Genomic DNA, 56,908 nt, shown 5'->3' with positions numbered 1-56,908 from the left:
AGGCGGACGCCCCCGCCTTCGCGACGGGGACGACGATCAGGTGCGGCCCGCCGCCGCCGAGCGCCGCGGCCAGGGCCTCCGTCACCGCGTCGGCGGTGTCGCAGACCCGCGCCGAGGCGTATCCGGCGCCCTCGGCGACGACGGCGAACCGGGTGGAGTGCGAGGTGGTGACCTGCCCGCCGGTCGACTCGTACGAGCCGTTGTCGAAGACGACGTGGACGAAGTTGTCCGGTGCCTCGGCGCCGACGGTCGACAGCGTGCCCAGATGCATCAGGGCGGCGCCGTCCCCGTCGAGGACCACGACCGGCGTGCCGGGTTGGCGCAGGGCGACGCCCAGGCCGAACGCGGCGGCGTGCCCCATCGAACCCTGCATGTAGAAGTGGCTCTTGGAGCCGGTGATACCGAACAGCTCGCGGGAGGTGTAGCCGGTGGTGGACACCACGGCGGCGCCCTCCAGGAGGTGCTCGATCGCCCGCAGCACCTCGACCCGGCCGAGCCCGTCCGCACGCGCGCGGGAGGCGGCACCAGCGTCGGGCTCAGCGGTTCCAGCGCCAGGCTCAGCGATTCCAGCGCCAGGCTCAGCAGTTCCAGCGCCGGACTCAGCCGCCACAGCGGCGGCCCCGGCGGCGACAGCCCCGGCGGACCCGGCCCCCGCGGCCTTCTCGATGGCCCCCTTCTGGGTGAGCACGAACACGGTCCGTCCCGCCGCCAGTTCGGCGTCCGCGCGGTCGAGCACGTCGGCGAGGTCCGCGGCCGTCGCGGTCGCGGGGACGGTCAGGTGCGGCACGTCCATCGCGTCGAGCAGCTTGTGCGTGGCCAGGCCCATCACCTCGTGCTGGGGCTCGTCCTGGCTCGGGTCGGGCCAGCCGCGCAGGCTCATGAAGACCAGGACCGGGATCCCGTACGTCGCCGTGAGCGAGGCCAGCGGGTTGACGAGGTTGCCGAGCCCCGAGTTCTGGGCGATGACCGCGGCGCGGTGACCGGCGACGGCGGCGCCCGCGGCGGCGGCGAGGGCCGCGCCCTCGTTGGCGGCCGGGAGGTAGACGCCGTCACGGGTCAGCCGCTCGATGGGGCCGCTGAAGTAGGAGCAGGGGACGCCCGCGACGAAGTCGAAGCCGCGGTCCGCGAGCGCCGTGCAGAAGTCGTCGTTGGATATCACGCTTCCAGGGCCAGCCAATCCTGAAGTCGCTGGAGAGCGAACACGTCGGACACGGGGGCGATCTCGGACTCGACACCGAGGGACGTGCCGTCCCGGTAGATGGTGCCGAAGGTGGTGCGCAGGGCCTGGACGGTGGCGCGCAGCCCCTGGTTGGCGTAGATCACGACGGAGACGCCGTGCTTGGTGGCCTCCGCGGCGGACCACTGCGGGTAGGTGGTCGGCACGATGACGACGGGCTTGCGGCCGTCCCAGCCGTCGAGGAACTCGACGATCTCGCCCTCGTCCTTCTTCTTGGAGTGGATCAGGATCGCGTCGGCGCCCGCGTCGGCGTAGGCCGTGCAGCGCTTGAGGGCCTCCTCGACGCCGAGGCCGTCGATGAGGGCCTCGGTGCGGGCGATGACGTAGAAGTCCTCGCCGCGCTGGGCGTTCTTGGCCGTCTCGATCTTCTGCGCGAAGTCGGCGAGCGGAAGCAGGGTCTGAGCGGCCTCCGCGAAGCTGTTCACCTTCGGGTACAGCTTGTCCTCCATGGCCACGGCGGTGATGCCCGCGGCCTCGTACTCGTGGACCATGTGCGCGACGTTCAGGTTGTTGCCGTAGCCGGTGTCCACGTCGGCGACGACGGGGATGTCGATCGCCTTCTGCATGTTGGCGGCCGCGGCCAGGTACTCGGTCATCGTCAGGACGCTGGCGTCCGGCAGGCAGCGCGAGGCGGAGACCTCCAGGCTGGAGGACCAGACCGCCTGGAAACCGGCCTGCTGGGCGAGCGTCGCGCCCATCGCGTCGTGTGCGCCCGCGACCCGTACCAGGTCGCCTTGGGACATGACTGCACGGAAGGAGGCCCGATGAGAGGTCAAGGTTGCTGCTCCTTTGGGTCTCGCCGGAGGCACGGTCGAGCGACCGTTTCCCGACGGCGGTTGGAAGGTGCGTCACGGCACACGGATGAGGTGCGTCACGGCACACGAATGAGGTGCGTTACGGCACACGAATGTGCGGCGGTGAACGGCGAAGAAGCGAGCGGACAGCAGGGGTCGCGGGCGCGGCGCCACGCCGGTGACGGTGGAGAAGGGGGGACGTCGGGCTAGGAGACGTCGGCGGCGATCCACGTGCGCAGCATCAGCCGCTGGTGGCCGTGGTCGCTGTCCTGGAACTCCACCCTGCCGTGCAGGGTCCACCGGTTGTCGATGAAGATCATCTCGCCTTCCCCGAGGCGGTCCTGTGACCGCAGCTCCGGGTCGTCGAGCAGCGCGTCGAACTGGTCGAACGCCTCGGTCTGGGCTTCGGTCAGAGGCGGGACGCCCTCCCTGCGGTGCCCGATCTCGATGTATTCGCGCAGGTAGTGGACGCGGTCCCGGCCGTCGTCGGTGTGCTGTAGGACGGGGCGGAGCACCGTGCGGGCGGCGCCGGGGGTGTCGTCGCGGGTGTCGAAGTACACGGGCCTGCGGAGCGTGTCGAGCACGTCGGGTTGCTCGCTCAGGCGCGCCACGACGTCGGCGAGCCGGACGAGCACGAGGTCACCGCCGACGGCGGCCTGGTGCACACAGGCGAGGGCGAAGTAGTCCGGCACGTCGGTGGGCCGGTGCGGGGAGTCGGTGTGCAGGCTGCCGCCGGTGCGGGAGTCCGAGTAGCGTCCGGTGGCGCCCTCACCGAGCTTGACGCCGCGGTAGCGGACCTCGCGCAGCAGGGTGCCCTTGCTGTCCTGCGGTACGAGGCCGCCGAGGGCCGCGGACGCGGTGACGGCGAACTCCCGGTACTCCTCCTCGTCGAAGTGGCCGAGGCCGGTCAGGACGAAGAAGCCGGGGTCGCCCTCCAGGTGGCGGCGGGCGTGGGGCAGCAGTTCGGCACGGAGCTCTTCGCGCGTAGCGCCCTTGCGCAGCTGCGCCGGGAGCTCGAAGCGCACCGGGTCGAAAGCGTGGTGCGTGGTCATGTGGTGGGCCTTTACGGAAGTGGGCCGTTACGGAAGTCGACTTACGGAGGTCGGCTCGCGGAGGTCGGCTCGCGGGACTCGGCTCGCGGGACTCGGCTTACAGAACCCGGCCGGACATGGCCGCGGGCGGCTCGATGCCCAGGAGGTGCAGACAGGTCGGCGCGATGTCCCGGAGGTCGCCGGACGGCGCGAGCGCGCGGTCGGCGCCGAGGAGCCACAGGGGCACGGGGCTGGTCGTGTGCCGGGTGCTCGGCGTGACGCCGTCGGCCTCGCGCATGGACTCGCCGTTGCCGTGGTCGGCGGTGACCAGGAGATACGCGCCGTGCTCGGCGGCGGCCGCGGCGATGTCCCGCAGGCAGGCGTCGACCACTTCGGCGGCCTGCCGCACGGCGTCGTAGTTGCCGGTGTGCCCGACCGTGTCGATGTTGGCGATGTTCGCGACCAGGAATTGGGCCTCGCCCGAGCGGAGTTCGCCGATCAGCCGCTCCGTGATCTCCCGCGCGGACATCTCGGGCGCGAGGTCGAAGCTCGGCACGTCGGTCCTGCTGGCCACCATGATGTGCCGCTCGCCGGCCTGGCGCTGCTGGGTGTAGCCGTTCAGGAGGTATGTGACGTGCCCGTACTTCTCCCGCTCGGCGATGTGCACCTGGGCGAGCCCGGCCGCGGCGACCGCCTGGGCCAGGGTGCCGTCCACGTGCTCCTGGTCGAAGACCACGGACGCCGGGATGTCGTCGCTGTACCGGGTCATCGTGGTCAGCGGGCGGCCGGTCGCGGCCAGCGCGGTGGCGAGCTGGCGCAGCCCGTCGGGGCGGAAGTTCGTCATGACGATCTCGTCGCCGGGCGCGATGCGGGGCGCGTCGAGGACGAGGGGCGGCAGATGCTCGTCCGTGACGCCGGCGGCGTAGTGCTCCTGGACCGCCGCCCGCCAGTCGCCGGTCGTGCCGGGGGCGCCGTTCGCTCCCGTGAGGGCGGCGACGACGCTCTCCGTGCGGTCCGCCCTGCCCGAGCGGTCCATGGCGAGCTTCCTGCCGACGACCGTGGCGAGCCGCGCGCCCCTCTTCTCCAGCTGCGCGAGGTCGTGCAGGGCGGTGCGGGCGGGTACGTCACGTCCGTCGCTGACGGCGTGGACGTAGGTACGGTCCGACCAGCCGTACTCCTCGGCCAGGTCGAGTACCGCGCCGATGTGGTCGATGTGCCCGTGGGCGCCGCCCTCGGAGGCGATGCCGATCACATGCACCGGGGTGCCCCCGGCGCGGGACCTGGCGAAGACGTCCGCCAGGGCGGGACAGCCGCGGAAGCCGCCCCCGGTGATCGTGTCGCGGATTTTCACCGAGGCCTGCGGAATCGTGCGGCCGGTGCCGATGGTGAGGTGTCCGACTTCGGAGTTCCCCACTTGTCCCGGTGGCAGTCCGACGACCGATCCCGACGCTTCGAGAAGGGTCGGGGGAACGTCCTCGGCCAGGCGGGAGATAAATGGAATATCTGCTTCCGACAGTGGATTGTGCTCACCTTCGGGAGCCCATCCCAGTCCGTCAAGCACAAGCAGCAGAAGGCGCTGCTTTGTGTCACCCACCTGAACCCCCGTGTGTTTTCCCTCGACATCCGAAGCAGCCGCCGAAGTGACCGGCGGAGCGGTCGGCGGAGCAGTCGACGAAGCAGCCGACCAAACAGCCGACGAAGCAGCCAATCAAGATCGCCGCAAGCTTCACCGAATGAACAGTGAGAGTCAAGAGGGTAACTTTGCGTTGCCAAACAAGTGAGCTAATGTCCAGTTTCGGACAGTTCTGGCGTTTGATTCTCAAAGAAACCGAAAGCTGCTGCTCGTCGAATCCAGTCGCCGATCAAGCACCATTGACGTGCAATGTCGGCACCGCTTAGTGTGCGTCGTCGTTGTGATCAAGTAGGGCGTCGGCGCCCGAATCCACACTGCCGCACCCGGCCTTTTCCACGCGATGGAACTCGTGACTCCGGCAGTGCCGCGGATGCCCGTACAGGCGGTCGCCCCACTTTCTCTCCCGCCTTTCACTAGGCGCCACAGACAGTTCCCCAGCACTTTCTTCACCGATAAATTCCGGTGTCCCGAGTGTCCCGAGTATCCCGAGTACCTCTAGGAGTTGCTTTGACAGCGCAGTCGAACGCCGGCGTCGGGGAAGCCGGGACCACCGTCACCAGGCGCCTCGTCATCGCCGACATGGCCCACCAGTACTCGGTCGCCCCGGTCGCCGATGCCCCGGTCCTCGTGGCCGAACTCGCCGCCGAAGCCGGTGACGGGACCCGGGCCATGGAGTTCCTGCGACCCGGGCAGACCGCCTCGGGAGCCCTGTCGGCAGTCCGGGCGACAGGACAGATCCAGCCACTCGCTCCACCCGCCGCACCCCTGCCGACCTGGTCCTGCACCCACTTCCCGACAGATTTCACCGCCTATCTGGCCAACGCCCTCGCGGCAACGGACGGAATCGAGAATTCCGCCTCCGCGACCCTTTCCGCCCTCAGTCCGCTGCTGCTCCTGCGCACGCACACGACCGCCTCGGGCCCCTTCACCGAAGTGCTGATATGCGCCCGGTACCGTGCGCACGGCACCCTGTTCGTGAGGACGGCGCGATTCGCGCACGCCGCCGACATCTCTCTCGCCGACCTCGTCGCCCGCGCCCTGGAGTACCGCACGGTGCTCCAGGACCACATGCGGATCGAGAGCAACGCCTATATCAACTGCGAAGAGGACATCGAGATCGAGCAGAAGGTCACCCTGCTCGACGAGGCCTCCATTTGGTCCCTCACCAAGGACATGTGGACGGCCGTGGAAGCAGGCGACTTCCCCGGCTTCATCACCTACCCCGGCTACGAACTGACCCGCTGGCATTTCGTCCAGCACAACTTCGAGGTCACCGGGCCCGCCGAAGAAGTCGGTCACTACGCCTTCCAGGAGAATCCCGGCAACCGCTACCAGCTCAAGATGAAGAAGTTCCCGGCCGACGCCCTGCGCCGCCAGGAGACCTTCCGCAAGGGCGTCGAGGTTCCCGGTGGCGACTTCGAGGCGTACCTGGCCCGGGAGTTTCCGACACTGAGCTTCCGGCGCCTTCCGAGCTTCCGCCGCACCCGCTTCGACGTGAATGTGCACTCCCTGGCGACCGGCCACGGCTTCGGCATCGAGACGGACGAGGTGACCGTCGACGCGGCCGGCGGGCGCAAGCTGCGACAGGTCGAGATGGAGTACCTGGAGACGTACCGCCACGAGGGGCTCGACGCCACCACGATCGACGACGAGATGGAGCGCCTCACGCGCCTGGTGGAGGCCCACCTCGCCAAGGCCGGTGTCGCCAGCGAGCGCAACCACTACTCGAAGCTCTCGTTCCTGCGGGACTGCGTGGCGGCCGGCGCGACGGCCCCGTCACCCACCCCTCAGCCCTGACCTCCTGACTTCCTGACCCCTGGCCTCCGGCCTCCGGCCTCTGACACCTGGCCTCTGGCACCTGGCCTCTGACACCTGGCCTCTGGCCTCTGGTCCGGCAGGACGATTCTGGATGATTCCGGACGATTAAGGACGTGCGGCGTGAAGACAAGCCGACGGGGCATCCGCTCCTTCCGCGACATCACCCATGGCGATGTCGACCTGCGGCGCCCCATCGTGACGCTGTTCAGCGGCGGTCTGGACAGCTCCTACCTCCTGTACCGCCTGGTGCAGGCGGGCGCCACCGACGTGCACGCCCTGAGCGTGGCGGTGGGCGGTGACGAGGAGCGGGCCCACATCGAGCGGATCACGACCGCGCTCGGGGTGCGGCTGCACCTGGTGGACGGCCGGGCCGCGTTCGCCGAGGAGTTCGTACGGCCCGCGATCACCGCGCACGCCGTGTACCTGGACACGCACCCCGTCAGCTCCACCCTCAGCCGCCCGCTGATCGCCCGTACCGCCACCGAGGTGGCCGGGGACCTCGGCGCCGGAGTGGTCCTGCACACCGCCAACCGCTCGCAGAACACCCTGCGCAGGCTGAACGGCGCCCTGGAACAGCTCGGATTCGAGGGGCACTTCGGCAGCCCCTACGACCTGGAGCCGGTGGACCGCGAGCAGAAGATCAAGGAGCTGCGGCACATCGGCCTCGACGAGATGGCGGAGCGGTCGGCCAGCGGCGACTCCAACCTGTGGTGCCGCGAGTTCGAGTCCGGCGTCCTCGACGACCCCGAGGACCACGCCGTACCCGAGAGCTTCTACCGCTGGAGCGCGCGCAGGGACCCGGGCGCACCACCCGCGCCACGGAGCCTGACCGTCACGTTCCGCTCCGGGGCGCCGGTGGCCGTCGACGGGGACGAGCTGTCCCTCACCGATGTCATCGCCCGCCTGAACCCGCTCGTGGGCGCCCACGGCCTCGGCCGGTACACCGGCCTCGAGCACCTGCCCGGCGGCATCAAGGTCCTGGAGGTCCGCGAGATGCCGGCGGCCTGGCTGCTGCTCACCTCGCGCCGCCACCTGGAGACGGCAGCCCTGGACGCCGAGGTGCTCAGGGAGAAGCTGCACATGGAGCAGCTCTGGGTGCGCGAGGCGCTCGAAGGCCGCTGGTTCGGCGAACTCCGCGCCGCCTGCCAGGCGTTCATCACCGAGGCCGTCCTCCCGGTCACCGGCTCGGTGACCTGGCGGCTCGACGGCGCCCGGACCGCGACCACCGCCATCGTCGCGGACGCTCCCCGCTACGTACGCGACCGGGAGCACTGGGAGCAGGCCTCCATCAGGGACGAGCTCTCCCACCTGGGCGAGGGCTCGCAGACCGCAGACAGGGACGTGCAGTGGTAGACCCGGAACAGACCTCGACCGCCACGGCAGCCACCACCGAAGCCGCCGCCGACACCCCCGCCCACCTCGACCCGGCCGCGAGCCCCGCCCACCCGGACCGGCGCCTCGTCCTCATCGATGCGGACGTGGCCGCGGCACGGACGGCGCACTCCCTGCCGTACCAGACGTTCTTCGTGCAGCGCCCCGGCGCCCCCGTACAGGACCTGGTCGACGACCACTCCGGCTACTACACGGTGGAGTTCACGCACGAGCACGAGCACGGGTACGAGCAGGAGCAGGAGCACGGGCACGAGCACGACCCGGCACCGAAGGAGTTCGCCGACTTCGTCGACCAGGTGCTGCGCCCGCTCTCGCCCATGGCGGTGGTCGGCCTGTCCCCGGCGGGGCAGCGGGCCGCCGCGGTGGCGAACTCCCTGCTCGGCACGGGCGGCATCCCGGCCGAGGACCTGGAACGCCTGACGAGGCCCGCGCCCTCCGTCACACCGGCCTCCGCACCGACCGGCCTCCGCGGCTCCGCGGGGACCCCGACGGCGAAGCCCGGCGCCCTCTTCATCAACCACCACTCCTACTCCCACTTCCACCGCGACGGCCGCCACTTCCTGCCGACGTCGGAGCTGGACGTCCACCTGGTGACCCGCAACCAGTTCCACGGTGGCGTCCGCGGGCTCGCGGAGAACCCCGTCACCCAGGTCGCGATGTGCGACCCGGAGGAGGAGGACCGCTGGCGCGCCGCCTGCGAGTGGACGCTGCGCAACCACCCCGTCGGCCGGGTCGTCGCCGTGCACGAGCGCGCGGTGCTGCTCGCGGCGGAGATGCGCTCGAAGTTCGGCCTTCCGGGGATGGACTTCGCGACCGCGACGCTCTTCAGGGACAAGCTGCGGATGAAGGAGGCGGTGCGCGCGTCCGGAGCGGCCGTGGTGCCCGACTTCTCGGCGCTCGACACCCCGGACGACCTCCTGAACGTGGACTGGAGCACCGGCCGCAAGGTCATCAAGAGCCGCTGGGGCCTGGCCGCCAAGGACCTCTTCATGGTCGACACGCTCGACGAGGCCCGGGAGGTCGTCGCGGGCCTCGACCTCTCCGGTGCGCACTACGGCATCGAGGAGTTCGTCACGGGCCGGATCTACCACTGCGACTCCGTGGTGCGGGACGGCGAGATCCGCTTCAGCAGCGTCGGCGGCTATCTGACCGACCCGGCCGGGTACCGGCCCGGCGGCATCTTCGGCACCGTCCTGGTGCGCGAGGGCGAGCTGGCGAAGCGCATCACCGAACTCAGCGCGGCGGTGCTCGCCGCCCTGGGGATCAAGGACGGCACCACGCATCTGGAGCTGTTCCACACGCCCGCCGACGAGCTGGTCTTCTGCGAGGTGGCGGGCCGCCCGCCGGGCGGCGTCATCCCGCCGGTCATCGAGTGGCAGTACGGCTTCAACATCGTCGAGGCGCAGATCCGCCTGGACGCGGGCCTGGACGTCTCCCTCGGCACCCGGGACACCCAGGGCACCGACCCGGCGGCTCCGGGCGGCGGCACCTGCGGGTTCATCGCGTTCTACCCGGGCGGCGACGAGGGCCACGGCATCCCGCAGGGCCGCCTGAAGGAGCTGGGCGTCGTCGAGCACATCGCGACCAGTGGCGCGGGCAACGGCCGCGGCGGCGTCCGCCACTCGACGGACTTCCTCGACTCGTACGTGATCAAGGCTCCGGACGACGAGACGCTGCTGCGGCGGATCGACGACATCCAGGACGAGTACCGGACCAAGGACGCGAACCGGCGGTGACCGGCCCCGGGGCGGCCCGCACGGCGGCGCCGCCCCACTCGGCATGACATAGGTCACAGCAGCCGACACGCCCAAAGCGAAACGGCCGCCATCGTGGATCACGATGACGACCGTTTCGTCGTGGTGCGCGAGGGGGGAGTTGAACCCCCACGCCCTTTCGGGCACTGGAACCTGAATCCAGCGCGTCTGCCTATTCCGCCACCCGCGCATGGGTGTTGTCTTTGGGTCTCTCACTGTGTGGTGCGAGCGCCTGCCGACATCCAGAAGATTAGCACGCTGGGAAGGGTGGATTCACATCCGTATTCGGGGGCACCTGCGAGCCGAGGAGCAGCGCCGGAGTACGCCACCCGGACGAGGGCGGGACGAGATCCGGCCGAACCCCCCGCCCGACGCAACCGAGCCGCCCGTCAAGTCCTCCTCCCAGGTCCACAGCCGGGTGCGGGACACTGTCGTCGGACCCCCTCTACGATCCCTGTTAAGAGGGAACCCGGAGGATCGCGGAAGACCGGTGCGGGCAGGCCTTGTGAGAGGCGACACTCGTGGTCTGGGCGGACAGGGGGAACCACCTGATTTCCCGGCGCGTGGATACGATCAGTAAGCAGTACGAGGATGACAACGACGGAGGAGGTGCCTCATGGGAGTCCTGAAGAAGTTCGAGCAGCGACTCGAAGGTCTGGTCAACGGCACCTTCGCCAAGGTCTTCAAGTCCGAGGTCCAGCCCGTCGAGATCGCCGGCGCGCTCCAGCGCGAGTGCGACAACAACGCGACGATCTGGAACCGCGAGCGGACCGTGGTGCCGAACGACTTCATCGTGGAGCTCAGCACGCCCGACTTCGAGCGGCTGAGCCCCTACTCCGGACAACTCGGCGACGAGCTCTCCGGCATGGTGCGCGAGTACGCGAAGCAGCAGCGCTACAGCTTCATGGGACCCATCAAGGTCCACCTGGAGAAGGCGGAGGACCTGGACACGGGCCTCTACCGGGTGCGCAGCCGCACGCTCGCCTCCAGCACGTCGCAGACACCCGAGCGCGCTCCCGGCGGCCCCACGGGCCCCGGCGGGCCCGCCGCCCCGGGCGGCGGCCCCACGAGCGCGGGCCGGGCCCCCGGCGGCTTCGGCTCCCCGCAGGGCCCCTCGGGCGCTCCTCCCATGCCTGCCGCGCCGCCTCCCGGCGCGGGTGCGGGCCGCGGCGCGGGGCAGGCGCCGGGGAGACCACCGGGGCCCGGCGCCGGCGCCTCGGGCGCGCAGGTGCGGCGCTGGATCGAGATCAACGGCAACCGCCATCAGATCTCCCGCCCGACGCTGGTGCTGGGCCGCAGCACCGACGCCGATGTGCGGATCGACGACCCCGGCGTCTCGCGCCGGCACTGTGAGATCCGGACCGGAACGCCCTCGACGATCCAGGATCTCGGGTCCACCAACGGCATCGTGGTGGACGGGCAGCACACCACCCGCGCTACGCTCCGCGACGGCTCGCGGATCGTCGTGGGCAGCACCACCATCATTTACCGGCAAGCCGAAGGGTGAAGCGGGGGCAATGTCAGAGCTGACCCTGACGGTCATGCGGCTGGGTTTCCTGGCCGTTCTGTGGCTGTTCGTGATCGTGGCCGTCCAGGTCATCCGCAGCGACCTGTTCGGTACGCGCGTCACCCAGCGCGGTGCGCGCCGGGAGTCAGGCGGCAGGCAGGCGGCCCGCCAGCAGGCCTCGCCCCCGCCGCAGCGCCAGCAGGGCGGAGGACGGCAGAGCGGCGGCCGGCAGCGGCGCGGTGCCCCCACCAAGCTGGTCGTCTCGGAAGGCACGCTGACGGGCACGACGGTCGCCCTCCAGGGCCAGACGATCTCCCTCGGCCGGGCGCACGACTCGACCATCGTGCTGGACGACGACTACGCGTCCAGCAGGCATGCCAGGATCTACCCGGACCGTGACGGCCAGTGGATCGTCGAGGATCTCGGGTCCACCAACGGCACGTATCTCGACCGGACCCGCCTGACCACCCCGACGCCCGTTCCCCTTGGCGCGCCGATCCGCATCGGCAAGACCGTCATCGAGCTGCGGAAGTAGTACGAAAATGAGCGAGCGGAGCGAGCGAGCCGACGCGGTCCAGGACTTGGACGCCAGCGCGCTCCCGACCGGAGGGTGGGCACCGTGCGGATGTACCCGGAGCCGACGGGCGAGGTGCGCATGAGTCTGTCACTGCGCTTCGCCGCCGGATCGCACAAAGGCATGATCCGGGAGGGGAACGAGGACTCCGGCTACGCGGGTCCGCGCCTCCTCGCCATCGCCGACGGCATGGGCGGCCAGGCCGCGGGCGAGGTCGCCAGCTCCGAGGTGATCTCGACGCTCGTCACGCTCGACGACGACGTGCCGGGCTCGGACATCCTCACCTCGCTCGGCACGGCCGTGCAGCGGGCCAACGACCAGCTGCGCCTCATGGTCGAGGAGGACCCGCAGCTGGAGGGCATGGGCACGACGCTCACCGCCCTGCTGTGGACCGGCCAGCGCCTCGGCCTCGTACACGTCGGCGACTCGCGCGCCTATCTGCTGCGCGACGGCGTGCTCACGCAGATCACGCAGGACCACACCTGGGTGCAGCGGCTCGTGGACGAGGGCCGCATCACCGAGGAGGAGGCGACGACGCACCCGCAGCGCTCGCTCCTGATGCGCGCGCTCGGCAGCGGCGACCACGTGGAGCCGGACCTGTCGATCCGTGAGGTCCGCGCGGGCGACCGGTACTTGATCTGCTCCGACGGCCTGTCCGGCGTCGTGTCCCACCAGACGATGGAGGACACCCTCGCCAGCTACCAGGGCCCCCAGGAGACCGTGCAGGAGCTGATCCAGCTCGCCCTGCGCGGCGGCGGCCCCGACAACATCACGGTGATCGTCGCCGACGTCCTGGACATCGACACCGGCGACACCCTCGCGGGCCAGCTCTCCGACACCCCCGTGGTGGTCGGCGCGGTCGCCGAGAACCAGCTCCAGGCCAACGACGACGGCGCCATGCAGACGCCCGCGGGCCGCGCGTCGGGCCTCGGCCGCCAGGCCCCGCCCCCGTCCGGCGGCGGCTTCGGCCCCCCCGGCAGCGGCGAAAGCACCCCCGGGTACGACCCGGAGGGCGGTTCCTTCGGGGCGTACGGCGACGAGGACCTGCTGAAGCCCGGCGGCGGCCGCAAGTGGCTGAAGAGATCCCTCTACACGGCGCTCGCCCTCGCCGTCATCGGCGGCGGCCTGTACGGCGGCTACCGCTGGACGCAGACGCAGTACTACGTCGGCACCAAGGACGAGCACGTCGCGCTCTACCGCGGCATCGACCAGGACCTCGCGTGGGTGAGCCTGTCGAAGGTCGAGAAGGACCACCCCGAGATCGAACTCAAGTACCTGCCGCCGTATCAGCGCAAGCAGGTCGAGTCGGCGATCGGCGAAGGCAGTCTCGACAAGGCCGAGAAGAAGATCGGCGAGCTCGGCCTACAGGCCTCGGCCTGCAAGAAGGACGCGGAGCGGCGCGAGATCGAGCGGCTGCAGCGCGAGCAGAAGGAACGCGAGAAGAAGGAACGCGAGCAGGCCGAGCGCGACGGCAAGCCCGGCACGGGCGGGTCGGAGACAGGCGGGTCCGGTGGCCAGGACGGCCGTCAGGGGGAGTTCCCCGAGAACGCCGGCAGCTCCAAGCCCGCCTTCCGCGGCGCGAGCTTCGTGACTCCCGCCACCGACGAGAACGACAAGAACACCCAGGACGCCACGTCCAAGTCCACCGCCGCACCGACTCCCACACCCGGCCCCAGCCTCTCCGAGCAGGAGAAGGATCTGGTCCCGCAGTGCGGTAAGCAGTAAGCAGCCGTTGGGGGCCCTTGCACGCCATGAGCAGTAGCAATTCACACACGTCGACGATCGGCGCCATCGGAGCGCCGAGCCGGCGCAACACCGAGCTCGCGCTCCTGGTGTTCGCCGTCGTCATCCCGCTGTTCGCCTACATGAACGTGGGCCTCGCCATCTCCGGCGAACTGCCGCCCGGCATGCTCGGCTACGGCCTGGGACTCGGCCTGCTCGCGGGTGTCGCGCACCTGGTGGTGCGCAAGTTCGCACCGTACGCGGACCCGCTGCTGCTGCCGCTCGCCACGCTCCTCAACGGACTCGGGCTCGTGGTGATCTGGCGGCTCGACCAGTCGGAGCGGCTCCAGCAGCTCGGCAAGGCCTCCTTCGGCGCGTTCAGCGCGGCGGCTCCCAAGCAGCTCCTGTACTCGGCGATCGGCATCGCCCTGTTCGTCGCCGTGATGATGCTCCTGAAGGACCACCGCGTCCTCCAGCGGTACACGTACATCTCGATGATCGCCGCCATGGGCCTGCTGCTCCTTCCGCTCGTGCCGGGCCTCGGCAAGAACATCTACGGTGCCAAGATCTGGATCCAGGTCGGCGGCTTCTCCATCCAGCCCGCCGAGTTCGCGAAGATCGTCATCGCGGTGTTCTTCGCCGGCTACCTGATGGTGAAGCGGGACGCGCTCGCCCTCGCGAGCCGCCGCTTCATGGGCCTGTACCTGCCGCGCGGACGTGACCTCGGTCCGATCCTGGCCGTGTGGGCCATGTCGATCCTGATCCTGGTCTTCGAGACCGACCTCGGTACGTCGCTGCTGTTCTTCGGCATGTTCATCGTGATGCTGTACGTGGCCACGGAGCGCACCAGCTGGATCGTGTTCGGTCTGCTGATGTCGGCCATCGGCGCCGTCACCGTGGCCTCGTTCGAGCCGCACGTGAAGGTGCGTGTGGACGCCTGGCTCGACCCCTTCTCCAAGGAGGTCATCGCCCAGACCGGGACCGACCAGATCGCCCAGTCGATGATGGCGTTCGGCTCCGGCGGCACCCTCGGCACCGGGCTCGGGCAGGGCAACTCCGACCTGATCGGCTTCGCCGCCAACTCCGACTTCATCCTCGCCACGTACGGCGAGGAGCTCGGCCTCGCCGGCATCATGGCCGTCCTGCTGATCTACGGTCTGATCGTGGAGCGCGGCGTCCGCACGGCCCTCGCGGCCCGTGACCCGTTCGGCAAGCTGCTCGCGGTGGGCCTGTCCGGCGCCTTCGCCATCCAGGTCTTCGTCGTCGCGGGCGGCGTCATGGGCCTGATCCCGCTGACGGGTATGACGATGCCGTTCATCGCGTACGGCGGTTCGTCGGTGATCGCCAACTGGGCCCTCGTCGGTGTCCTGCTGCGCATCAGCGACACCGCGCGCCGCCCGGCGCCGTCGCCCGCCCCGAACCCCGACGCCGAGATGACCCAGGTGGTACGGCCGTGAACAAGCCCCTGCGCCGCATCGCGATCTTCTGCGGCCTGCTCGTCCTCGCGCTGCTCGTCCGGGACAACTGGCTGCAGTACGTCAAGGCCGACAACCTCGCCGAGCACGAGATGAACCGCCGCGTGCCCATCGAGCGGTACGCGCAGCCGCGGGGCGACATCATCGTCGACGGCAAGGCCGTCACCGGCTCCAAGAAGGTCGACGGCGGCGACTTCAAGTACAAGCGGACGTACAAGGACGGGCCCATGTGGTCGCCCGTCACCGGCTTCGCGTCCCAGCGCATCGGCGCCACCCAGATCGAGAGCATCGAGGACGGCATCCTCACCGGCAAGGACGACCGGCTCTTCTTCCGCCGCAGCCTGGACATGCTGACCGGCAAGAAGAAGGAGGGCGGCAATGTCGTCACGACCCTCAACCGGGATGCCCAGAAGGCCGCGTACGACGGCCTGAAGAGCAAGGGCAAGGGCGCCGTCGCCGCGATCGACCCGTCGACCGGCGCGATCCTGGCGCTCGCCTCCACGCCCTCGTACGACCCCTCCAGCTTCGCCGGCAACTTCAACAAGGACGCCGAGACCTTCGGGAAGCTGGACAAGGACCCCGACAAGCCGATGCTGAACCGCGCGCTGCGCGAGACCTACCCGCCCGGCTCCACCTTCAAGGTGGTCACGGCCGCGGCGGCGATGGAGCACGACCTGTACACGGACATCGACGGCAAGACGGACTCGCCGCTGCCGTGGACGATGCCGGACACCTCCACGCCGCTGAAGAACGAGGGCAACATCCCCTGCAAGAACGCCACGCTGCGCGAGGCGCTGCGGGTGTCCTGCAACACCGTCTTCGGCAAGATCGGTTCGGACCTCGGCAAGGACAAGATGCTGGAGACGGCCGAGAAGTTCGGCTTCAACGAGGAGCAGTTCGTCCCGGTCCGCTCCAACGCGTCCACCTTCCCCAAGGAGATGGACCGGCCGCAGACCGCGCTGTCCTCCATCGGCCAGTTCGAGACCGCGGCGACGCCGTTGCAGATGGCGATGGTGACCTCCGCGATCGCAAACGACGGCACGCTGATGGAGCCGTACATGGTCAAGGAGCTGCAGGCGCCGAACCTCGACGTGATCGAGAAGCACTCGCCCAAGGAGATGAGCGAGCCGCTGTCCAAGGAGAACGCGCAGAAGCTCCAGGACATGATGCAGACCGTGGTCAACGAGGGCACGGGAACCAGGGCCAAGATCCCGGGCGTCACCGTGGGCGGTAAGACCGGTACGGCGCAGCACGGTCTGAACAACAGCAAGAACCCCTACGCCTGGTTCATCAGCTATGCGAAGACCGACTCGGGCTCCCCGGTCGCCGTGGCCGTGGTCGTCGAGGACAGCGGGGCCTCCCGTGACGACATCTCGGGCGGCGGCCTCGCGGCGCCGATCGCGAGGGACGTGATGAAGGCGGTTCTCGACAGCAAGAAGTGACCCCTGTCACGGCCCCTTCACATCGGTGCACGTTGCGATACCGGTCCTGTATCGGGTGACGGTTGCGGCCGGGTCACGTAGGGCGAGCCGGGTACGGTATGCCCGGACAGCACACCGCCGGACCGCGCAACACGGTGCGGTCGGGGACCGACGGAGAGGGCTGGAATAGCTATGGAAGAGCCGCGTCGCCTCGGCGGCCGGTACGAGCTGGGCCAGGTGCTCGGCCGCGGCGGGATGGCGGAGGTCTACCTCGCGCACGACACCCGCCTCGGGCGCACCGTGGCGGTGAAGACGCTGCGGGTGGACCTCGCCCGCGACCCGTCGTTCCAGGCCCGGTTCCGCCGTGAGGCCCAGTCGGCCGCCTCGCTCAACCACCCGGCGATCGTCGCGGTCTACGACACCGGCGAGGACTACGTCGACGGGGTCTCCATCCCGTACATCGTCATGGAGTACGTCGACGGTTCCACGCTGCGCGAGCTGCTGCACTCCGGGCGCAAGCTGCTGCCCGAGCGCGCCATGGAGATGACCATCGGCATCCTCCAGGCCCTTGAGTACTCGCACCGCAGTCAGATCGTCCACCGTGACATCAAGCCCGCGAACGTCATGCTGACGCGCAACGGCCAGGTCAAGGTGATGGACTTCGGCATCGCCCGCGCCATGGGCGAGTCCGGCATGACGATGACGCAGACCGCCGCGGTCATCGGCACCGCCCAGTACCTCTCCCCGGAGCAGGCCAAGGGCGAGCAGGTCGACGCGCGCTCCGACCTCTACTCGACGGGCTGTCTGCTCTACGAGCTCCTGACGGTGCGGCCGCCGTTCGTCGGCGACTCCCCGGTCGCGGTGGCCTATCAGCACGTCCGGGAGGAGCCGCAGTCCCCGAGCGTCTTCGACCACGAGATCACGCCCGAGATGGACGCGATCGTCCTGAAGGCGCTCACCAAGGACCCGGACTACCGCTACCAGTCGGCTGACGAGATGCGCGCCGACATCGAGGCCTGCCTCGACGGGCAGCCCGTCGCCGCGACCGCCGCGATGGGCGCCGTCGGCTACGGCGGTCACCCGGACGACCAGGCCACGGCCATGCTCCGCCCCCAGCACGGCGCCGCGGGCCACGGCCAGACGTCCATGATGCCGCCGGTCAACCCCGACGACGGCTACGACGACGGCTCCCGCCACGGCCGCCAGAAGAAGAAGAACACCTCCACGATCCTGCTCGTCGCCGCGGGCATCCTGGTCCTGGTGGGCGCGATCCTGATCGGCAAGGTGGCGTTCAGCGGGAGCAACGCGGCCAGCGACGACAAGAAGGCACCGAACTTCGTCGGCCAGACGCTGAAGGAGGCGCAGGCCTCGGCGAAGAACGTCGACCTGAACGTCGCCGTGTCCAAGCGCGAGCCGTGCGAGAAGTACCCCAAGGGCGAGATCTGCTCCCAGGACCCCGGCGCGGACGCCAAGGTCGAGAAGAACGACACGATCAATGTGGTCGTGTCCACCGGGGCGCGGAAGGTGGCGGTCCCGAGTGTCATCGGCATGGACGCCGACGAGGCGGTGGAGAAGCTCGAAGGCGACAAGTATCAGTTCAAGGTCGAGCGGAACCAGCGGGTCTCCAGCGCGACCGCGGGCGAGGTTCTAGAACAGGACCCGACGTCTGGCACCGAGCGGCAGAAAGGCAGCACGATCACCCTGATCGTCGCCAAGGAGCAGCAGAAGGTGACCGTCCCGGACGTATCCGGCCAGAGCTGGGAAGCGGCGAAGAAGCAGATCGAGGCCAACGGCCTCACCGCCCAGCGCAGTGACGTCGAGAACGACAGCGTGGACGAGGGCAAGGTCATCCAGACCTCGCCGTCCGCGAACACGCAGGTCGACCCCAACTCCACGGTGACGGTCCAGGTGGCCAAGGCACCCGAGGAGGAGGAAGAGGAGAACGTCGCGGTCCCCGCCCTGGGCGGCCAGAAGCTCTCCGACGCCCGCGACGCCCTTGAGGACGCGGACCTGTCCGTCGGCAACGTCACGGGCCCGCAGGACGACAACGCCGTGGTGGTCCTCTCCGACCCGCCCGGCGGCCAGCAGGTCAAGACGGGCACGTCGGTCAACCTGGTGACCACCGGTGGCGGCGGCAACCCCGGGGGCGGTGACCAGGGCGGCGGCGACCAGGGCGGCGGCGACAACGGCGGCGGCTTCGTCGAGGGCGCCGGCGGCTGGGGCCGTCACTTCCGGGACTGATCCGGTACGCGACAGCTGACGAGGGCCCCGGCACCTTCACGGTGCCGGGGCCCTCGTCGTGTCCGGGGGGGGTTCCGGTCAGGCCAGCTCGGGCGGCAGTGTCCGTTCGCTGTCGACCTTCTCCACGCGCTCCAGCTTGCCCCACACCACGTAGCGGTAGTTCGAGGTGAAGACCGGGGTGCACGTGGTGAGGGTGATGTAGCGGCCCGCCTTCTTCGCGCCGGACTCCTTGGGGACGGGGTCGAGGACGCGGACGTTGTACTTCGAGGTCTCGGGGAGGGTCTTGAAGACCTTGTAGACGTACCACTTGTCGCGGGACTCGAAGACGATCGGGTCGCCCTCTTCGATCTTGTCGATCCGGTGGAACTTCGCCCCGTGGCCGTCCCGGTGGGCGGCCAGGGTGAAGTTCCCCTTCTTGTCCTCGGGCAGCGCGGACTTGACGGGCTTCGTGTAGTAGCCGGCCACGCCGTGGTTGAGGGTCTTGGTGTTGGTCCCCTTGGTGACCAGGATCTCGCCGCCGCTCATCGAGGGCACGTGCAGGAAGCCGATGCCGTCCTTGGTGTCGATGACACCGGGGCCCTTGGCCTCCCAGTGGTCGCGGACGCGGTTGCCCTGCTTCTTCGCCTCGCGGTCCGCCACGACGTTGGTCCACCACAGCGAGTAGGCGACGAACAGGCCGAGGATCACCCCCGCGGTGATGAGCAGTTCGCCGAAGACGCTGACGGCCGTCGCGACGGGTCCGCGGCCGCGCCGCGGCCGGGCGGGCGTGGGCGCGGGCGCGGGTTCGTCGGGCCGCTCCTGCTGATCCTCTTCGGTGGTGGCTGCCACTGCCCTCGCCCTGTCCGTCTCGGTGCCTAGTCGACCAGCGCGGGCGGTTTGCCCTTGGCGCGCGGCCGTTCCTCGACCATCTTGCCCCACACGATCAGCCGGTACTTACTCGTGAACTCGGGGGTGCAGGTCGTGAGGGTGAGATAGCGGCCGGGTCGCGTGAAGCCGGAACCCGGCGGCACCGCGTCGAGCACCGCCGTGTTGGCGGGGGAGGTCTGCGGCAGGATGCTCGCCATCTTGTAGACGAAGTACGTGTCCTGCGTCTCGACGACGATGGGGTCGCCCGGCTTCAGACGGTTGATGTAGCGGAACGGCTCACCGTGCGTGTTGCGGTGGCCCGCGACCGCGAAGTTGCCGGGGTTCGCCTCCGGCATGGGGGTCTTGGTGCCGCCCTTGTTGTAGTGGCCGACCATGCCCCGGTCCAGGACCCGGTGCTTGTCGATGCCCTCGGCGACCGGCACGACGACGTCCAGCTTCGGGATGTGCATCAGCGCGAAGCCCTGCCCGGGTTCGAAGACGCCGGGCTTGCCCTTGCCCTCGGCCCAGTCCTCCTGGAGCTTGCGCGCGGCGGCGTCGGCCTGCTGCTGCGCCCTTATGTTCGTCCACCACAGCTGGTAGGTGACGAAGAGCAGCATCAGGACGCCGATGGTGATGAAGACCTCCCCGATGGCGCGGCTGGCAACCGTGGCAGGTCCCGGCTTGGCCGCACGGGCCGCCCGGCGGGCCTCCACGCGGGTCAGGGGCCGCTCCGGCCGCTCCGGTTCCCCCTGGCCCTCGGGGTGTTCTGGGCGCCCCTGAGGGCCTGCCGCGGCCCCGGCGCCGACTCTCCTGCCTGTGCCGCTGCCTGCGCCCGTACCTGGCTTTACGCCCCTGCGCCCCTTGTGCCTGGCGGCCTTGCGGCGGGCGGCGCGCCCGCCGGGCACCGCCGCATCCGGCGGCACGACGGCCTCCGGCGGCAAGGGGACTCCCGGCGGACCGGTCGCCCCGGCTCGCCGCGTGTCCGCCGTGCGCAGCGCGATGGTCTCGTCGTCGGTCTGCGCGGGGACGGCGGGCGCGGGCGCGGCAGGGGCGGGCGCGGCAGGCGCGGGCTCGGGGACGCCCCCGTCCCCGGGTGGCGCGGCGCGGAACCACGGCGACGGATGCTCCCCCGCCCCGTCGGCGTCGGCGCCCCCGTGCGCCCCCGCGGTCACGCCGTGGCCCTGCCCACCACCGGGGCAAGCCCGCTCGACCGGGCCACTGCCCCGGTGTCGCCGCACTCGGTGAGCCAGTTGGCCAGCATGAGGTGGCCGTGTTCGGTGAGCACGGACTCGGGGTGGAACTGGACGCCCTCGACGGGCAGTTCACGGTGGCGCAGGCCCATGATGATGCCGTCGGCCGTGCGCGCGGTCACTTCGAGGTCGGCCGGGACCGTGGCGGGCGCGGCGGCGAGGGAGTGGTAGCGGGTGGCGACGAACGGCGACGGCAGGCCCGCGAAGACGCCTCTGCCCTCGTGCGTGACCGGCGAGGTCTTGCCGTGCAGGAGCTCCGGCGCCCGGTCCACCACGCCTCCGTACGCCACCGCCATGGACTGCATGCCGAGGCAGACGCCGAAGACGGGCACCCCGGTCGCGGCACAGTGGCGCACCATCTCCACGCACACCCCGGCCTGCTCGGGCGTCCCCGGGCCCGGCGAGAGCAGCACCCCGTCGAAGCCGTCCTGGGCGTGCCGCAGCTCGACCTCGTCGTTGCGCACGACCTCGCACTCGGCCCCGAGCTGGTACAGGTACTGCACGAGGTTGAAGACGAAGCTGTCGTAGTTGTCGACGACGAGAATGCGGGCGTTCTTGCTGGAGCTCACTGGCCGTCCACCGTCACATCGTTGAAGGGCAGCAGCGGCTCCGCCCAGGGGAAGACGTACTGGAACAGCACGTAGACGACCGCGAGGACGAGCACGAGCGAGAGCAGCGCCCTCACCCACGCGTTACCCGGCAGATGCCGCCAGATCCAGCCGTACATGCCGTCCCTTCCGTCGCCGTACGGCACCAGACTAACGGCGCAGGGCCCCCGGTTTCCCGGCCTCCACCGGCTGGGTGGCATCGAGGTGCGCCCAGGCGATCAGGCGGTGGCTGTGGCCCCACTCGGGTTCACAGGTGGTGAGGGTGAGATAGCGGCCGGGCCCGCGGTAGCCGGATCCGCGCGGTACGGGGTCGATGACGCCGATGTCCCCGGGCAGGGTCCGGTAGGGCTTCCTGTCGATGCGGTACGTGAACCAGGTGGTGCCGTCGGTGAGGACGACGGCGTCGCCGGGGCGCAGCTCGGGGAAGTCCTTGAAGGGGTCGCCGTAGGTGCGGCGGTGTCCGGCGACGGCGAAGTTGCCCATGTCGCCGAGCTGGGCGGTGCGCGCGTAGTGGCCGAGGCCCTTCTTGAGGGTGCCGGTGGCGGTGCCCTGGAGCACGGGCTTGTTCCACGTGAAACCGAAGCGGGGGATGTACATCACGGCGAAGGGCTCGCCGTCGTCGTAGGGCGCGACGTTCCGGGCGAGGAGGGGGGCGTCGCCGTCACCCTTGCCGTCGCCGCCGGTGGCGAGGGACTGCTCGGCCCACCGGTCCTGGAGGCGGTCGATCTGCTGGTCCATCGCCCGGTCGGCCCGCACGCCGGTCCAGAACAGCACGTAGACCACGAACAGCACGATCAGGGTGCCGACGGTGACGCACAGTTCGCTGAACGTCCTGACGATCACTCGCACCGGCACGGGATCCCCCAGGGACTACGGCTGGCTACGGCTACGGCTCCACGGGCTTCGCATGGTGGAGATCCACTGTGCCCGAGTAGCCGGGAAGAGTCACCGCTCCGTCGTCGTCGACTTTCCAGCCGAGACCGTAGGCGTTGACGTACAGCATGTAGTTCTGGATCTCGGGTGACGCCGCGAGGGCCTTCCTGAGGCGGTCCGGGTCGCCGACGGCCGTGACCTTGTACGGCGGGGAGTAGACCCGGCCCTGGAGGATCAGGGTGTTGCCGACGCAGCGCACGGCGCTGGTGGAGATCAGGCGCTGGTCCATGACCTTGATCCCCTCGGCGCCGCCCTGCCACAGGGCGTTCACCACGGCTTGCAGGTCCTGCTGGTGGATGACCAGGTCGTTGGGCTGGGGCTCGGGGTAGCCGGGGAGCTTGGCGCCGGCGTCGGGCGGGGCGTCGGCGAGGGTGACCGTGACGGCGTCGCCGCTCAGCTTCCTGGTGCCGGCGTTCTGCTCCAGGGCCTTGAGGCGGGCCTCGTCGGCCTTGGTGCCGGGGCTGTCGCGCTGGGCCAGGGAGTCGACGTCGCCGCGCAGGGAGCCGTTGGAGTCCTCCAGGTCCTTGTTCTCGCGGCTGCGCTCCTGGATCAGGTCGGAGAGCTTCAACAGGGAGGCGTCGGTACGGATGTTGGTGCCCTTGGCCGTGTTGAAGCTGGTGACGAAGATGAGTCCGGCGAGGGCGAAGACGGCGATCGTCAGGAGCCGCACGGGGTGCAGGCGACCGCGTCGCTTCGTGCCTCCGGGGAAGTCGGCAGAATTGCTCAACGTACCCTTATCTCCTTCACCGCCGCGGAAGCACTACGCTAACGGACGCCCGGGGGGAGGACTTGGCGCACCGTGAGTGCCCCCAGTGCCCCGTCCCGGCGCCACGCCCCGTTCCCTGCGCGGCCACGCAGCGCATCGACAGGAGAGACCCTCGTGCCGAAGTCACGTATCCGCAAGAAGGCAGACGACTACACGCCGCCGGCGACCAAGAAGGCGACGAACATCAAGCTGACCAGCCGCAGCTGGGTGGCCCCGGTGATGCTGGCGATGTTCCTGATCGGCCTGGCCTGGATCGTCGTCTTCTACGTCACGGACGGGCAGCTGCCGATCGATCCGCTCGGCAACTGGAACATCGTCGTCGGCTTCGGCTTCATCGCCGCGGGCTTCGGCGTCTCCACGCAGTGGAAGTAACGGTTCCACGCGGCTGAGGGCACGGCGGGGCGGCACATCCATGCCCCGCCCACAAGCCCTGGCCTGAGTTATCCACAGCGCGAGCACTGCCATCCACAGACCTGGGGAAAGGTCTGAAGATCTGTGGATAACTCTCCGGATGTTGACGCCGGTGTGACCGGTTCCGCAGTCGGTACCGGTCCACACACCCCCCGCCCTGCCTGGGAAAACCCGTACCAGCGACCTTCGGAACACGCGTTCCCCACTTCGTGCACAAGATCGGGCACAGACTGTGGACAACTGGCCTCAGGTGAGCCGAGTCGTCGGCCTCGGGCAGGCCGAGTCACGGGCCTCGGGTGAGCCGAGTCACAGGCCTCAGGTGAGCTGGGCCGTCCGCACCACCACGACCGTCACGATCACCAGAAGCACCAGCGCACACGTGCCCCACTGCACCAGGGTCCGCCGCTCCCGCGGGGCGTGCACCATGCCGTAGGCGATGGCGACACCGGCGACCAGACCGCCCACGTGCGCCTGCCAGGCGATGCCGCTCCAGGTGAAGGTGAAGAGCAGGTTCAGCGCGAGCAGGAAGACGACCGGGCGCATGTCGTAGTTCAGGCGCCGCATCAGGACGGCCGTCGCGCCGAGCAGCCCGAAGATCGCGCCGGAGGCCCCGAGGGAGGCCTCGTCGCCATCGACCAGCCAGTACGTGAGCGCGCTGCCGCCGAGACCCGACAGCAGATAGAGCGCCAGATAGCGGGCGCGGCCGAGCGCCGCCTCGAGCGGTCCGCCGAGCCACCACAGGCCGAGCATGTTGAACGCGATGTGCCAGATCTCCTGATGCGTGAACATCGACGTCACCAGGCGGTACGGCTGGCCCTCGGCGATGCCCTCGGTGGGCACGAAGGGATACGGCGGCCACTGGCCGATGAGGACCAGGTCGTTCAGGAGGCTGTCGCCGCGCACCTTCACCGCGACGAACACCAGCAGGTTGATCCCCAGGATGATCTTCGTGAGCAGCCGGGGGTCCTGCGCGATGGTGCCGCCCGCGATCGTGCGCGGCTGCGTGGCCGCGGGCGAGTGCCCGGTGCCGGAGCCGCCGCGGACGCACTCCGGGCACTGGAAACCGACGGAGGCGCTGATCATGCACTCCGGGCAGATCGGCCGCTCGCAGCGGGTGCAGGTGATGCCGGTCTCGCGGTCCGGATGCCGGTAGCAGCCCGGCGGACCCTGTGCGCCCCGCGGGTCCTGCGGCTCCTGCGGGTTGCCTGGCGCCTGGTCCATTGCGGTCCCCTCATTCTCCGTACGAAGGCGCGGCGTGACGAACGCGCCGCCCCGCCCTTCCTCTACGGACGGGCGGGGCGGTTTGGTTCCCTCGTGGGGCGCAGCCGCGCGGCCGCCCCCGGAGAGTTCGCGTGGGCGCTCAGCCCTCGCGGGTCTCGATCACGACGGACTCGATCACGACGTCGTTGACCGGGCGGTCGGTGCGCGGGTTGGTCTGGGCGCCGGCGATGGCGTCCACGACCTTCTTGCTCGCGTCGTTCGCGACCTCGCCGAAGATGGTGTGCTTGCGCGTCAGCCAGGCGGTCGGCGAGACCGTGACGAAGAACTGCGAGCCGTTGGTGCCCGGACCGGCGTTGGCCATGGCGAGCAGGTACGGCTTGTCGAAGGCCAGGTCCGGGTGGAACTCGTCCGCGAACTCGTAGCCAGGACCGCCGGTGCCGTTGCCCAGCGGGTCGCCGCCCTGGATCATGAAGCCGCTGATCACCCGGTGGAAGACCGTGCCGTCGTACAGCTTCTCCGTGGACTTCTTGCCGGTGGCGGGGTGCGTCCACTCGCGCTCGCCCTGGGCGAGCTCAACAAAGTTCTTGACCGTCTTGGGCGCGTGATTCGGCAGCAGCCGGATCTCGATGTCGCCCTGGTTGGTCTTGAGGGTGGCGTAGAGCTGCTCGGCCACGATCTGCCTTCCGTTGTCGTCTGTGACGTAACGATCCTCGCATGGACCGGTTTGGGACTAGTAGCTGACGAGTACCCGCAGGAGAGGCGCCCCTGTCGACGATTCGTGGCATCGTCGCCGGGGAACCCCCGCACCCGGATGCCGCCCTGTACATGCTGCGGAGCCATACGGCAGGCATGATCCCTGAAAGGGTGGAAAGGTGACATACCTATACGCCACCGAGGAGGAGGACCCCGTGACCCGCAAGGACAGCGTGCGCGCCGCGACGAGCACAGCCAAGGACAGCGTGCGTCACGCCGCAGAGGCGGTGGCGCCCTACGCCGGCACGGCCAAGGACACGGCGGCGCACTACGCGCACGAGACCCGGGCCAAGCTCGCGCCCAAGGTGTCGCACGCGGCACACGAGGCGGCCGAGCAGGCCCGTGCCCAGTACGGCACCCATGTCGCGCCGCGCATCGAGCAGGCGCGTACGCATGTGCCGCCGAAGGTCGACCTCGCCGCGCACCAGGCCGCCGCCCGCACCCGCAGGGCGGCCCGGCAGGCCGCCGACTTCTCCAAGCCGCGCATCGAGCAGGCCGTGGCCGCGGCGGGTCCGGCCCGCGAGGAGGCCGCCGCCCGGGGCGCGGCCGCGCTCGCCGCGCTGCGCGGGCAGGTCACCCCGCGGGAGATCCAGCGACTCGCGCGACGGCACGAGCGCCGGGCGCGCTCCGGACGGCTCGCCAAGCGCCTGGTCGTCGTCGGCATCCTCGCCGTCGGTGCCGTCGCCGCCTGGAAGTGGTGGGACAAGCAGGCCAACCCGGACTGGCTGGTCGAGCCCCCGGCCGCCACGGAGGTCCCCGACCGGACGCCGCTGGCCTCGGTCGACGGCGCCGCCCAGACCTCCCTCGACCCGGAGGTGCAGGCCAAGCAGGCCGAGGCGGAGGCGGAGGCTGAGAACGCCGAGAACGCCGAGGGCCGCGACAAGCGCGGCTGACGGCGCTCCGCGCCGGGCAGGACTGCTCGCAGCGGTGGAGGGGCAGCTCACAACGGTGGAGAGGCTGCTGCTCACAGCGGTGGAGGGGCAGCTCACAGCGTGAGCTGCCCCTCCACCACCTCCCGCGCCACCTCGGTCAGCTTCCGCCGATGCGTGCGCGCATGGCCGCGCAGGATCACGAAGGCCTGGTCCACGGAGAGCGACCGCTGCGCGGCGAGCACGCCCTTCGCCTGCTCGATGGCGAGCCGGCTGATCAGCGCGCGCTCCATCTGCCCCGTCTGGGTGCGGCTGCGGTTCAGCTCCAGGTCCCGCAGCAGCGCGATGGCCACGATGTCGGCAAGCGACTGGCTGAACCGCAGCCCCTCGTCGGTGAGCGGCATGTCCTCGCTGCCGAACAGCGTGAGCGAGCCGACGGCGTGGTCGTGGCCGCCCAGCGGCCGGGCGGCGACCTGGGTGTAGCCGAGCCCCAGAGCCCGCGGCGTGTACTGCGGCCAGCGCTGGCGGGCGACCCGGCCCCGCAGGTCGGTCCTGGGAACGGGTCGGCCGGTGCGCCTGCACTCCGGCCCCGGCCCCTGGCCTTCGGTGTGGGCGCCCAGAACCAGCTCACGGGTGCCCTCGTCGGAGGCGTAGGCCTCGGTGGGGCTGACGTCCAGGGTGACGAGCGCACCGCAGGCGTAGGCCCCGACGAGTTCACGGCTGCGCATCACGAGCGAGGTGAGCAGCAGCGGGATGTCGAGGGGTTCATCGGGGTTGCCGCCGGCCAGCTCGACGAAGATGTCTGCGAGATGTTGCCGTGGCGTCGTCATGACGGCCCTTCTCGGGTGAATGTGAGGTCACCGGCCACGATCGCCCGGGAGAGCGCGTCCAGCGGCACGCCCCGGGTGAACGCCCGTGCCTTGATCAGTGCCAGTGCGTCGTCGACCCGGCAGCCGACGTGCACCGAGACCATGCCCGCGGCCTGCTGCACGCTGTCGCGGTGGTCGGTCCCCCCGTACAGCTCGGGGTCGGCGTCCGGGTCGCAGAGCACCAGGCGGGTCAGCGCCCCGACGACATCGTCGAAGGCGCGGGAGCCGACGAGTCCGGGACGCGGGTCGAACACCGCGAGGGCGCCGAGGCAGCGTGACGACGCGGCGGTGTCCAGGGGCGCGGCGGCGACCTCACGGACGCCGAGCGCGGTGAGCGCCGGCCCGAAGCAGGGCCAGCGGGTCTCGATCGCCTCCCCCGAGGCGAAGACGAGACCGCGGTGCGTCGTGGCGTCCCGTGACGGGCCCTCACCGAGCATGAATTCCAAGTCCTGTGCGGCGCGCGCGGGTTCGCCGGAAGCGGCCACCGCGAGCTGGCTGTTGCGTGCGTCCACGAGGGTGAGTGCCACGCTTTCGGCGCCGCACACCTCGGCGACACCGGACATGAAGCGGGGCCGTTCACCGGGCCCTTGCCCCCACGCCGCCACCCGCCTGGCGAACGCCTCCTGGAGGTCCGCCGACGAGCGGTGGCAGGCGGCGGATCTGCGCAGCGCCGCGGCCAGGTCGACATGCGGAGTGTGCCCCGTTTCCGCCGCCCACGCCTCGTAGCGCTGAGCGGACTTCTCCGCTCGTTCCGCACGCGCGCGCGCCGCCGCGGCCCTCCGCCACGCGGCGGCCACCTGGCCGGCATTGCCGTCGCCCGGGGTCATGCCTCAAGCCTACGCCCGGTGTTTCGGGCTCTGTGGACGTTATCGGTACTTCTCGCCACAAGTCGGCCTGATCCATCCGCTCCGGCAGCGCCCCGAACCGGACGCTCCCCCTACGAATGTCCGACGTACCTCGTCCCCCGGACGCACACCCGGCCACTGCTTCCGTACGAGAAGAGTTACGTCAGCCGGCGTCGTCGCTCGCCTCCTCCATGAGGAGCACCACTCCGCCGTTGTGCCCGTCGAACGGGGAACAGATGACGTTGCAGACGATGGGCCGCCCGATGCGACTCACGGCGGACACCCCGATCTGCGCCGTGCGCCGGCCCGAGTCGAGGCACTTCTGGACGAGCGGCCGCAATTCTTCCACGGGGAGCCCGAAGTCGAGCCCGAAATAGGTCTCATTGAGGACCTCGTCGGCGCGCAGCCCCCAGAGCTCGACCGCGCCGCGGTTCCAGCTCTTGACCCGCATGTCGCCGTCGAGGACGACCACGCCGGCCGCGACGCTGCTCATCACACCCTCTAGGAAGGCGCGGACCTCGTCCAACTCCTCCGAGCGGATGCGCATCTCCTCGTTCATGGTCTCCAGTTCCTCGTTGCCGGACTGGAGTTCCTCGTTGGTGGTCTCCAGCTCCTCGTTGGTCGACTGGAGCTCCTCGTTGGTGGTCTCCAGCTCCTCGATGCTGGACTGGAGTTCCTCGTTGGTGGTCTCCAGCTCCTCGTTGGTCGACTGGAGCTCCTCGTATGCGGTCTCCAGGTCCTCGCGTACGCGCTTGACCTCGGCCTTGAGCTGGGTGGCGACCGTGACGTCGGTGAACGTGATGATGGTGGCCGCGGGCAGACCGTCGGCCCCGGACAGCGGCTGGATCACGATGTCGTAGAACTGGACGGCCTCGGCCACGTGCCGTTCGACGCGGTTCACGCGCAGGGTCCTGCGCTCGTGCGTGGCCTGCTCGATCAGCGAGCGCAGCTCCACGGGCCGGTAGGAGATCTCCAGGTCCTGGAAGAGCCGCCCGCAGTCGTTCGTGGTGAGCCCGAACTGGGTCCGCGCATGACCGTTGATCAGGACGACCGTGCCGTCGATGTCGATGGCGACCGCGGGCAGCGGCAGGGCGTCGAGCATCAGGTCGCGCAGCTGCCGGTGGCGTGCCACCGAGCGCTGTTCCATGCCGCCGACCGACCGGATCTTCAGAGGGGCCGGCTGGTAGGGCAGGCCCGCGTCGCCGATGCGCCGTCTGAACACGCGCTGGCGCATGCTCATGACCTCGAAGCGTTCGGCGTCGTTCAGGAGCATCTCCGCCTTGCCGAGGAAGAGGAAGCCCCGCTCCCGCAGCGCGAAGTGGAAGCGGTCGATGATCTGCGCCTGCGCCTCGACGTTGAAGTACATCAGCGTGTTCCGGCAGACCAGCAGGTCGAGCCGGGAGATCGGGGCGTCGCGGGTCACGTCGTGCCGGCCGAAGATGACCCGGCGGCGCAGATCGGGGCGGAAGCCGAACTGCGCGCCGTTCTGCTCGAAGTACTTCTCGCGCAGCTCGGCCGGCAGGGCCTCCAGGGCCTTGGCGGTGTAGAGCGCCGAGCGGGCCTCGCGCAGCGCCTCCTCGTCGACGTCCGTGCCGTAGATCTTGACGCGGCTCAGGCACTCCTCGATGCCCAGAGCCTCGGCGAACATGATCGCCAGGGAGTAGGCCTCCTCTCCGCTGGAGCAGCCCGCGCTCCACACCCTGATCTCCTCGTCGGGACCGAGGCCGGAGAGCAGGTCGGGCACGACCTCGCGTTGCAGGAACGTCCACGCGTCCGGGTCGCGGAAGATCGAAGTGACGTTGATCAGGATGGTGTTGAACAGGGCGCCGAACTCGTCGGCGTTGGTTTCGAGACGGTCGCGGTAGTCCCGGTACGTACTGATGTCGACGTCGGACATCCGCTTGCGGATGCGGCGGCCGAGCGAAGAACGCTTGTAGCCGGTGAAGTCGAAGCCTCGGGCATCTCGCAGAAAGCCGAGAAGTTGTTCGAGTTCCTCATCCGTCTCGGTGCCCTGCGGCTCACCCATCACTGCTCACTGCCTCTTGTCCTCGACGAGCCCGCGGATGACCGCGGCGATCTCCTCCAGAGGTAGCACGAAGTCCATGGCACCCGTACCCACGGCGGCCTGAGGCATGCCGCTGAACTCCGCCGTCAGCGGGTCCTGCACGATGACGGTGCCGCCGTGCGCCTTCACCGCCTCCACGCCGGAGGCGCCGTCACGGCCCGACCCGGTGAGGACGCAGGCGACCACCCTGGGGCCGTACGCCGCCGCCACCGACTCGAAGAGCAGGTCGGCGGAGGGGCGCACGAAGTGCACGGCCGCGCTGTCCGACAGCGTCAGGACACCGTCCTCGCTCATCAGGAGGTGCCGGTCGGGCGGCGCGATGTACACGGTGCCCGGCCGTGCCCTCTCGTCCTGTTCCGCCAGTTTGACGGGCAGCCGCACGCGCCGGGACAGGACCTGGGCGATGACGGTGCGGTGGTGCGGGTCCAGATGCTGTACGAGCAGGACGGGCACGGAGAGACCGGGACCGAGGCCGGCGAGCACCACGGACGCGCCGTGCAGACCGCCGGCCGAGGTGGCGATGGCCACGACCGCGCGGGAAGGGCTCAGGTCCGCGTGCGTGTCCGCCGCCGCAGGCTGCGCGACGTCCGCCGCGGACTGCTCTTTGGCTGCTGCGTAGTGAGGAGCCGTCACGCTGCCGAGCCTAGCGCGGGCCGCCCCGGTCAGGACCGGGGCGCGGGGGCATATGCGGCCACAACGGCTCGACCGCGGCCACTACCGGCTCGACCGCGCCCGGGGGGCGGGCGCGGCGCCGGGGGCGCCGGGTACGGGGCGGTACGCACTGGAGGGCGCCCGCGTTCCGGGGGTCGAGGGCGGCTGCCCCGGGTGCGGGGGGCTCCTCCCAGGTGCGAGGGCGGGCTCCCCCGGGGGCGAGGGCGGGCTCCCCCGGATGCGAGAGCGGGCTCCCCCGGATGCGAGAGCGGGCTCCCCCGGGCGCGAGAGCGGTGGGCTTCCTCCCGGGGCGCCGGGCCTTAGCCCAGGCGGCGCAATCGGCCGTGCGGGGAGGTGACCGTCCGGTTGTGCTGGCAGCTATGGGCTACCACATAGACAGCCCGCACCAAGCGGGCACCACACGACGGGACGCGCTCGGGCTTGCCGCAGGACTGCTGGTCGGCGGGGCGCTGTCAGGAACGATGGCGACACCCGCGGCCGCCGACGAGGACGACTGGGTCCCGCGCGAGGAGGGCTGGCTCCCGCCGGAGGACTGGGACCCGCGGGACGCGGGCGCGGCCCCACCGGGCCGGGACGGGTGCGCAGCGGACTTCGACGAGGAGTTCGAGGCGGACCTCACGGCTGCCGAGGCCGCGCTGCCCCCGGACGAGGACAGCCGGGGCCTGGAGGTACCCGCGCGCCCCCCGGGCCGCTTCGCCAGGCCGCTGCGCCGCCGCTACCGCGTGACGTCGCGCTACGGCGTGCGCGGCAACTGGGCCGCCGGGCACCACACCGGCATCGACCTGGGCGTCCCGAACGGCACCCCGGTGTACGCGGTGGGCGGCGGCGTCGTGGTCCTCGCCCGCTGGTCGGGGGCGTACGGCAAGGCGGTGACGGTGCGCCTGAAGGACCGGCACTACGTCGTCTTCGGCCATCTGTCGCGCATCTCGGTCCGCCAGGGCCAGCGCATCCGCCCCGGCGCCCGGATCGGCTACAGCGGCGCCACCGGACGCGCCACGGGCCCGCACCTCCATCTGGAGATACGGGCCCGGCGCGGTTACGGCTCGGACGTCAACCCCGTCTCCTACCTGGCCAGGCGCGGCGTCCGGTTGCTGTAGAGGGCGGTTCGGGTCCCCGGGGGCCGCCGTCGGCTACTCCGCGACGGCGGGCACCAGGTTCAGGAGGGGTGCCACCGGGGCGACGAGCTGGGTGAGCTGCCAGAGCTGGTTCATGCCGCCGAGCTGACCGGCGACGGTGGGCACCTCGTGCCGCCGCTCGGCGGGCAGGGCCGAGGTCTGCAGATCGTCGACCATGGCGAGGACGGACTTCTGCTGCTGCGCCGGAGCGTCGGTGGACGCGTGCGCGGTGGGTGCGGCCAGCGCCGCGGCACCGGCGGCGAGGGAGACGGCGGCCATGAGTCGGCGTGGTGATGTCATGCCCTGGAAAACGTCCGGGCACGGCGGAGGATACGGCCGCCATTTCGACATCACTCAGGAAGCGGACCTTCGCCAAGCCTTTCGGCAGCGAATGCGGGCGGCCCCGCTCGGCGTGACTTCGCGTCAACACCGTGCGTTAAGGGAAATACGGCCGTACCCCCGTGCGGCCGTATCTCTTCATACATTCCCCACGCAAAAGGAGAACGTGATGTCTCGCTTCGCGAAGGCAGCCGCTGTCACGCTCGGCACGGGTGCCGTCATCCTCGGCGGCGCCGGTCTGGCCGCTGCGGACGCCGGTGCGCAGGGTGCGGCTGTCGGCTCCCCGGGTGTGGTCTCGGGCAACCTGCTCCAGGTCCCCCTGAACGTGCCGGTCAACGTCTGCGGCAACACCGTCGACATCGTCGGTCTGCTGAACCCGACCTTCGGCAACCAGTGCGCCAACAACGGCGGCGACCACGGCTACGGCGGCTGACCCGAGGGACGAACGACGACGGAGCCCCCGGGTGGTCCCGGGGGCTCCTCCGTGCGTCCTGCTACTCGGCGTACCGGTAGATCCCCCGGTGGCTGAGCATGTCCTGCGGGGTCGTGCGCCAGGGCGGCATCGGCTCGTGGCGCGCGACGATGCGCCGGTACTGCGGCTCGCCGAGGGCGGGCGGCCGCTCCGGCAGGAACGGCGCGGCGTCCGGGTGCTGCCGCTGCCACCTGGTCCACAGCAGGTCGACGAAGGCGTGGTGCAGCCAGAACACCGGGTCGTTCACGGAGGCACCGCCGAGCATGTGCCCGCCGACCCAGCGGTGCACCCGGTTGTGGTTGCGCCACCGGCCGCTGCCGATGTCGGACGTCCAGCCCTCCAGTCGGTTGCGGAACCCGCGGGGCGATGTGGAGTCCCAGGGCGACACGTCGTACACCTTCTCCGCCGTCGCCCAGGCCACGTCCTGCCGGGTCGGCAGGTCAAGCGGGTCGGCGGGGCGGCCCAGGTCGCGGGTGAGGAAGTCGCCGTCGGTGACGCCCTCCTTGACGATCCAGCCGTTGCCGCGGGCGAAGGGACCGGTCGTCACCCGCCGGTCGCCGCGCCGTCCCGTCCCGCCCATCAGGTCCTCGCCCCACAGCGACGCGGCCGGTGTGCGGTCCTTCGTCCAGTCCCAGTACGGCACGGTGACGCCGCCGTCGACCCGGCGCAGGGCCCGCTCGAAGTCGAGCAGGAAGCGCCGGTGCCAGGGCAGGAAGGTGGGGGTCATATGGGCGGCGCGCAGCCGGTCGTCGCCGTCGGAGACGTAGTGGTCGATGTGTCTGCGCACGAAGTCGTCGTACGCGCCGCTGCGCTTGAGCCCGAGCACGGCGCCGACGAACCGGCGCCGCTCGGCACGGCTGAGACTCCGCTGGTTCCTGCGCGTGTGGACCGTGGGGGCCGCGTGGGCTGTGTGGACCGTGTGGTCCATGTTCGTCGACTCCGTCCGTTCTCCGGTGCGGGGCGCGGCGCTCAGTGCAGCAGGCCGCCGAGTGCCTGGCCCTCGCCGAGTTCGTCGACCGCGCCCCGCGCGGCGGCCAGCGGCGTCCCGTACGACCCGTAGTGGTCGACCATGCTCAGATAGCTGCCGTCGGCGCGGCGCATCACCCCGAGCGGCTTCCCGTCCACGGTGACCCGCCAGCCGTGCGGACCGTGGGCGGCCCCGCCGGTGGTCGGCTCGCCCTGGATGCGCCGCCCCCGGTACGTCTCGTCGAACGCGGGGCCGCCCGGCGCGCCCGGCTGCCCCTCGTCCGGGGGAAAGTACCGGCCGCTCAGCCCGCGGAAGGCCCCCGCGGCACCGAGGACGGCCGTGCCCGCGACGGCGATGAGGCGTCTGCGCGACATCCGGGGGACGGTGCGGGAAAACAGCACTGGGGCGGTCTCCTCCCGTGATGTCCGGGGCGGGAAAAAGGACGGCGGAACTTCTGGGTGTCAGGAAGTCGGAGCGACAGGCCGGCTGGGCGTCAGAAAGTCGGCGCGACAGGGGAGCCGGGCGTCAGGAAATCAGCTCGTCGTCCAGAAATCCCACCACCGCGTCAGGATCAGCATCCCGATGACACCCGAATGCAGCACGGGAAGCACCCAGGTGAACTCGTCCAGGAACGCGCGCAGCCACGCGGGCGCGGGCAGAATTCCGTGGCGCACATTGTGCGAGGTCACGTACCAGAACAGCACGAGCGTGGCCGCCCACGCCAGACAGCACCACAGGCACAGCGCGTTGATGCGATAAAGGGACTGGAATTGCAGCCAGCCGCAGAAGACCACGCCGAAGGCGGCGCCCGCGTGGAACGTCAGCCAGTACCAGGCGGGAAAGCGGGCCCCGGCGAGCAGCCCTGCGCCGACGCAGCAGACGACGGCGTACGCGGCGAGCCCGAGCATCGGGTTGGGGAACCCGAACGCGGCCGCCTGCTCGCTCTTCATGATGCTGCCGCAGGACACCACCGGGTTCATGCTGCATCCCGGTACGTAGTCCGGGTCCTGGAGCAGCTTGAACTTGTCGAGGGTGATGACCCAGGACGCGAGCAGCCCCGCCGCGCCCGTGAGCAGGAGGAGCAGCCCGAGTCCGCGCCCGCTCGCGGCGGCCCGGGGGGCGTCGGGGCCGGTGGCGGGGACCGGTCCCGCGGTGGAGCCCTGCGCGGGCACCCGGCCCGTCGGGGTGACGGTGCGCATCAGCCGCGCAGCCTGCGCACGGGCAGCAGGCAGTGTGCCGCGTTCAGCATGGTCTCCTCGGAGCCCGCGAAGGCCCGCAGGGCGTTCTCGTCGACGGGGCTGCCGGGCTTGCCCTCGGGCCAGGCCACCGTGGAGATCATGAAGTAGGCGTGGCCGCGCAGCCGCACGGCGGTCAGCCACTCCGGCGGAACGGCGCACTGCGCCTTGACGTACGGCATGGTGACGACGGCCTGCTCGGCCTCGACGAGAAGGCCGACCGGCAGGGAGGGATGGCGCGCGCCGTCCAGGACGGGGCCGCCGATCGGCAGCTTCTCGTTGTGCAGGAGGGTGCGGATGGCCTCGGCCGTGGCCTCGGGGCCGCCTTCGGCATCGCCCAGGGAGTAGGCGAGGATGAAGGCCATGTCCTTCTCGTCCTCCGGGTGCTTGCCGCTCCAGGCGAGCACGGCGAGGGTCCCGAGGTCGGACACCCGGAAGGTGCGCTGTTCGTTGGACGTTGAGGTCATGGGCTGCACCGTATAGACGTACGGCGGCCGTTCCGGCGCCTTTGTCACCTGTCTGGCGCAGTGCGGCAGTGGCGTCACCCGAAGGGGTCACGATGTGCGGCCCGGGTTCGACCTTCAGGCGGGAAGCCCACCGAGGAGCTTGCCGGGGCCGCCCTTGCCGCTCACGCTCTTCGCCACGTCGTTGACGGCGTTGACGACGGAGTCCTTGTTCTCGGGGCTCAGCATGTTGGTGCCCACCGGCTTGGGGTCGAGGAGCCCCTGGCTGGTCAGGGTCTCCACGCCGCCGTTCAGGCTGGAGGGCGTCAGGTCACCGGCGAAGGCGGGCGTGGCGGCACCGGCGACAGCGATCGACCCGGCCAGGACAGCGGCGGCCTTGAGGGACTTCATCGTGTTCCTTTCTTCGGCGAATCCCGACTCCGGGCGCCTGCGGGGCGCGGTCCAGGCGGCTATTGCCTGCCGGCTCGGTTCACTACGCCTAACGAGCGCAGGCCGGTACGGAAACCCTCGAAAGGAAACTTCCGCGCACCTCGCGCGGACCCGCCGGATAAACGGGTCCACGATTCTCATATCAACCGGCCCATTTCCGGATCGTGTTCGGTACCGGCCGCCGCCCCCGTTCTCTTCCGGGGCGGCGGCCGGTGGTCGCCGGTGTGCGAGGTACGCGTGCGCGTTCTTGGCAGGCGTGTGCGCGTACGCGTCAGGCGCGTGCGCGTACGTGGCAGACGTGTGCGCGTACGTGGCAGACGTGTGCGCGTACGTGGCAGGCGTGCGCGCGTACGCGTCAGGCGGGCGGCTTCGGCAGCGCGGGCAGGCCCGGCAGGTTCGGCTTGGGGAGTCCGCCGCCGAGGAGTGTGGCCACCGCGAAGTTGACCAGGCCGGTGATGACCGCGGGCACCTCCCTGGCGATGGCCTTGGGGTCGCCCGCGGTGACGGCCTTGACCAGGGCGTCGACCGCCTTCTGCAGCGCCGCCGCGGCGTCGGCCTTGACGTCGAGGGGCGCCTTCGCGCCGAGCGGGGCGGCCTTGGCCTCCGGTGCGCCGCCGAGGGGGAGCTTCGGGGTGTCGGCGGCGGTGCCGGGGAACTCGGGGCCCTTGGGGGCCGGCGCCTTGGCCGCGTCGAGGCCCTTCTTGACGGCGTCGGTGAGCTTGGCCAGGTCCGGTGCGGGCACCTTGCCGTCCGGTGCCTTGAGGACCGCGGTGAGCAGGTCGGTGACCGGCGTGAGGACGCCGCCGAGGCCCGCGAGCTGCTTGGTCTGCGCGAGGAGCGCGTCGGCGCCGGGCACGGGTGCCTGCGGCGCGATCCGTGCCGCGCCCTGGCCCGCGTCCCGGGCCGCGTCGCGCGCAGGGTCGTCGTGGGACGCCGCGTGGACGGGGCCCGCGGTGCCGAGCAGCAGGGCGGTGCACAGGAAGGTCGTCGCGATGCGCCGTACAGGCAGAGCTCGCATGGGTGTTTCCCTTCGGTGATGCGTATTGGCGATGCGTCTCGGTGATGCGTCTCGGTGATGCGTCTGATCCTGTGATCACCGTCCGAACACCGCTCCCGGTCCGCAACCGGAGGTAGCCCGTTCGCCGTCGTGGCCCCGGCACACGGAAGCGGCGGCCGCCCCGAGACAGGGGGCGGCCGCCGCTGAGCCGACGGTGCGTCAGGCGACGCCGTGTCAGTCGATGCTGCGTCAGTCGTTGACGCAGGTGTTGCCGAACGCCGGGTTCAGCAGACCGATGATGTCGACGGTGTTGCCGCACACGTTCACCGGGACGTGAACCGGCACCTGGATGGCGTTGCCCGAGATGACACCGGGGGAGTGGGTGGCCGCACCCTGGGCGCCACTGTCGGCAGCGGCGACACCGGCGCCTCCGGCCACCGCGGCGGCGGCGACGGCGGACAGGGCAAGGGCCTTGCTGGTACGCGACATGGAGTTCTGCTCCTTGTTCTGATCTTGCGGAATCCGTGCGTGATGCTCGGTGTGGGGATCAACTGCCTTCCCCGACGCGGGGTTGTGCGCCCAGATGAGTGATGTGTCGCTCGCGGATCGCCCACACGCTTCACCAATCCGACACACGCCGCGCAGTAGGTAGAAACTCCCGCAATAAACGCTACTGTTGCGCTTCCTTCTCAGTCTATTTCCGTCATAAGCGCTCAGATGTGCGCATTTCATGTGATCAACCGTTGACTGCTGTGGTTCGGAACTCTTCACACCGTGGAAGGCCAGTGCCGTCATGCGTCATCTTCTGGGCCTGCGTCGGGTGCGTCGGGCATGTCGGGTGCGTCGGGCATGTCGGGTGCGGCGCGTACATCGCGTACATCGCGGCCGCCGCTTCCTCATCGGGGCGCTCGCCCTCACCGGCTGCCTCACGTTGAACGGCGCGACCGCCGCGGGTGCGCCGATCGTGCCCGTGCCGCGCGGCGAGCAGGCCCGTATCGCCTTCGCGCAGCGGTACCACGCGGTCCAGCACGGCGGGATCGTCCGGGCCGCCAACTCGGCGATCACCTGCCGCCGTCCGGTGCCCCGCACCCAGTCGGCGGCCGCGGGTGCGGCGGCGTGCGCGGACGTGCGGCGCGGCGGTCCCGGCGCGAACCACGACTTCGACATGTTCTACACGGACATCGACAACGACCCGAACACCTACAACTCCAGTGCGGGCGAGGTCCGGCTGCCCGCCGGGGCCCAGGTCTCCTACGCCCGCCTGTACTGGGGCGGCAACCTGCGCGCCGGTGAGCAGAAGCCGCCCAAGGACAACGGCCGGGTCCTGATCGCCGAGCCCGGCGGCCGGTACCGGGCCCTGTTCGCCGACACCCTCGTGGGGCACCGCGTCGCCCACGGCGCGGACGCCTTCCAGGCCTCCGCCGACGTCACCTCGCTGGTACGCGACTCCGGCGGCGGGAGCTACACCGTGGCGCAGGTCAACGTGGCGATGGGGCACTCCAGGGCCGGGGCTTGGGGCGGCTGGACCCTGGTCGTGGCGTACGAGAACGCCCGCGAGCCGCTGCGGTCGCTCTCGCTGTGGGACGGCTTCGACTCCTTCGGCGGGGCGGGGGCCGCCGCGTCCGGGGTCCGGGTCGCCGCCTCCGATGTTCAGGGCGCCCCCAGGGGCCGGTTCGGTGCCGGCCGCGGGGTCGTCGGGCTCGTCGCGTACGACGGTGACCGCGGTGCCCGCGGTGACGCCCTGCGCGTGTCCGCCGGGCGCGGCGGCAGGCCCGTCACCCTCTCCGACCCCGCCAACCCCTCCGACGACGTCCTCAACTCCACCGTCAGCGAGCCGGGCCCGCCCGCCCGCAGGAGCCCCGCGTACGCCAACACCCTCGGCTACGACTCCGACGTGCTGCCCCTCGGCGAGCGGCTGCGCGGGCCCCGGGGCGATCTGACGCTGCGGGTGTCCTCGCGCGCGGACGCGGCGTGGATCGGGGTCCTGTTCGCCGCGGTGGATGTGCCGGAGGGCGTGGCCCGGTACGCCGACGGGCCCCGGTAGCGCGTCTTCCGCCGTCCTGACCACGGAAACGGAAACGGATCCCCCCAAGGAGTCGTGCATGCAACTGCCCTCGTACTCCTCGTACTCCCCGAACTCCGCGAACTCCCCGAACTCCGCGAACTCCTCATCGTCCTCCCCGAGCGCCTCCTCGTACGCCTCGTCCCCGCCGCGGATCCTGCACGTCAGTCAGCCCGTCGACGGCGGCGTGGCGCGGGTCGTCACCGACCTGGTCGCGGCGCAGCGCGCTGCCGGGATGGACGTGCACCTGGCCTGCCCGGACGGTGGCACCCTGGCACGGGCGGCCGGGGGCGTGGCCGTGCCCGTGCACCCGTGGGCGGCCGCCCGCTCCCCCGGGCCCGGACTGCGGTCCGAGGTGCGCGGCCTCGCCGAGATCGTCGACGCCGTCCGGCCCGCCCTCGTGCACGCGCACAGCGCCAAGGCCGGGCTCGCTGCCCGCGTCGCGGTGCGCGGCCGCGTGCCCACCGTGTTCCAGCCGCACGCCTGGTCGTTCGAGGCCGTCGACGGCGGCGTCGCGCTGCTCGCCCGCACCTGGGAGCGGCACGCGGCCCGCTGGACGGCACGCACCCTGTGCGTCAGCGAGGCCGAGCGCGACACCGGGCGCCGCGCGGGCATCGGGGGGCCCTGCTCGGTCGTCCCGAACGGCGTCGACCCCGAGCGCTTCGTCCCCGCGGATCGGCGCGCGGCCCGCGCCCTGCTCCCCGGACCCGGACCCGGACCTGGACCCGGATCTGGGCCCGGCCCCGACACCGACTCCCCGCTCGTGGTCTGCGTGGGGCGGCTGTGCAGGCAGAAGGGTCAGGACGTGCTCCTGCGCGCCTGGAGCCACGTGGCCTCGCGGCTGCCCGGGGCCCGGCTCGTCCTGGTGGGTGAGGGGCCGGACGCGGCGGCGCTGCGGGCGCTCGCGGACGAGGCGTCCGCGTCGGAGTCGGAGTCTGCGTCTGCGTCAGCGTCAGCGTCAGCACCGGTGACATTCGCAGGGGCGGCGGCCGACCCGCTGCTCTGGTACCAGGCCGCCGACCTGGTGGTCCTGCCGTCCCGCTGGGAGGGCATGGCCCTCGCGCCCCTCGAAGCCATGGCCTGCGCCCGTGCCGTCGTCCTCACGGACGTGGACGGCGCCCGCGAGAGCCTGCCGCCCGGCCACCACGACCACGCCCTGGTACCGCCCAACGACCCCGCCGCGCTCGCCGGAGCCCTGACCGCCCTGCTGCGGGACCCCGCCCTGCGCGACCGCCTGGGCCGGCAGGGACGCGCGCACGTCCTGGACCACCACGACGCGCGGCGCACGGCGGCCGCGGTCGAAGCGGTGTACCGCGAACTTCTGGGCACGGCGCCCACCGAGCACAGGGAGTGCAGCACCACGTGAGCGCGGAACGAACCGTCACCTCGCCGACAGGGCAGCCCGCGCCGCCCGCACCGCCCGCGCCTCCGGGGCAGGCCGCGCCACCGGGGCAGGCCGCCCCACCGGAGCAGGCCGCCCAGGCCGCCCAGGCCGGGCCCCCCGGAGAGGCACAGCAGAGCGTGCGGCCTCAGTCGCAGCGGGCCGAACCGGCCGAGTCGGAAGAGCTGCCCGAACGGGCCGCGGCACCCGCGCAGGGTGGGCAGTCCGAGGAGACCGACTCGGCGCCGCACGTCGTGGCCCCCCGAGGCGCCACCCCCGGCCGCACCGGCCACCGGAGAGGCCTCCCCGCCCGGCGCGGACGGCACGCCCACACGCTGCTCGGCGCCGACGCCCTCGCCGCCGTGGCGGCGGTCCTGCTGCTCCCCGGCCCGTACCGCTCGCCGGTCCTGCTCCCGCTGCTGCTCGCCTGCGTCCTCGCTCTCAACGTCCAGGGACGGCTCTACGCGGACTCCCTCGCGCCCGCCGTCCTCGACGAACTGCCCGCGCTCTGCGGCCGGATCGCCCTCGCCTGGTGCGTGACCGCGATCCTGGCCCCCGCCCTCGTCCCCGCCGTAGCACCGCTGACCCCGTCCGCCCTGCTCACCGCGGCCACCGTGCACGGGCTGCTCGGCGCGGGCTGCCGCGCCCTGACGCACTGGCACCGGCGGGCCACCGTACGGCGCGGCCCCCGGCCCGTACTCGTACTCGGCCACGGCGGCCAGGCACGGGACGTCGCGGCGGCACTCCTGCGACGGCCGCGGTGCGGAATGCGGCCCGTCGGGGTGGTGGGGGTGCCCGGGACGGCAGAGCCGGGAGGAGTGAAAGGAGTACTAGGGGCATCAGAGACACGAAGGACACAAGGGGCACCAGGGACGCAAGGGACGCCAGGGGCACCAGGGGGAACGGAGGAGCCGGACGGCAGCGCCGAACCCCAGCTCCCCCTCCTCACCTCCGACGACGAACTGCACCGTGCCGTCATCCAGAACGACGTACGGGCCGTCCTGCTCCTCTCCGGCGGCGGCCCCGCCCAGGACGCCCGCATGCCCGTGCTGCGCGGCCTCGGCGTCGAGCTGTGGGAGATCGACCCGCGCGGACCCGCGCACCCGGCGCACCCCGTACTCCGCGACGCCGTCCGCCCGCACCACGTGGCCGGGTTCCGCTGCCGCCCCCTCACCGGCACCGGGCAGCCGTCGCGGACCGGTCCGGGGCGGCAGCTGCTCAAGCGGCTGCTCGACGTCGCCGTGGCCGGCACCCTGCTCCTGCTCTGCGGGCCGGTGCTCGGCGGCTGCGCCCTGCTCCTCCGCGCCACCGAGGGGCCGGGCGTGATCTTCCGTCAGGAACGTGTCGGCAAGGACGGCCGCCTCTTCACGCTCCTGAAGTTCCGCACCCACCGGCCCGCCGACACCAAGGAGTCGGACACGCGCTGGAGCGTCGCGGACGAGCGGCGCATGAGCCCGTTCTGCCGGTTCCTGCGCAGCACCTCGCTGGACGAGCTGCCGCAGCTGTGGAACGTGCTGCGCGGCGACATGAGCCTGGTCGGGCCGCGCCCCGAACGCCCCTTCTTCGTCGACCTGTTCAGCCGCCGCCACCCGCACTACGCGCACCGCCACCGCATGCAGACCGGCGTCACCGGGCTCGCCCAGATCCACGGCCTGCGCGGGGACACCTCCATCGAGGACCGGTGCCGCTTCGACAACGCCTACATCGACAGCTGGTCGCTCTGGCAGGACTTCTGCATCCTGCTGCGCACCGTCGGGTGTCTGCTGCGCCGTACGGGGAGCTGAGGCCCCCGTGCACCACACCGCCGTGCCCGCAGCGCCCCTGTCCCTCCGCACCCTGCGGCCCGTCCTCACCGTCGTCCCCCTGCTCCTCCTGGTCGCCCTGCTCGCGCTGCCCGTCCCCGCCGGGGACGGCGAGGGCTCCGGATCCACCCCGGCCGACGCGTTCTCCGCGCTGGTCGTCGGCTGTGCCCTCGTCCACGTCGTCCGTACCGCGCGCCGCCCTCTGACGCGGACCGCCGCCGTACTGTTCGGGCTCCCGGTCGTCGGCATCGCCGCGGCGGCGTGCGCCTCCTCGTCGGCGGCCACCGGGCTCACCGGCGCCGCCCGCTACCTCCAGGTCTTCGTGCTCGTCCCCGCCGCCGCCGTGGTGCTCGTCCGGGACGCCCGCCAGTTCCGCCTGCTCGCCTGGGCGTTCGTCGCCCTCGCGCTGTTCCAGGGCACGCTCGGCGTGCACCAGAACCTCACCGGCACCGGCGCCTCGTACACGGGCGAGGACATCCGGGCCGTCGGCACGTTCGGGCCGACGGACGTGATGGGCATGGCGACGGTCGTGTCGTACGGGCTCGTCGCCGCCCTCGCCCTCGCCTTCAGGCCGCACGCGCCCCGGCAGCGGGCCGCCGCGCTGACCTGCGCGGGCCTCCTCACCGTGCCGCTCGCCCTGTCGTTCAGCCGCGGCGCCTGGATCGCCACGGCGGCGGCCGTCGGGACGCTGCTGCTGCTCGCCGGGGCGCGGTACGCGCTGCGCACGGCGCTCGTGGCCGTCGCGGCGGCCGTCGTCCTGGTGGCGGGGCTCGGCGTGGGCTCCCAGCTGCTCCAGGACCGGCTCAGCAGCATCACGCAGGTCACCGACGCCCCCGACCAGTCCGTCACCGACCGGTACGCGATGTGGGCCGCCTCCGTCGACATGTGGCGGGACCGCCCGGTGACCGGCGTCGGCCTCAAGGGCTTCCCCGAACACCGCGACGGCCACGCCTCGCTCGCCCTGTCGTCGGGCAGCGACACCGCGGGCGCCGGCAGCGAGTTCCGCCGCCAGCCGCTGCTCTCCCCGCACAACATGTACCTGCTGATCCTCAGCGAACAGGGCCTCCTCGGGCTGCTCACCCTCGCGGGCGGGTGGCTGGCGCTGCTGGCGTGCGCGGTACGGGGGTGGGCGCGGGTGCGCGTGCCGCGCGGACGGGCCCGGGACCCGGGCGGGCCGTCGTCGGCCGACGTCGCCCGGGGCGGGCCGTCGTCCGCCGACGTGGACTGTGCGCTCGTGGCCTGCGGGCTACTCGTCTGGCAGCTGGTCGACTTCATGTACGCGGACATCGGCGGTCCCTCGACGGTCCTGACGGCGGTCGCGCTCGGCGCGTGCGCCTGGTGGGGGCTGCGGGGGCCGGACGCCGGAGCGGCCCGATGACGGCGGTTCCCGGCACCGGCCCGACGGCCCCGGCCGCCACCGCGTCGCCGGAGGCGCTGGGGGTGCCGGCCCCCTCACCCCCACCTGTTCCCGCGGGCGAGGCCGACCCCGCCCGGGGCGCCGCCCCCGGCCCCTCCTTCCTCGCCAAGGCCGCCGCCGTCACCGCCGCCCTGACCGTCGCCGGATCCCTCCTCGGCCTGGTGCGCGACCAGGTGCTCGCCCACTTCTTCGGGGCCGGGAGCGACACCGACGCGTTCCTGGTGGCGTGGACCGTGCCGGAGATGGCGGCGACGCTGCTCATCGAGGACGGGCTCGCGTTCTTCCTCGTACCCGCGTTCAGCGCGGCCCTGGCCCGGCGCGCGGCGACCACCGCCGCCGCGGGCGGCGATCCCGTGCGCGCCCTCGTCCGCGCCTCGCTGCCGAAGATGGCCCTGTGGTTCGTGGCGGCCGGGCTCGCGCTCATGGCCGCCGCGCCCCCGCTCGTCACGCTGCTCGCGCCGGGCCTGCCCGACCCCGGCCTCGCCGTGGACTGCACCCGCCTCACCGCGACCTGCGCCCTCACCTTCGGGCTCGCCGGATACTGCAGCGCCGCGCTCCGCGCCCACCAGCGCTTCGTCGCGCCCGCCGCCGTGTACGTCGCCTACAACGCCGCCATCATCACCGTCCTGTTCCTGTTCTCGGCTCCCCTCGGGGTACGGGCGGCGGCGCTCGGGGTGGCCCTCGGCGGGGCCTGCATGGTCCTCGTACAAGCACCGTCCCTGTGGCGGCGGTTGCGGCGGCACCGGGGAGGGGCCGCGCCCGCATCTGTGGCTGTGCCCGACGCGCGTACCGCCGAGGAACCGGCCGCCCGCCTGGAGACGGCCGTCATCTGGACCGTGCTCCTGTTCGCGCTGTGCCGTCAGTCGCAGGTGCTCATCGAGCGGTTCCTCGCGTCCTCGCTGCCCGCGGGCGCGATCTCGCATCTGAACTACGCGCAGAAGGTCGCGCAGATGCCGATGGTCCTCTCCCTGATGCTGTGCACCGTCACCTTCCCCGTGGTGGCCCGCGCCCTGGCCGACGGCGACGTACGGCGGGCGCGCGACCGGGTCGAGCGCGACCTGGTGCTCGCCGGGGCCGTGGTGCTCTGCGGTGCCGCCACCGTCGTCGCCTGTGCCCCGGCCCTGGTCCGGCTCCTCTTCGAGCGCGGCGCCTTCACCGGCACGGACACGGCCACCACGGCCGCCGTCATGCGGGTGTACGCCCTCGGGCTCCTCGGCCACACCCTGGTGGGCGCCCTCGCCCGCGCGCACTTCTCCGTCGGCCGCACCACCTGGGCGCCGTTCGCCGCGATGGCCGTCGGCATCGTCGCCACGGCCGGCCTCGGCGTTCTGACCGTGGGCAGCTGGGGCGTGTACGGGATCGCGGGCGCCAACGCCGCCGGGATCTGCGTCACCGCGGTCCTCCTGCTGCACGCGCTCGGGCCGCGTGCCCTGCCCCTGCGCACCCGCGCCGTCGTCGGCCAGCTGGCCCGCCTCGCGCTCGCCGCCGCCGGGTCCGCGGCGCTCGGCGCCCTCTGCGCCCACCACGCCGGGCCGCCCGCGCTCGCCGTCCTCGCGGGCGGCCTCGTCGTCGCCGTCGCGTTCCTGCTCGGCGGCGGGGTGGTGGGGGCGCGGCCTTGTGTGTACGTGCTGCGCCGGTGCGCGGCGCGGGCGGGTGCCGCCCGGAGACGGGACCGCGGGGGCGCCCACGTCCGCGGGGACGTCCACGCCGGTGGAGATGGCCACGCCCGCGAAGACGGCCGCGCCCGCAGGGCTTCCCTGACCGCCCGTCGTGCCCTTCGCCCCGTCACACGAAAGCGACGCCGCCATGACCGATGACCGCACGTCTGACCGCAGATCCGGCCACGCCCCGGACTACGGGCCCGCCGGTGCGGGCACGCCCTCCCGCCCCGACACCTGTCTCACCAACGCCCCCCACTGCGCACACCTGTCGGAAGCCACGCCCGAGCCCCGCACAACCGGCACCGTGCCCAGCACGGCAGGCACCGTGCCCCGCACGGCAGGCGCCGTGCCCCGCACGGCAGGCGCCGCACCCCGCACCGCCGACACCGCGCCCTGGATCGCGATGTACCACTCCGTGGCCGACCCCGCCGACGACCCGTACCGCATCACCGTGTCGCCCGAGCGGCTCGACGCGCAGTTGGGCTGGCTGCGCCGCCGGGGCCTTCGCGGGGTCTCCGTGGAGCGGCTCCTCGACGCCTGCCGCCGCGGGCGCGGGCGCGGCCTGGTCGGGCTCACCTTCGACGACGGGTACCGCGACTTCCTCGACCACGCCGTGCCCCTGCTGCACCGCCACGGCTGCACCGCCACCGTCTTCGTCCTGCCCGGCAGGCTCGGCGGCGACAACGCCTGGGACCCGCTCGGCCCCCGCAAGCCCCTCCTCGACGCCGACGGCATCCGGCAGGCCGCCGCGCACGGCATGGAGATCGCCTCGCACGGCCTCACCCACATCGACCTCACCGCCGCCGACGACCACGCCCTGCGCCGGGAGGCGGCGGGCAGCCGCGCCGCCCTCGCCGACCTGACCGGTCAGGACGTACCCGGCTTCTGCTACCCGTACGGAAAAGCCGACGGGCGCGTACTCGCCGCCGTGCGGGCGGCCGGGTACCGGTACGCCTGCGCCATCGGCCCCGGCGCGCTCACCGGCCCGCTCGCGCTGCCCCGGATGCACGTCGGCCAGCAGGACACCCCCTGGCGGCTCCGCCTGAAGCAGGCCACGGGCGGCCCGCGCGGCCGCACCCTGCGCCCGGCGGCGGTGACCGCGTGAGGGTCCTGCACGTCATCACCGGGCTCGGCATGGGCGGCGCCGAGCAGCAGCTCCGCCTGCTCCTGCGCCACGTACCCGCCGCCTGTGACGTCCTCACCCTCACCGACGCGGGCAGCGTCGCCCGCGGCATCACCGCCGACGGCACCCGCGTCACCGACCTCGGCATGGCGGGCAACCGGGACGTCGCCGTCCTGCCCCGGCTCGTCCGGCTGATCCGCGCCGGCCGCTACGACGTCGTCCACACCCACCTCTACCGCGCCTGCCTGTACGGGCGGATCGCGGCCCGGATCGCCGGGGTGCGCGCGGTCGTGGCCACCGAACACTCCCTGGGCGACTCGCAGATGGAGGGGCGGGCGCTGACCTCCGGGGTGCGCGCGCTGTACCTCGCCGGGGAGCGGCTCGGCCGGATGACCGTCGCCGTGTCCCCGGCCGTCGGCACCCGGCTGCACCAGTGGGGCGTGCCGCGGCGGCGGATCAGGGTGGTGCCGAACGGCATCGACGTGGACCGGTTCGCCTTCGACCCGGCCGCCCGCGCGGCGGCCCGCGCCCAACTGGGCCTGCCCGGCGACGCCTTCGTGATCGGCGGCGTCGGCCGCCTCACCGACGGCAAGCGCTTCGACGTGCTCCTGCGCGCCGCCGCCCTGCTCCCCGCCGACGTACGGGTACTGCTCGTGGGGGCCGGACCGCGGGAGCGGGACCTGCGGCTGCTCGCCGCGCGGCTCGGGATCGCCGAACGGGTGCGGTTCGCGGGCGAGACGGGGGAGGAAGGGGTGGGCGCGGGCGGTGACGTCCGGGCCGCCGCCCATCTGCCCTCCCTGTTCGCGGCCATGGACGTGCTGGCGTCCCCCTCGCCGGAGGAGGCGTTCGGCCTCGCGCTCATGGAGGGCCTGGCCTCCGGGCTCCCCGCCCTGTACTCGTCCTGTCCGGCCGTCGACGCGCTGCCCGCGGGGGAGCGCACCGACTCCGCGCACTGCGCGAGCGACCCCGAGTCCTTCGCCCGCGCCCTGCACGGGCTGCACCGCCTGCACCGCCGTGACGGGTACCGCCCGACGCGGCACCGGGCGGTACCCGCCGCCGTGCGGCACTACGACATCACCCGCAGCGCCGGTCGGCTGATGGACGTCTACGCGTCCGTGCTGGCCGGTCCGAACCAGGAGGTGAACCCCTGATGAGCGCCCCTTCGAGCGCCCCCACGAGCCCCTCGGCCGCACCGGCAGGCCCCTCGACCGCGCCGGGCTCCCCGGGCTCCCCGGGCTCCCCGGCAGGCTCCTCGGACCAGGAACATGACCAGGCCCAGGCCCAGACCCGGCCCCAGTCCCCCGCCGCGCGCCTACGCGCCGACCTGCGTGCCCGCCTCGCCCCTCGCACCCGTCTGCTCACCCGTCTGCTCACCCGCCTGCCCCGCTGGTCCACCCTCCCGGCCTGCGCCGCCCTCGGCGCCCTGGCCGGCGGCACGTACGGGCTGCTTCAGACCCCCGAGTACACCGCCACCAGCTATGTCGTCGCCGTACCGCAGTCCAGGACCGACCCCGCGACGGCCCTGGGGTTCGCGCAGGCCTACGGCAAGGTCGCCACCCAGCTCGCGGTCCTCGGTGACGCGCAGGTCGCCGCGCGCGTGTCGCCAGGAGAGCTGCAGAGCCGCGTCAAGGTGGCCACGTCGCCCGACGCGCCCATGATCTCCGTCGCCGCCTCGGCCACCCGCCCCGACGACGCCGCCACCCTCGCGAACGCGGTGTCCCGCGCGCTGACCACGAGCGCCAACCACACCAAGAACAGCACCCAGGTGAAGCTCCTGCCGTTCTCGCGCGCCGTCGAGCCCACCGCGCCCTCCACCCTCTCCGCACCGGTGAGCACGCTGGTCGGCCTGTGCGCGGGCGGCCTGCTCGGAGGCCTCGTGCTCCTGGTGCGCCCCCGCGGCGGCGCGCGCCCCGCGCCCGGAGCGGCGGTGCCGGGCCCGGCGTCCGCCGAGGTCAGGGGCGGCGCGTGACGACGACCCGCGTCCGTACCCAGGAATCCCACGGGCCCCGCCGCACCGGCTCCCAGGGGCCTCTCACCACCGGACTCTGCGTCGACGAGGGCGAGTTCGCCGCCCTCGCGGGGCCCTGGCGCCGCCTCTACCAGGAGTGCGAGGAGGCGACCCCGTTCCAGAGCCACGCGTGGCTGTCCTCGTGGTGGCGTTCGTACGGCAGACCCGGTCGGCTGCGCGTGCTCCTGGTGCGCGACGGCGGCGAGCTGATCGCGGCGGCGCCGCTGATGCTGACGCTCCGGCCGGTACCCGCGCACCGCCCCCTCGGGGGCGCGATCTCGGACTTCGCCGACGTCCTGCTCTCCGCCCGGGCCCGCGACCGCGCCGCGGACGCCCTCACCGAAGGCCTGCGCGCCCTCGCCCGTACCGCCCCCGTCGACTTCCGCGAGGTGCGGGCGGGCGCGTGCGTCGAGACCGTGTACGAGCGGTGGCGCGGCCCGCGCCGTCGACTGGCCGACTCCCGCTGCCTCGAACTGCCCCCGCTGCCCGTGGACGAGCTCCTGAAGCGGCTGCCCTCGACGACCTCGCAGCGCGCCCGCGCCAAGCTGCGCAAACTGGCCGCGGCCGGGGTTCGGGCCCGCACCGTCCCCGCCGGGGAGGCCGATGCGGCCGTCCGCACGCTGCTGCGCCTGCACGAACTCCAGTGGCAGGGACGCAAGGTGACGTCGGAACACCTGCGTCCGCGGTTCCGCGAGCACCTGCTGCGCGCGGTGCCCCCCATGGTCGCGGCGGGCGACGCCGTGATGACGGAGTTCGCGGTGGACGGGGAGGTCCTCGCCGCCGACCTGACGCTCCTCTCGGCGCGCCTCGCGGGCGGCTACCTCTACGGCGCCCACCCGAGCCTCAGGGAGCGCAAGGTCGACGTGGCCACGATGCTGCTCGACGCCTGCACCCGGCACACCGCGGGCGCACACCCCCGCACCCTGAGCCTGCTGCGCGGCGACGAACCGTACAAGCACCACTGGCGCCCCGCACCGGCCCCCAACAGCCGCTACCTCCTGTCCCGCGCCCGCACCACCCCCCTCCTGACCGCCGCGGTCTGCGAGGCGTCGGCACGGGAGTGGGCGCGACGGACGCGCCAGGAACGGCAGGAGCGCCGCGCGGGCGGAGGCGCCCCGTGACGCCTCCGCCCCCGGAGCCTGGCCCCCGGGCCCTCAGCCCTGCGGCTTCGTCTGCTCGTTCCGCTCCCACCAGTCGAACCGCAGACACAGCTTGCCGCCCAGCCAGTACTCGACCCAGTCGCCCAGGTCCAGCGGCGAGCAGTGCGGCGGCCGCACGGGGTCGTTCGGCTTCGGCACCGGGTTCGCCGGCAGCCCGGACAGCGCCTCGCGGTAGACCTTCGTGGCCTTCGGGTTGTCCTTGCACTGCCACACGCCGTGCGGGCAGTAGTCGGTGACCGTGTTGTACAGCGGCTTGTGCTCGTCCATCCACTTCAGCATCCGGCGCATGTACGCGTCGTTGTCACCATTGCGGAAGAGACCCCATTCGGGGTACGAGACGGGCTTGCCGTGCGCCTTCGCGAAATCCACGTGATGCTGCAGGCCGTATTCCTCGCGCACCTGCTCGTCGAATGTCATGCCACGCGGCTGGTCGTACGAATCCATCCCGATGACGTCGACCGAATCGTCACCCGGATAGCACTCCGGCCAGGGCACGGCGTCCCGCCCGCGGCTCGGCGCGAAATCGAAGGCGAATTTCTGTCCCGGCACCGAACGCATCACCTTGACGATGCGTTTCCAGTACGCCTTCCACGATTCCGGATCCGGACCGCAACGATGGGTGTAGGTGGTGCCGTTCATCTCCCAGCCGAGCACGATCACCGTGTCCGGCACCCCGAGGCGGACCAGGCGCTCGGCCAGGACGCGGTAGTGCTCGTCGAAGGCACCGGCGGCGCCCTGCCGCAGCAGTCCGCGCACCTCCCGGTCGCCGACCCGGTCCTCGTTGCGCTCCATCATCGGCACGTTCAGGACGAACATCCGGTCGTCCTTGGCCTTCCGCCAGGCCGCCCAGCTCTCCAGGAAGCGCGGCGCGCCCTCGATGTTGCTCCAGCGGTCGCCCGGCAGGTAGGTGTGCCCCACCCGCAGCTCGGTCCCGTCGAGCCACTCGCTCAGATCGGTCATCCGGTCGACGCCGTCCGGGCCGTAGTCGAGGTACGCCCCGATGGCGGGGGCCTTGGGGGCCTCCGGTGCCTGCGGCGCCTTGGACGTCTCCGGTGCCTTCGGTGTCTCCGGTGCCTTCGGTGTCTCCGGTGCCTTCGGTGCCTCGGGGACCTCCGGGGTCACCGGCGGATCCGGGGCCTTCGTCACGGCCGGCGGCGGTGGCGGCTCCGCCCCGGGGGCCCGCCCCGCGGTGTGTCCCGGGCCGGCGGTGACCGCCGTCACCGCGATGATTCCGGCGGCGGCAAAAGCAAGACGGACAAAAGCAAGACGCATGAGAGCTCCTCGTGGTACCCGCCCGGGATTACTGACGTTCCGTCATATGTATTTCTATTGCGCCAAACGAGTCCTTAACCCTCCGCGACCTCACATCGCCCCATTGGGCGAGCAATCAGTAAGGCCGACCTTGCACTCTCTGGACACACGCGTTCCCGCGGTACTGCTGCGGCTCGACCGGAATCCCTTTCACCACGGAACGCTGGGTGCGGTGCGTTCCCTCGGCCGCGCCGGGGTGGAGGTGCACCTGGTGGCCGACGACGCGCACGGCCCGGTCGGCCGCTCCCGCCATCTGCACCGGCTGCACGCGCCTCCGGCCGCCCCGGCCACGCCCGAGAACGTGCGCGCGGCGCTGCTGCGGGTCGCCGCGCGCGTCGGCCGCCCGGCCGTCCTGATCCCCCTGGACGACGCGGGCGCCCTCGCCGTCGACGCCGTCGCCGACGCCCTCGCGGACCGCTACCTGCTGCCCCTGCCCACGACAGGCCTGCCCGCCCGCCTCGCCGACAAGGGCTCCCTCGCCGGTCTCTGCGCCCGTCTCGGCGTGGCGCACCCGCCGACGGTCGCGCCCTCGTCCCCCCGTGCCGCGGCCGACGCGGTACGGGACCTCGGCTCCCCGGCGGTGGCCAAGTGGAGCCGCCCCTGGCTGCTGCCCCGCGAACGCGGTCTGCGCAGCGCCGTCCTGGTCCGCTCACCGCGCGAGGCGGCGGCCCTGCACGCGCGCACCGCCGAGGCCGGCAGCAGGCTCCTCCTTCAGGCGTACGTCCCCGGCGGCCGCGACGCCGACTGGTTCGTGCACGGCTACGCGGGACGGGACGGCACCGTCCACGGCGGCGGTACGGGCCGCAAGCGCCGCGCCCGGCCGCGCAGAGCCGGTCTCACGACGGTCGGCGAGTGGACGCACGACGACGGCCTGTGGACGCTCGCCCGGCGCCTGCTCGCCGCCCTCCGCCACCGGGGCGCGTTCGACCTGGACTTCCGCCGCGACAGCCGCACCGGCACCTACCACCTGCTCGACTTCAATCCCCGCCCCGGCGCGCAGTTCCGCCTCTTCGCCGACGCCACCGGCACGGACGTGGTGCGCGCCGCCCACCTGGACCTCACCCACCGCCCGGTCCCCGCGCCCGCGCCACGGCCCGGCCGGGTCTTCGTCGTGGAGAACCACGCGCCCCTGACCGCCCTGCGCGCCCGCGCCGCGGCCGAGTTCGCCTGGTCCGACGCCGACGACCCCGATCCGGCCGCGTACCTGTGGCGCCGGTGGCGGCAGCACGTCGTCCGGCGCTCGCGCACCCGCCTCGCGCACGGGGCCCAGGAGATCCTGCTGACCCTGTCCACCCGGGCCCGGGAGGCGTCCCCCGCCCTCCTGTCCGGCACACCCACCACGGAACGGGCGGTCACCGATGCATGACCTGCTGATCGTGGGGGCGGGCCCCTACGGCCTGTCCGTCGCCGCGCACGCCGCTGCCGCCGGACTCCGCGTACGCGTCTTCGGCAGGCCCATGGCCTCCTGGCGCGACCACATGCCACGCGGCATGCTCCTGAAGTCCGAGCCGTGGGCGTCCGACCTCTCCGACCCCGCCGGCCGGTACGGCCTCGCCGCCTACTGCGCCCACGAGGGGCTGCGGGCCGAACACGGGGTGCCGCTGCCGGTCGAGCACTTCGCCGCGTACGGCCTGTGGTTCGCCGCGCACGCCGCCCCGCCGGTCGACGAGCGCCTCGTCCGCTCGGTCCGGCCGCTGGACGCCGGCTTCGCCGTCACGACCACCGACGGCGAGACCTTCCCGGGCCGCACGGTGGCACTCGCCGTCGGCGTCATGCCGTTCGTGGAGATCCCCTCCGCGGTACGCGACCTGGGCCCCGCCCACGTCTCGCACAGCAGCCACCACACGGACCTGAGCCCCCTGCGCGACCGGGACGTGACGGTGCTCGGCGCGGGGCAGGCCGCCCTGGAGACCGCCGCGCTCCTCGCCGAGCAGGGCACCCGCGTACGCGTCCTCGCGCGCGCCCCGCGGGTGCGCTGGAACTCCCTGCCGCCCGCCTGGCAGCGCCCGTGGTGGCAGTCGGCACGCGCCCCGCACAGCGGCCTCGGCTGCGGCTGGCGCAACTGGTTCTACGCCGAACGGCCCGGCCTCTTCCGCCGCCTCCCGGAACAGGCGCGCGCCGGGGTCTGCGCGACCGCCCTCGGCCCGGCGGGCGCCTGGTGGGTACGGGACCGCGTGGAGAGCGGCGGGGTCGAGGTGCTCACCGGGCGTCGGCTCACAGCGGCACGGGTCGTCGGGGGCCGGGTACGGCTTTCGGTCCACGGCCCGGACGGCCCGGGTGGCGGCACGGTCCTGGAGACCGACCACGTCGTCGCGGCCACCGGCTTCCGCGCCCTGGCCTCCCGCCTGGACGTCATCGATCCCGCGGTACGGGACAACCTGCGCGTCCTTACCGACGGATCGCCCCACGTGGACGGCGGGTTCACGACCTCGCACCCCGGTCTCTACCTCGCCGGACTGCCGACCGCGTCGAGCTTCGGCCCCGCCATGCGCTTCGTCCAGGGCGCGGGCTTCACGGCGGCACGCCTCGTGGCGGGGGTGCGACGGCGTCTGCGGCACGGGTGACGCGCGGGCCGGACGGCAGTCCCGTACCCGGGCCGGACAGCCGTCCCGTACACATCCCTGTACACAGCCCCGTACGCGGAACGGACGGGCCGTCACCGGCCCGTCCGTCCTTCCCGCGTGTGCCGGACTCCGTGCTGCTCCGGCACTTCACTTGTCACAAGGTGTCACTCCGACGACCGCGCGCCCCCTCGCAGGGGCGCGCGCTCCGGCTCCACAGTGCGCTCCGGTTCAGGAGACGCGGCGTCCACGCCGGTAGAGCAGCGCCCCACCGAGCAGCAGCCCGGCGGCGGCACCCGCCGCGGCGAGCGCGTTCTCGTCCATGCCGGTCTCCGCGAGCTGCTCCCCGGCCTCGGGCCCGGGAGCCGAGGCGTGCGGCGCCGGTGCCTCGGCCCGTTCCGCGGGACGCGGCCTCGCGGTCGCGGACGCCTCCAGGAACTCCGTGGCCCGGGGGGCGCCGCGCGGCGCCCGGGGCTGCTCCACGGGCGGCGTGCCCCGCTCGTCAGGACGCTCGGACCGCGGCGGGTCGGACCGCGGCGGATCCTCGTGCGGACGGTGCGGCTGCCGCGGCCGGTGCGGTTCCCCGGCCGGGTCGTCACACATGTTCCCCATGGCCGGTGCGAGCAGCCCCACCACGTTCGCGGTGTTGCCGCACATGTCCACCGGCACGTCGAGCACGGCGTCCAGCACGTTGCCCGCCACCGCGCCCGGCGAGTGCGCGGCGCCGCCCTCGGCACGGGAGCCGCCGTCCCCGCCACCGCGCGCCGGTTCCGGGGCGACCCGCTCGGCCGCGGGCTTCGCGACGGGCTTCGGGGCCGGTGCGGGCTTCGTCTCGGCCGCGGGCCTCGGGGCAGGCGCGGGCTTCGCCTCGGGCGCGGGCTTGGGGGCCACACTCTGAGGCGCGGGCTTGGGCGCCTCGCGCTCGGGAGCGGGCTTGGGCGCCTCGCGCTTGAGCACGGTCTTGGGGGCCGCGTGCTTCGGGGCCTGCTTCGCCTTGGGAGCCGCGTGCTTGGGCGCGGACTTGAAAGCGGACTTGGGGGCCTCACGCTTGAGAGCGGGCTTGGCCGCAGCGCGCTTGGGTGCAGCGTGCTTGGGCGCGGACTTGGTGGCCTTGCGCTCGGGAGCGGGCGCGGGGGCGCGCTCCGGCTTCGCCACCGGCGCCCGCTTCGCCTCAGGCGCGGGCTTGGGCGCCGGGCGTTCGGGGGCGGGCGCGGGCTTCGGCGCCGGCTTCGCCTTCGGAGCGGGCGCGGCCTTCTGTGCGGGCGCGGCCTTCTGTGCGGGCGCGGCCTTCTGTGCGGGCGCGGGCGCGGGCGCAGGAGCGGGCGCGGGCGCAGGAGCCGGAGCGGGCTTCGGGGCCGGTGCCGGCTTCACCTCCACCGGCTTCACCGCCGCGGGCTTCACCTCGGGCGGCGGCTTCGGCGCGGGAACCGGCTTCACCTCGGGCACGGGCCTGGGCGCCGGAACGGGCTGGGCCACGGGGGCGGGCGCGGGCTGCGGGGCCGCACGCTCGGGCGCAGGCGCAGGCGCAGGCGCGGGCGCGGGCTGCGGAGCCGGGGCGGGCCGGGGAGCGGGGGCGGTCGAGGCGCCACCCGCACAGGAGGCGCCCGCGGTCGGGTTGAGGGCGGCCGCGCCGTTCACCGAATTGCCGCAGACGTTCAGCGGCACCTCCAGCGGGGCTTGCACGTTGTTTCCCGACAAGAAGCCGGGCGAACCCGTGACCTGCGCGTTCGCGTCCGCGGCCAACGCGGACTGACCGGGCAGGGACAGGATGCTCGTGGCGGCCGCCGCAGAAAGCATCCCTTTGGTGAGGGCCTGTCGCAATCTACTGGTCTTCCTCTGAGCGAAGGGAAGCCGGCCTTGGGACCCTCGGGGCCTGCCAAGGCCGGCGGAGACACAGCCGGGACGGCTGAGTCGTTACATCAGTCGTTGAGGCACTTGTTGCCGAACGCCGGGTTCAGCAGACCGACGATGTCGATCGTGTTCCCGCACAGGTTGATGGGGATGTGAATGGGAACCTGAATGGCGTTCCCGGAGATGACGCCCGGAGAGTGGGCGGCCACCGCGCCGGCGCCCGAGTCGGCGAATGCCGGGGCACCGAAGCTCAGTGCCGCGACGGCTCCAGCAATGACGGTTGCGCTCTTCTTGAGCTGCACAGCATTTCCCTTCTGACCGGTCGCGCCTGACGGCGGTGGGAGCCGGGCGGGCAGCATCTTCACCCGCACCGCGACCTGAGTTCTGACCAACGATCGACAAGAGCAGAAGAAACCGGCGGTATCCGGGATTTCATCAAGTCACTCGAATGCGTCCGGGCAGCGAAAAGCCGCGCGGGCCGCCCCGCTCGAAGGAGGAGGGCGGCCCGAGCGGCTCGCGGTGCGGCAGCTCAGCCGTTGTGCGCGCCGTTGCCCGAGAGCAGCGGGATGTCGCTGAGGATGTGCGACAGCGGCTCGTCGCCCTTGGCCTGCGTGGAGTTCTCGGTGCAGATCTGCTTCTGCTCCGCCGACAGGATCGGGATGTCCTGGACGGCGATGTTGACCAGGCCGACGAGGGAGCCGACGTTGGCGTCGATCGGGATCCCGAGGCAGGGCTTGTTCAGTGCGCCCTGCACGAGGGACAGCTGCGGGCTCATGTCGCCCTTGGTGCCGGAGTTTCCGAATGCCTGCTTGGCGCCGTTGCCGCTCATCGACTGGGTACCGCTGTCGTCACCGATGGCCATCGCGGTAGGGGCGGAGATACCGGCGACGGAGACTGCGACTGCAGCCGCTGCCATTGCCTTCTTGAGCATTTGCTGTTCCTTTTCTGGGCGAACGCACAGGTTACTGCGGGCTGCTCAACTCACCCTCCGACGTTTGGTTCCGCTCATTCACTCCATCGGATCTTTTCGGGGTCAGGAGGCAAACCGGCGCATTCTTGCGGCACGCACTCCCCTCGCTCACGTCCCGTCGCACGGCAGGCAATCGGATTATCCGTACAGCACCTCGCGGTAAGAGGTACAAAAAGCACCGCAGCGGGCCCATTAATGGTCCATCAGAGTGAACCGCAGCAACTCCGCAGGTCCGGCGCAGTTGCTCAGGGTGCTCCAGGGACGGGGTTCATATCCAGAAGGGAAATGCTGTGCTCAAGAAGGTTATGGCCGCGGCCGCGGTATCGGCGTCTGTTGTCGGAGCGGCGGCTGCCACGGCGCCCACGGCGGCTGCCGTCGGCAACGACAGCGGCACCCAGACGATGAGCGGCAACGATGCCATGCAGTCGTACGGCAACTCCGCCACTTACGGAAACATGAGCCCGCAGATGGCGCTCATCCAGGGGTCCTTCAACAAGCCCTGTATCGCGCTGCCCGCGAAGGCCAACCTCGGCTCCCTCGTCGGCCTGGTCAACGTCGCCATCCAGGACATCCCGATCCTGTCGGCGCCGCAGACCCAGCAGTGCACGGAGAACTCCACGCAGGCCAAGGGCGACGAGCCGCTGTCGCACATCCTGCAGGACATCCCGCTCCTGTCGGGCAACGGCACCCACAACCACTGACACGGCCAAAAGCCAGCGGGCCGCCACCTCTCCTCGGCGGCCCGCTGTTTTCGGTTCCGGTGCCGTGCCGTGATGTGGCCCGTCGCAGCGGGCCGGGCACAGCGCCCCGCTGTGCCGAGCACAGCGATCCGCTGACCGGGCTACTCGCCGCAACCAACGCTCCACCCCGCAGTTC

General features: G+C 72.0%; 53 protein-coding genes, 1 tRNA gene and 1 pseudogene (1 of these 55 running past the window's edge). 25 read left to right on the top strand and 30 right to left on the bottom strand.

Translation table 11 applies throughout. The annotated features are described in order from the left end of the window. The 4 genes from aepY to gpmI all read right to left on the bottom strand — a co-directional run. Positions 1-1,159, bottom strand: the 5' portion of a protein-coding gene (aepY, locus tag GPA10_RS30395) for a phosphonopyruvate decarboxylase (protein WP_343041490.1). Its footprint begins 92 nt before the window's first position; the window shows 1,159 of its 1,251 coding nt (coding positions 1-1,159); its start codon is at positions 1,157-1,159; the stop codon falls past the left edge of the window. After that, positions 1,156-1,980 carry an isocitrate lyase/phosphoenolpyruvate mutase family protein gene (locus GPA10_RS30390; RefSeq protein ID WP_058850090.1) on the bottom strand — a complete coding sequence of 275 codons (825 nt, stop codon included), beginning with the start codon at positions 1,978-1,980 and terminating at the stop codon, positions 1,156-1,158. Before GPA10_RS30390 ends, aepY begins: the two co-directional genes overlap by 4 nt. A 257-nt stretch (positions 1,981-2,237) precedes the next feature. Further along, positions 2,238-3,083 carry a TauD/TfdA family dioxygenase gene (locus tag GPA10_RS30385; protein ID WP_157168268.1) on the bottom strand — a complete coding sequence of 282 codons (846 nt, stop codon included), beginning with the start codon at positions 3,081-3,083 and terminating at the stop codon, positions 2,238-2,240. Between the two features lie 97 nt (positions 3,084-3,180). Next, a complete protein-coding gene (gpmI, locus tag GPA10_RS30380; RefSeq protein WP_343041489.1) occupies positions 3,181-4,656 on the bottom strand; it encodes a 2,3-bisphosphoglycerate-independent phosphoglycerate mutase in 1,476 nt (491 codons plus the stop codon). 546 nt (positions 4,657-5,202) lie between these two features. On the opposite strand from gpmI, the gene GPA10_RS30375 reads away from it, so the two are divergent. The 3 genes from GPA10_RS30375 (at position 5,203) to GPA10_RS30365 (ending at position 9,641) form a co-directional block, all read left to right on the top strand. Further along, complete coding sequence (locus GPA10_RS30375; protein WP_157168266.1) at positions 5,203-6,492, top strand: hypothetical protein; 1,290 nt, start codon at positions 5,203-5,205, stop codon at positions 6,490-6,492. A 141-nt stretch (positions 6,493-6,633) separates the two neighbouring features. After that, positions 6,634-7,866: an argininosuccinate synthase-related protein gene (locus tag GPA10_RS30370; RefSeq protein WP_343041488.1), complete on the top strand. Its 1,233-nt coding sequence runs from the start codon at positions 6,634-6,636 to the stop codon at positions 7,864-7,866. After that, entirely contained in the window at positions 7,860-9,641 is a 1,782-nt protein-coding gene (locus GPA10_RS30365; protein ID WP_157168265.1) for an ATP-grasp domain-containing protein, read from the top strand. Before GPA10_RS30370 ends, GPA10_RS30365 begins: the two co-directional genes overlap by 7 nt. Before the next feature lie 121 nt (positions 9,642-9,762). Here the strand turns inward: GPA10_RS30365 and GPA10_RS30360 are convergent. Continuing rightward, positions 9,763-9,849: transfer RNA gene (locus GPA10_RS30360), tRNA-Leu, on the bottom strand. Between the two features lie 426 nt (positions 9,850-10,275). Here GPA10_RS30360 and GPA10_RS30355 point away from each other — a divergent pair. The 6 genes from GPA10_RS30355 (at position 10,276) to pknB (ending at position 18,599) form a co-directional block, all read left to right on the top strand. Further along, positions 10,276-11,166, top strand: coding sequence for an FHA domain-containing protein (locus tag GPA10_RS30355; protein ID WP_058850084.1), 891 nt, complete (start codon positions 10,276-10,278; stop codon positions 11,164-11,166). A gap of 10 nt (positions 11,167-11,176) precedes the next feature. Then, positions 11,177-11,701, top strand: a complete 525-nt coding sequence (locus tag GPA10_RS30350) for an FHA domain-containing protein FhaB/FipA (RefSeq protein WP_058850083.1) — start codon at positions 11,177-11,179, stop codon at positions 11,699-11,701. 120 nt (positions 11,702-11,821) lie between these two features. Then, a complete protein-coding gene (locus tag GPA10_RS30345) occupies positions 11,822-13,465 on the top strand; it encodes a Stp1/IreP family PP2C-type Ser/Thr phosphatase (RefSeq protein WP_241845254.1) in 1,644 nt (547 codons plus the stop codon). Positions 13,466-13,491: 26 nt separating this feature from the next. Further along, positions 13,492-14,919, top strand: a complete 1,428-nt coding sequence (locus GPA10_RS30340; protein WP_058850081.1) for an FtsW/RodA/SpoVE family cell cycle protein — start codon at positions 13,492-13,494, stop codon at positions 14,917-14,919. Further along, the gene (locus tag GPA10_RS30335; RefSeq protein ID WP_058850080.1) at positions 14,916-16,379 is read left to right on the top strand and encodes a peptidoglycan D,D-transpeptidase FtsI family protein; all 1,464 of its coding nucleotides are present in this window, start codon (positions 14,916-14,918) and stop codon (positions 16,377-16,379) included. Before GPA10_RS30340 ends, GPA10_RS30335 begins: the two co-directional genes overlap by 4 nt. Positions 16,380-16,550: 171 nt before the next feature. Continuing rightward, complete coding sequence (pknB, locus tag GPA10_RS30330) at positions 16,551-18,599, top strand: Stk1 family PASTA domain-containing Ser/Thr kinase (RefSeq protein ID WP_157168264.1); 2,049 nt, start codon at positions 16,551-16,553, stop codon at positions 18,597-18,599. A gap of 78 nt (positions 18,600-18,677) precedes the next feature. On the opposite strand, the gene GPA10_RS30325 is transcribed toward pknB, so the two are convergent. The 6 genes from GPA10_RS30325 to GPA10_RS30300 are packed head-to-tail and all read right to left on the bottom strand — an operon-like array spanning position 18,678 to position 22,963. Next, positions 18,678-19,427 carry a class E sortase gene (locus GPA10_RS30325; protein WP_058850078.1) on the bottom strand — a complete coding sequence of 250 codons (750 nt, stop codon included), beginning with the start codon at positions 19,425-19,427 and terminating at the stop codon, positions 18,678-18,680. Between the two features lie 26 nt (positions 19,428-19,453). Beyond that, the gene (locus tag GPA10_RS30320; protein WP_343041487.1) at positions 19,454-20,617 is read right to left on the bottom strand and encodes a class E sortase; all 1,164 of its coding nucleotides are present in this window, start codon (positions 20,615-20,617) and stop codon (positions 19,454-19,456) included. Further along, positions 20,614-21,264 carry an aminodeoxychorismate/anthranilate synthase component II gene (locus GPA10_RS30315; protein WP_343041486.1) on the bottom strand — a complete coding sequence of 217 codons (651 nt, stop codon included), beginning with the start codon at positions 21,262-21,264 and terminating at the stop codon, positions 20,614-20,616. The genes GPA10_RS30320 and GPA10_RS30315 overlap by 4 nt, the downstream gene beginning before the upstream one ends. Continuing rightward, positions 21,261-21,503 carry a hypothetical protein gene (locus GPA10_RS30310; RefSeq protein WP_058850075.1) on the bottom strand — a complete coding sequence of 81 codons (243 nt, stop codon included), beginning with the start codon at positions 21,501-21,503 and terminating at the stop codon, positions 21,261-21,263. The genes GPA10_RS30315 and GPA10_RS30310 overlap by 4 nt, the downstream gene beginning before the upstream one ends. Next, a complete protein-coding gene (locus GPA10_RS30305) occupies positions 21,454-22,152 on the bottom strand; it encodes a class E sortase (RefSeq protein WP_343041485.1) in 699 nt (232 codons plus the stop codon). Before GPA10_RS30305 ends, GPA10_RS30310 begins: the two co-directional genes overlap by 50 nt. 37 nt (positions 22,153-22,189) lie before the next feature. Beyond that, entirely contained in the window at positions 22,190-22,963 is a 774-nt protein-coding gene (locus GPA10_RS30300; RefSeq protein WP_058850074.1) for a DUF881 domain-containing protein, read from the bottom strand. A 153-nt stretch (positions 22,964-23,116) separates the two neighbouring features. Here GPA10_RS30300 and crgA point away from each other — a divergent pair, with 153 nt between their 5' ends. Further along, complete coding sequence (crgA, locus tag GPA10_RS30295) at positions 23,117-23,374, top strand: cell division protein CrgA (RefSeq protein ID WP_058850073.1); 258 nt, start codon at positions 23,117-23,119, stop codon at positions 23,372-23,374. A 354-nt stretch (positions 23,375-23,728) separates the two neighbouring features. On the opposite strand, the gene GPA10_RS30290 is transcribed toward crgA, so the two are convergent. After that, a complete protein-coding gene (locus tag GPA10_RS30290) occupies positions 23,729-24,634 on the bottom strand; it encodes a rhomboid family intramembrane serine protease (RefSeq protein ID WP_157168263.1) in 906 nt (301 codons plus the stop codon). Between the two features lie 139 nt (positions 24,635-24,773). Next, on the bottom strand, positions 24,774-25,307 hold the full coding sequence (locus GPA10_RS30285; protein WP_058850071.1) for a peptidylprolyl isomerase: 534 nt from the start codon (positions 25,305-25,307) through the stop codon (positions 24,774-24,776). 235 nt (positions 25,308-25,542) lie between these two features. On the opposite strand from GPA10_RS30285, the gene GPA10_RS30280 reads away from it, so the two are divergent. After that, positions 25,543-26,280, top strand: coding sequence for a DUF5324 family protein (locus GPA10_RS30280; RefSeq protein WP_058850070.1), 738 nt, complete (start codon positions 25,543-25,545; stop codon positions 26,278-26,280). 92 nt (positions 26,281-26,372) lie between these two features. Here the strand turns inward: GPA10_RS30280 and GPA10_RS30275 are convergent, their stop codons facing one another. The 4 genes from GPA10_RS30275 to GPA10_RS30260 form a co-directional block, all read right to left on the bottom strand. After that, positions 26,373-27,086 (bottom strand): GAF and ANTAR domain-containing protein, encoded by a 714-nt coding sequence (locus GPA10_RS30275; RefSeq protein WP_157168262.1) that lies wholly within the window; start codon positions 27,084-27,086, stop codon positions 26,373-26,375. Further along, positions 27,083-27,952 carry an ANTAR domain-containing protein gene (locus tag GPA10_RS30270; protein ID WP_157168261.1) on the bottom strand — a complete coding sequence of 290 codons (870 nt, stop codon included), beginning with the start codon at positions 27,950-27,952 and terminating at the stop codon, positions 27,083-27,085. Before GPA10_RS30270 ends, GPA10_RS30275 begins: the two co-directional genes overlap by 4 nt. 181 nt (positions 27,953-28,133) lie before the next feature. After that, positions 28,134-29,996 carry a CheR family methyltransferase gene (locus GPA10_RS30265; RefSeq protein ID WP_157168260.1) on the bottom strand — a complete coding sequence of 621 codons (1,863 nt, stop codon included), beginning with the start codon at positions 29,994-29,996 and terminating at the stop codon, positions 28,134-28,136. A gap of 6 nt (positions 29,997-30,002) precedes the next feature. Beyond that, entirely contained in the window at positions 30,003-30,563 is a 561-nt protein-coding gene (locus GPA10_RS30260) for a chemotaxis protein CheB (RefSeq protein ID WP_425505839.1), read from the bottom strand. Positions 30,564-31,066: 503 nt separating this feature from the next. Between GPA10_RS30260 and GPA10_RS30255 the strand changes: the two genes are divergently transcribed. Further along, entirely contained in the window at positions 31,067-31,804 is a 738-nt protein-coding gene (locus tag GPA10_RS30255; protein WP_241845246.1) for a peptidoglycan DD-metalloendopeptidase family protein, read from the top strand. Between the two features lie 33 nt (positions 31,805-31,837). Here GPA10_RS30255 and GPA10_RS30250 read toward each other — a convergent pair whose 3' ends face one another. Further along, positions 31,838-32,122, bottom strand: coding sequence for a hypothetical protein (locus GPA10_RS30250; RefSeq protein ID WP_063803635.1), 285 nt, complete (start codon positions 32,120-32,122; stop codon positions 31,838-31,840). A gap of 208 nt (positions 32,123-32,330) precedes the next feature. Here GPA10_RS30250 and GPA10_RS30245 point away from each other — a divergent pair, with 208 nt between their 5' ends. Continuing rightward, positions 32,331-32,594, top strand: a complete 264-nt coding sequence (locus GPA10_RS30245) for a chaplin (RefSeq protein ID WP_058850066.1) — start codon at positions 32,331-32,333, stop codon at positions 32,592-32,594. A 61-nt stretch (positions 32,595-32,655) separates the two neighbouring features. Here the strand turns inward: GPA10_RS30245 and GPA10_RS30240 are convergent, their stop codons facing one another. The 7 genes from GPA10_RS30240 to GPA10_RS30210 form a co-directional block, all read right to left on the bottom strand. Next, complete coding sequence (locus GPA10_RS30240) at positions 32,656-33,561, bottom strand: tyrosinase family protein (protein ID WP_157168259.1); 906 nt, start codon at positions 33,559-33,561, stop codon at positions 32,656-32,658. 41 nt (positions 33,562-33,602) lie between these two features. Next, positions 33,603-33,974: a tyrosinase cofactor gene (locus GPA10_RS30235; protein ID WP_157168258.1), complete on the bottom strand. Its 372-nt coding sequence runs from the start codon at positions 33,972-33,974 to the stop codon at positions 33,603-33,605. Positions 33,975-34,133: 159 nt separating this feature from the next. Then, positions 34,134-34,799, bottom strand: coding sequence for a vitamin K epoxide reductase family protein (locus tag GPA10_RS30230; RefSeq protein WP_157168257.1), 666 nt, complete (start codon positions 34,797-34,799; stop codon positions 34,134-34,136). Continuing rightward, positions 34,799-35,302 (bottom strand): DUF5949 family protein, encoded by a 504-nt coding sequence (locus GPA10_RS30225; protein WP_157168256.1) that lies wholly within the window; start codon positions 35,300-35,302, stop codon positions 34,799-34,801. Before GPA10_RS30225 ends, GPA10_RS30230 begins: the two co-directional genes overlap by 1 nt. Before the next feature lie 114 nt (positions 35,303-35,416). Then, complete coding sequence (locus GPA10_RS30220; RefSeq protein WP_058850063.1) at positions 35,417-35,689, bottom strand: hypothetical protein; 273 nt, start codon at positions 35,687-35,689, stop codon at positions 35,417-35,419. Positions 35,690-36,083: 394 nt separating this feature from the next. Then, entirely contained in the window at positions 36,084-36,746 is a 663-nt protein-coding gene (locus tag GPA10_RS30215; RefSeq protein WP_157168255.1) for a hypothetical protein, read from the bottom strand. A gap of 228 nt (positions 36,747-36,974) precedes the next feature. Further along, positions 36,975-37,214: a chaplin gene (locus GPA10_RS30210; RefSeq protein WP_058850061.1), complete on the bottom strand. Its 240-nt coding sequence runs from the start codon at positions 37,212-37,214 to the stop codon at positions 36,975-36,977. 367 nt (positions 37,215-37,581) lie between these two features. Here GPA10_RS30210 and GPA10_RS30205 point away from each other — a divergent pair, with 367 nt between their 5' ends. The 9 genes from GPA10_RS30205 to GPA10_RS30165 are packed head-to-tail and all read left to right on the top strand — an operon-like array spanning position 37,582 to position 49,300. After that, a complete protein-coding gene (locus tag GPA10_RS30205) occupies positions 37,582-38,769 on the top strand; it encodes a DUF3344 domain-containing protein (RefSeq protein WP_425505837.1) in 1,188 nt (395 codons plus the stop codon). 58 nt (positions 38,770-38,827) lie between these two features. Beyond that, positions 38,828-40,153: a glycosyltransferase gene (locus tag GPA10_RS30200; RefSeq protein ID WP_157168254.1), complete on the top strand. Its 1,326-nt coding sequence runs from the start codon at positions 38,828-38,830 to the stop codon at positions 40,151-40,153. After that, entirely contained in the window at positions 40,150-41,952 is a 1,803-nt protein-coding gene (locus tag GPA10_RS41880) for a sugar transferase (RefSeq protein WP_343041483.1), read from the top strand. Before GPA10_RS30200 ends, GPA10_RS41880 begins: the two co-directional genes overlap by 4 nt. A 7-nt stretch (positions 41,953-41,959) precedes the next feature. Further along, positions 41,960-43,348 carry an O-antigen ligase family protein gene (locus GPA10_RS30190; RefSeq protein ID WP_425505836.1) on the top strand — a complete coding sequence of 463 codons (1,389 nt, stop codon included), beginning with the start codon at positions 41,960-41,962 and terminating at the stop codon, positions 43,346-43,348. Beyond that, entirely contained in the window at positions 43,345-45,204 is a 1,860-nt protein-coding gene (locus GPA10_RS30185) for a lipid II flippase MurJ (protein ID WP_157168253.1), read from the top strand. The genes GPA10_RS30190 and GPA10_RS30185 overlap by 4 nt, the downstream gene beginning before the upstream one ends. Further along, the gene (locus GPA10_RS30180; RefSeq protein ID WP_343041482.1) at positions 45,194-46,153 is read left to right on the top strand and encodes a polysaccharide deacetylase family protein; all 960 of its coding nucleotides are present in this window, start codon (positions 45,194-45,196) and stop codon (positions 46,151-46,153) included. Before GPA10_RS30185 ends, GPA10_RS30180 begins: the two co-directional genes overlap by 11 nt. Further along, on the top strand, positions 46,150-47,322 hold the full coding sequence (locus GPA10_RS30175; protein WP_343041481.1) for a glycosyltransferase: 1,173 nt from the start codon (positions 46,150-46,152) through the stop codon (positions 47,320-47,322). The genes GPA10_RS30180 and GPA10_RS30175 overlap by 4 nt, the downstream gene beginning before the upstream one ends. Continuing rightward, positions 47,322-48,140 carry a YveK family protein gene (locus GPA10_RS30170; protein ID WP_157168252.1) on the top strand — a complete coding sequence of 273 codons (819 nt, stop codon included), beginning with the start codon at positions 47,322-47,324 and terminating at the stop codon, positions 48,138-48,140. The genes GPA10_RS30175 and GPA10_RS30170 overlap by 1 nt, the downstream gene beginning before the upstream one ends. Continuing rightward, entirely contained in the window at positions 48,137-49,300 is a 1,164-nt protein-coding gene (locus GPA10_RS30165; RefSeq protein WP_343041480.1) for a GNAT family N-acetyltransferase, read from the top strand. The genes GPA10_RS30170 and GPA10_RS30165 overlap by 4 nt, the downstream gene beginning before the upstream one ends. Before the next feature lie 33 nt (positions 49,301-49,333). On the opposite strand, the gene GPA10_RS30160 is transcribed toward GPA10_RS30165, so the two are convergent. After that, complete coding sequence (locus GPA10_RS30160; protein WP_157168251.1) at positions 49,334-50,611, bottom strand: glycoside hydrolase family 26 protein; 1,278 nt, start codon at positions 50,609-50,611, stop codon at positions 49,334-49,336. A 130-nt stretch (positions 50,612-50,741) separates the two neighbouring features. On the opposite strand from GPA10_RS30160, the gene GPA10_RS30155 reads away from it, so the two are divergent. Both GPA10_RS30155 and GPA10_RS30150 read left to right on the top strand, forming a co-directional pair. Continuing rightward, on the top strand, positions 50,742-52,016 hold the full coding sequence (locus GPA10_RS30155) for a carboxylate--amine ligase (protein WP_246260065.1): 1,275 nt from the start codon (positions 50,742-50,744) through the stop codon (positions 52,014-52,016). Further along, positions 52,009-53,214, top strand: coding sequence for an FAD-dependent oxidoreductase (locus GPA10_RS30150; RefSeq protein WP_157168249.1), 1,206 nt, complete (start codon positions 52,009-52,011; stop codon positions 53,212-53,214). The genes GPA10_RS30155 and GPA10_RS30150 overlap by 8 nt, the downstream gene beginning before the upstream one ends. Positions 53,215-53,442: 228 nt before the next feature. Here GPA10_RS30150 and GPA10_RS43830 read toward each other — a convergent pair whose 3' ends face one another. The 4 genes and pseudogenes from GPA10_RS43830 to GPA10_RS30135 all read right to left on the bottom strand — a co-directional run bounded on the left by GPA10_RS43830 (position 53,443) and on the right by GPA10_RS30135 (position 55,993). After that, positions 53,443-54,366 carry a chaplin gene (locus GPA10_RS43830; RefSeq protein WP_343041479.1) on the bottom strand — a complete coding sequence of 308 codons (924 nt, stop codon included), beginning with the start codon at positions 54,364-54,366 and terminating at the stop codon, positions 53,443-53,445. Positions 54,367-54,861: 495 nt separating this feature from the next. Continuing rightward, positions 54,862-55,008, bottom strand: a pseudogene (locus tag GPA10_RS44150) (chaplin family protein); the annotation flags it as partial. 122 nt (positions 55,009-55,130) lie between these two features. Continuing rightward, complete coding sequence (locus tag GPA10_RS30140; protein ID WP_343041478.1) at positions 55,131-55,364, bottom strand: chaplin; 234 nt, start codon at positions 55,362-55,364, stop codon at positions 55,131-55,133. A gap of 227 nt (positions 55,365-55,591) precedes the next feature. Then, on the bottom strand, positions 55,592-55,993 hold the full coding sequence (locus tag GPA10_RS30135; protein ID WP_157168247.1) for a rodlin: 402 nt from the start codon (positions 55,991-55,993) through the stop codon (positions 55,592-55,594). A gap of 329 nt (positions 55,994-56,322) precedes the next feature. Here GPA10_RS30135 and GPA10_RS30130 point away from each other — a divergent pair, with 329 nt between their 5' ends. Further along, positions 56,323-56,733 (top strand): rodlin, encoded by a 411-nt coding sequence (locus GPA10_RS30130; protein WP_343041477.1) that lies wholly within the window; start codon positions 56,323-56,325, stop codon positions 56,731-56,733. Positions 56,734-56,908: the final 175 nt, after the last annotated feature.

The organism is Streptomyces typhae (assembly GCF_009755605.1).
GTDB lineage: Bacteria > Actinomycetota > Actinomycetes > Streptomycetales > Streptomycetaceae > Streptomyces > Streptomyces typhae.
This window is presented reverse-complemented; position numbering and strand designations above follow the sequence as displayed.

What these genes read in the sequence shown, in the direction of transcription:
- GPA10_RS30390 (WP_058850090.1), bottom strand. Translation starts at nt 1,980, where the DNA reads ATGTCCCAAGGCGACCTGGTACGGGTCGCGGGCGCACACGACGCGATG.
- GPA10_RS30385 (WP_157168268.1), bottom strand. Translation starts at nt 3,083, where the DNA reads ATGACCACGCACCACGCTTTCGACCCGGTGCGCTTCGAGCTCCCGGCG.
- GPA10_RS30355 (WP_058850084.1), top strand. Translation starts at nt 10,276, where the DNA reads ATGGGAGTCCTGAAGAAGTTCGAGCAGCGACTCGAAGGTCTGGTCAAC.
- GPA10_RS30350 (WP_058850083.1), top strand. Translation starts at nt 11,177, where the DNA reads ATGTCAGAGCTGACCCTGACGGTCATGCGGCTGGGTTTCCTGGCCGTT.
- GPA10_RS30345 (WP_241845254.1), top strand. Translation starts at nt 11,822, where the DNA reads ATGAGTCTGTCACTGCGCTTCGCCGCCGGATCGCACAAAGGCATGATC.
- GPA10_RS30340 (WP_058850081.1), top strand. Translation starts at nt 13,492, where the DNA reads ATGAGCAGTAGCAATTCACACACGTCGACGATCGGCGCCATCGGAGCG.
- pknB (WP_157168264.1), top strand. Translation starts at nt 16,551, where the DNA reads ATGGAAGAGCCGCGTCGCCTCGGCGGCCGGTACGAGCTGGGCCAGGTG.
- GPA10_RS30310 (WP_058850075.1), bottom strand. Translation starts at nt 21,503, where the DNA reads ATGCCACCCAGCCGGTGGAGGCCGGGAAACCGGGGGCCCTGCGCCGTT.
- GPA10_RS30290 (WP_157168263.1), bottom strand. Translation starts at nt 24,634, where the DNA reads ATGGACCAGGCGCCAGGCAACCCGCAGGAGCCGCAGGACCCGCGGGGC.
- GPA10_RS30275 (WP_157168262.1), bottom strand. Translation starts at nt 27,086, where the DNA reads ATGACGACGCCACGGCAACATCTCGCAGACATCTTCGTCGAGCTGGCC.
- GPA10_RS30270 (WP_157168261.1), bottom strand. Translation starts at nt 27,952, where the DNA reads ATGACCCCGGGCGACGGCAATGCCGGCCAGGTGGCCGCCGCGTGGCGG.
- GPA10_RS30265 (WP_157168260.1), bottom strand. Translation starts at nt 29,996, where the DNA reads ATGGGTGAGCCGCAGGGCACCGAGACGGATGAGGAACTCGAACAACTT.
- GPA10_RS30255 (WP_241845246.1), top strand. Translation starts at nt 31,067, where the DNA reads ATGGGCTACCACATAGACAGCCCGCACCAAGCGGGCACCACACGACGG.
- GPA10_RS30250 (WP_063803635.1), bottom strand. Translation starts at nt 32,122, where the DNA reads ATGACATCACCACGCCGACTCATGGCCGCCGTCTCCCTCGCCGCCGGT.
- GPA10_RS30245 (WP_058850066.1), top strand. Translation starts at nt 32,331, where the DNA reads ATGTCTCGCTTCGCGAAGGCAGCCGCTGTCACGCTCGGCACGGGTGCC.
- GPA10_RS30240 (WP_157168259.1), bottom strand. Translation starts at nt 33,561, where the DNA reads ATGGACCACACGGTCCACACAGCCCACGCGGCCCCCACGGTCCACACG.
- GPA10_RS30235 (WP_157168258.1), bottom strand. Translation starts at nt 33,974, where the DNA reads ATGTCGCGCAGACGCCTCATCGCCGTCGCGGGCACGGCCGTCCTCGGT.
- GPA10_RS30230 (WP_157168257.1), bottom strand. Translation starts at nt 34,799, where the DNA reads ATGCGCACCGTCACCCCGACGGGCCGGGTGCCCGCGCAGGGCTCCACC.
- GPA10_RS30225 (WP_157168256.1), bottom strand. Translation starts at nt 35,302, where the DNA reads ATGACCTCAACGTCCAACGAACAGCGCACCTTCCGGGTGTCCGACCTC.
- GPA10_RS30220 (WP_058850063.1), bottom strand. Translation starts at nt 35,689, where the DNA reads ATGAAGTCCCTCAAGGCCGCCGCTGTCCTGGCCGGGTCGATCGCTGTC.
- GPA10_RS30215 (WP_157168255.1), bottom strand. Translation starts at nt 36,746, where the DNA reads ATGCGAGCTCTGCCTGTACGGCGCATCGCGACGACCTTCCTGTGCACC.
- GPA10_RS30210 (WP_058850061.1), bottom strand. Translation starts at nt 37,214, where the DNA reads ATGTCGCGTACCAGCAAGGCCCTTGCCCTGTCCGCCGTCGCCGCCGCC.
- GPA10_RS30200 (WP_157168254.1), top strand. Translation starts at nt 38,828, where the DNA reads ATGCAACTGCCCTCGTACTCCTCGTACTCCCCGAACTCCGCGAACTCC.
- GPA10_RS30185 (WP_157168253.1), top strand. Translation starts at nt 43,345, where the DNA reads ATGACGGCGGTTCCCGGCACCGGCCCGACGGCCCCGGCCGCCACCGCG.
- GPA10_RS30180 (WP_343041482.1), top strand. Translation starts at nt 45,194, where the DNA reads ATGACCGATGACCGCACGTCTGACCGCAGATCCGGCCACGCCCCGGAC.
- GPA10_RS30170 (WP_157168252.1), top strand. Translation starts at nt 47,322, where the DNA reads ATGAGCGCCCCTTCGAGCGCCCCCACGAGCCCCTCGGCCGCACCGGCA.
- GPA10_RS30160 (WP_157168251.1), bottom strand. Translation starts at nt 50,611, where the DNA reads ATGCGTCTTGCTTTTGTCCGTCTTGCTTTTGCCGCCGCCGGAATCATC.
- GPA10_RS30150 (WP_157168249.1), top strand. Translation starts at nt 52,009, where the DNA reads ATGCATGACCTGCTGATCGTGGGGGCGGGCCCCTACGGCCTGTCCGTC.
- GPA10_RS30135 (WP_157168247.1), bottom strand. Translation starts at nt 55,993, where the DNA reads ATGCTCAAGAAGGCAATGGCAGCGGCTGCAGTCGCAGTCTCCGTCGCC.